At 61.5% G+C, this 40,490-nt stretch carries 46 protein-coding genes and 2 pseudogenes; 26 read left to right on the top strand and 22 right to left on the bottom strand.

Annotated features, from left to right (window positions below; genetic code table 11):
- Nucleotides 1-405: 405 nt before the first annotated feature.
- The 3 genes from D6T63_RS18260 to D6T63_RS18250 all read left to right on the top strand — a co-directional run bounded on the left by D6T63_RS18260 (nt 406) and on the right by D6T63_RS18250 (nt 2,303).
- A complete protein-coding gene (locus tag D6T63_RS18260; protein ID WP_120150751.1) occupies nt 406-864 on the top strand; it encodes a DUF4383 domain-containing protein in 459 nt (152 codons plus the stop codon).
- A 256-nt stretch (nt 865-1,120) separates the two neighbouring features.
- Nucleotides 1,121-1,429 (top strand): hypothetical protein, encoded by a 309-nt coding sequence (locus D6T63_RS18255; protein ID WP_120150749.1) that lies wholly within the window; start codon nt 1,121-1,123, stop codon nt 1,427-1,429.
- A 298-nt stretch (nt 1,430-1,727) separates the two neighbouring features.
- Nucleotides 1,728-2,303, top strand: a complete 576-nt coding sequence (locus tag D6T63_RS18250) for a GNAT family N-acetyltransferase (protein ID WP_120150747.1) — start codon at nt 1,728-1,730, stop codon at nt 2,301-2,303.
- 258 nt (nt 2,304-2,561) lie between these two features.
- Here the strand turns inward: D6T63_RS18250 and D6T63_RS18245 are convergent, their stop codons facing one another.
- The 3 genes from D6T63_RS18245 to sigK all read right to left on the bottom strand — a co-directional run bounded on the left by D6T63_RS18245 (nt 2,562) and on the right by sigK (nt 4,842).
- Nucleotides 2,562-3,275 (bottom strand): GAF and ANTAR domain-containing protein, encoded by a 714-nt coding sequence (locus D6T63_RS18245; protein WP_120150745.1) that lies wholly within the window; start codon nt 3,273-3,275, stop codon nt 2,562-2,564.
- A gap of 40 nt (nt 3,276-3,315) precedes the next feature.
- On the bottom strand, nt 3,316-3,987 hold the full coding sequence (locus D6T63_RS18240) for a GAF and ANTAR domain-containing protein (RefSeq protein ID WP_182977115.1): 672 nt from the start codon (nt 3,985-3,987) through the stop codon (nt 3,316-3,318).
- 165 nt (nt 3,988-4,152) lie between these two features.
- The gene (gene sigK, locus D6T63_RS18235) at nt 4,153-4,842 is read right to left on the bottom strand and encodes an ECF RNA polymerase sigma factor SigK (protein WP_120150743.1); all 690 of its coding nucleotides are present in this window, start codon (nt 4,840-4,842) and stop codon (nt 4,153-4,155) included.
- 711 nt (nt 4,843-5,553) lie between these two features.
- On the opposite strand from sigK, the gene D6T63_RS18230 reads away from it, so the two are divergent.
- Nucleotides 5,554-5,823 carry a hypothetical protein gene (locus D6T63_RS18230; RefSeq protein WP_182977114.1) on the top strand — a complete coding sequence of 90 codons (270 nt, stop codon included), beginning with the start codon at nt 5,554-5,556 and terminating at the stop codon, nt 5,821-5,823.
- A gap of 49 nt (nt 5,824-5,872) precedes the next feature.
- Here D6T63_RS18230 and D6T63_RS18225 read toward each other — a convergent pair whose 3' ends face one another.
- From D6T63_RS18225 to D6T63_RS18205, 5 genes are all read right to left on the bottom strand, one after another.
- Nucleotides 5,873-6,535, bottom strand: coding sequence for an ANTAR domain-containing protein (locus tag D6T63_RS18225; protein ID WP_182977113.1), 663 nt, complete (start codon nt 6,533-6,535; stop codon nt 5,873-5,875).
- Between the two features lie 464 nt (nt 6,536-6,999).
- Nucleotides 7,000-7,341 (bottom strand): SpoIIAA family protein, encoded by a 342-nt coding sequence (locus D6T63_RS18220; protein ID WP_120150739.1) that lies wholly within the window; start codon nt 7,339-7,341, stop codon nt 7,000-7,002.
- Between the two features lie 186 nt (nt 7,342-7,527).
- On the bottom strand, nt 7,528-7,926 hold the full coding sequence (locus tag D6T63_RS18215) for a hypothetical protein (protein ID WP_120150737.1): 399 nt from the start codon (nt 7,924-7,926) through the stop codon (nt 7,528-7,530).
- Nucleotides 7,916-8,572 carry an Asp23/Gls24 family envelope stress response protein gene (locus D6T63_RS19070; RefSeq protein ID WP_147394442.1) on the bottom strand — a complete coding sequence of 219 codons (657 nt, stop codon included), beginning with the start codon at nt 8,570-8,572 and terminating at the stop codon, nt 7,916-7,918. Before D6T63_RS19070 ends, D6T63_RS18215 begins: the two co-directional genes overlap by 11 nt.
- Nucleotides 8,563-9,186, bottom strand: a complete 624-nt coding sequence (locus tag D6T63_RS18205; protein ID WP_220725979.1) for an RNA polymerase sigma factor — start codon at nt 9,184-9,186, stop codon at nt 8,563-8,565. Before D6T63_RS18205 ends, D6T63_RS19070 begins: the two co-directional genes overlap by 10 nt.
- Before the next feature lie 699 nt (nt 9,187-9,885).
- On the opposite strand from D6T63_RS18205, the gene D6T63_RS18200 reads away from it, so the two are divergent.
- The 14 genes and pseudogenes from D6T63_RS18200 (at nt 9,886) to D6T63_RS18135 (ending at nt 19,232) form a co-directional block, all read left to right on the top strand.
- Complete coding sequence (locus tag D6T63_RS18200; protein WP_120150733.1) at nt 9,886-10,407, top strand: Asp23/Gls24 family envelope stress response protein; 522 nt, start codon at nt 9,886-9,888, stop codon at nt 10,405-10,407.
- Between the two features lie 173 nt (nt 10,408-10,580).
- Nucleotides 10,581-10,763 (top strand): hypothetical protein, encoded by a 183-nt coding sequence (locus tag D6T63_RS18195; protein WP_120150731.1) that lies wholly within the window; start codon nt 10,581-10,583, stop codon nt 10,761-10,763.
- A gap of 95 nt (nt 10,764-10,858) precedes the next feature.
- On the top strand, nt 10,859-11,266 hold the full coding sequence (locus D6T63_RS18190; RefSeq protein WP_182977112.1) for an Asp23/Gls24 family envelope stress response protein: 408 nt from the start codon (nt 10,859-10,861) through the stop codon (nt 11,264-11,266).
- Nucleotides 11,263-11,856, top strand: coding sequence for a DUF6286 domain-containing protein (locus D6T63_RS18185; protein ID WP_120150727.1), 594 nt, complete (start codon nt 11,263-11,265; stop codon nt 11,854-11,856). Before D6T63_RS18190 ends, D6T63_RS18185 begins: the two co-directional genes overlap by 4 nt.
- 90 nt (nt 11,857-11,946) lie before the next feature.
- Nucleotides 11,947-12,567, top strand: coding sequence for an Asp23/Gls24 family envelope stress response protein (locus D6T63_RS18180; RefSeq protein ID WP_120150725.1), 621 nt, complete (start codon nt 11,947-11,949; stop codon nt 12,565-12,567).
- Nucleotides 12,568-12,674: 107 nt separating this feature from the next.
- On the top strand, nt 12,675-13,619 hold the full coding sequence (locus D6T63_RS18175; protein WP_120150723.1) for a YsnF/AvaK domain-containing protein: 945 nt from the start codon (nt 12,675-12,677) through the stop codon (nt 13,617-13,619).
- A 301-nt stretch (nt 13,620-13,920) separates the two neighbouring features.
- Complete coding sequence (locus D6T63_RS18170) at nt 13,921-14,115, top strand: helix-turn-helix domain-containing protein (RefSeq protein ID WP_120150755.1); 195 nt, start codon at nt 13,921-13,923, stop codon at nt 14,113-14,115.
- Between the two features lie 29 nt (nt 14,116-14,144).
- Nucleotides 14,145-14,537, top strand: coding sequence for a hypothetical protein (locus tag D6T63_RS18165; protein WP_120150721.1), 393 nt, complete (start codon nt 14,145-14,147; stop codon nt 14,535-14,537).
- A gap of 158 nt (nt 14,538-14,695) precedes the next feature.
- Nucleotides 14,696-15,058, top strand: a complete 363-nt coding sequence (locus tag D6T63_RS18160) for a cupin domain-containing protein (RefSeq protein ID WP_120150719.1) — start codon at nt 14,696-14,698, stop codon at nt 15,056-15,058.
- A gap of 221 nt (nt 15,059-15,279) precedes the next feature.
- Nucleotides 15,280-16,137, top strand: a complete 858-nt coding sequence (locus D6T63_RS18155; protein ID WP_120150717.1) for a universal stress protein — start codon at nt 15,280-15,282, stop codon at nt 16,135-16,137.
- 172 nt (nt 16,138-16,309) lie between these two features.
- A pseudogene (locus D6T63_RS18150) lies at nt 16,310-17,518 on the top strand (globin domain-containing protein).
- Nucleotides 17,519-17,739: 221 nt separating this feature from the next.
- Complete coding sequence (locus D6T63_RS18145) at nt 17,740-18,111, top strand: hypothetical protein (RefSeq protein ID WP_120150715.1); 372 nt, start codon at nt 17,740-17,742, stop codon at nt 18,109-18,111.
- A 257-nt stretch (nt 18,112-18,368) separates the two neighbouring features.
- A pseudogene (locus D6T63_RS19950) lies at nt 18,369-18,605 on the top strand (Crp/Fnr family transcriptional regulator); the annotation flags it as partial.
- A gap of 141 nt (nt 18,606-18,746) precedes the next feature.
- On the top strand, nt 18,747-19,232 hold the full coding sequence (locus tag D6T63_RS18135) for a hypothetical protein (RefSeq protein WP_120150711.1): 486 nt from the start codon (nt 18,747-18,749) through the stop codon (nt 19,230-19,232).
- 533 nt (nt 19,233-19,765) lie between these two features.
- Here D6T63_RS18135 and D6T63_RS18125 read toward each other — a convergent pair.
- The gene (locus tag D6T63_RS18125) at nt 19,766-20,746 is read right to left on the bottom strand and encodes a LytTR family DNA-binding domain-containing protein (RefSeq protein ID WP_220725978.1); all 981 of its coding nucleotides are present in this window, start codon (nt 20,744-20,746) and stop codon (nt 19,766-19,768) included.
- Between D6T63_RS18125 and D6T63_RS19595 the strand changes: the two genes are divergently transcribed.
- The 3 genes from D6T63_RS19595 to D6T63_RS18115 all read left to right on the top strand — a co-directional run bounded on the left by D6T63_RS19595 (nt 20,739) and on the right by D6T63_RS18115 (nt 23,589).
- On the top strand, nt 20,739-21,068 hold the full coding sequence (locus D6T63_RS19595; RefSeq protein WP_220725977.1) for a hypothetical protein: 330 nt from the start codon (nt 20,739-20,741) through the stop codon (nt 21,066-21,068). The two genes, D6T63_RS18125 and D6T63_RS19595, sit on opposite strands and share 8 nt — an antisense overlap.
- 497 nt (nt 21,069-21,565) lie before the next feature.
- Nucleotides 21,566-21,973 (top strand): GlcG/HbpS family heme-binding protein, encoded by a 408-nt coding sequence (locus D6T63_RS18120; protein WP_120150707.1) that lies wholly within the window; start codon nt 21,566-21,568, stop codon nt 21,971-21,973.
- Between the two features lie 263 nt (nt 21,974-22,236).
- Nucleotides 22,237-23,589: a helix-turn-helix transcriptional regulator gene (locus D6T63_RS18115; RefSeq protein ID WP_235830860.1), complete on the top strand. Its 1,353-nt coding sequence runs from the start codon at nt 22,237-22,239 to the stop codon at nt 23,587-23,589.
- A 1,000-nt stretch (nt 23,590-24,589) separates the two neighbouring features.
- Here the strand turns inward: D6T63_RS18115 and D6T63_RS18110 are convergent.
- From D6T63_RS18110 to D6T63_RS18085, 6 genes are all read right to left on the bottom strand, one after another.
- The gene (locus D6T63_RS18110; RefSeq protein ID WP_120150703.1) at nt 24,590-25,198 is read right to left on the bottom strand and encodes a DUF3060 domain-containing protein; all 609 of its coding nucleotides are present in this window, start codon (nt 25,196-25,198) and stop codon (nt 24,590-24,592) included.
- Nucleotides 25,199-25,293: 95 nt separating this feature from the next.
- Nucleotides 25,294-26,511 carry a glycerate kinase family protein gene (locus D6T63_RS18105; RefSeq protein WP_120150701.1) on the bottom strand — a complete coding sequence of 406 codons (1,218 nt, stop codon included), beginning with the start codon at nt 26,509-26,511 and terminating at the stop codon, nt 25,294-25,296.
- Between the two features lie 66 nt (nt 26,512-26,577).
- A complete protein-coding gene (locus D6T63_RS18100; protein ID WP_120150699.1) occupies nt 26,578-28,113 on the bottom strand; it encodes an SLC13 family permease in 1,536 nt (511 codons plus the stop codon).
- Nucleotides 28,110-28,769, bottom strand: coding sequence for a response regulator transcription factor (locus tag D6T63_RS18095; protein WP_120150697.1), 660 nt, complete (start codon nt 28,767-28,769; stop codon nt 28,110-28,112). The genes D6T63_RS18100 and D6T63_RS18095 overlap by 4 nt, the downstream gene beginning before the upstream one ends.
- Complete coding sequence (locus tag D6T63_RS18090) at nt 28,766-30,436, bottom strand: sensor histidine kinase (protein WP_120150695.1); 1,671 nt, start codon at nt 30,434-30,436, stop codon at nt 28,766-28,768. Before D6T63_RS18090 ends, D6T63_RS18095 begins: the two co-directional genes overlap by 4 nt.
- Nucleotides 30,437-31,245: 809 nt before the next feature.
- On the bottom strand, nt 31,246-31,587 hold the full coding sequence (locus tag D6T63_RS18085; protein ID WP_182977111.1) for a SpoIIAA family protein: 342 nt from the start codon (nt 31,585-31,587) through the stop codon (nt 31,246-31,248).
- Between the two features lie 276 nt (nt 31,588-31,863).
- On the opposite strand from D6T63_RS18085, the gene D6T63_RS19430 reads away from it, so the two are divergent.
- A complete protein-coding gene (locus D6T63_RS19430; RefSeq protein ID WP_182977110.1) occupies nt 31,864-32,175 on the top strand; it encodes a hypothetical protein in 312 nt (103 codons plus the stop codon).
- Between the two features lie 15 nt (nt 32,176-32,190).
- The gene (locus tag D6T63_RS18075) at nt 32,191-32,943 is read left to right on the top strand and encodes a GAF and ANTAR domain-containing protein (RefSeq protein WP_235830859.1); all 753 of its coding nucleotides are present in this window, start codon (nt 32,191-32,193) and stop codon (nt 32,941-32,943) included.
- A gap of 47 nt (nt 32,944-32,990) precedes the next feature.
- Here D6T63_RS18075 and D6T63_RS18070 read toward each other — a convergent pair whose 3' ends face one another.
- Nucleotides 32,991-33,785, bottom strand: a complete 795-nt coding sequence (locus D6T63_RS18070) for a GAF domain-containing protein (RefSeq protein WP_120150691.1) — start codon at nt 33,783-33,785, stop codon at nt 32,991-32,993.
- Between the two features lie 292 nt (nt 33,786-34,077).
- On the opposite strand from D6T63_RS18070, the gene D6T63_RS18065 reads away from it, so the two are divergent.
- Both D6T63_RS18065 and D6T63_RS18060 read left to right on the top strand, forming a co-directional pair.
- Nucleotides 34,078-34,572, top strand: coding sequence for a hypothetical protein (locus D6T63_RS18065; protein ID WP_147394440.1), 495 nt, complete (start codon nt 34,078-34,080; stop codon nt 34,570-34,572).
- A gap of 191 nt (nt 34,573-34,763) precedes the next feature.
- Nucleotides 34,764-35,018 (top strand): antitoxin, encoded by a 255-nt coding sequence (locus tag D6T63_RS18060; protein ID WP_120150687.1) that lies wholly within the window; start codon nt 34,764-34,766, stop codon nt 35,016-35,018.
- A gap of 186 nt (nt 35,019-35,204) precedes the next feature.
- Here D6T63_RS18060 and D6T63_RS18055 read toward each other — a convergent pair whose 3' ends face one another.
- The 6 genes from D6T63_RS18055 to D6T63_RS18030 form a co-directional block, all read right to left on the bottom strand.
- The gene (locus D6T63_RS18055; RefSeq protein WP_235830858.1) at nt 35,205-36,203 is read right to left on the bottom strand and encodes a hypothetical protein; all 999 of its coding nucleotides are present in this window, start codon (nt 36,201-36,203) and stop codon (nt 35,205-35,207) included.
- Between the two features lie 243 nt (nt 36,204-36,446).
- Nucleotides 36,447-36,797, bottom strand: coding sequence for a hypothetical protein (locus D6T63_RS18050; RefSeq protein ID WP_120150683.1), 351 nt, complete (start codon nt 36,795-36,797; stop codon nt 36,447-36,449).
- The gene (locus D6T63_RS18045; RefSeq protein WP_120150681.1) at nt 36,797-37,549 is read right to left on the bottom strand and encodes a GAF and ANTAR domain-containing protein; all 753 of its coding nucleotides are present in this window, start codon (nt 37,547-37,549) and stop codon (nt 36,797-36,799) included. Before D6T63_RS18045 ends, D6T63_RS18050 begins: the two co-directional genes overlap by 1 nt.
- A gap of 649 nt (nt 37,550-38,198) precedes the next feature.
- A complete protein-coding gene (locus D6T63_RS18040) occupies nt 38,199-38,678 on the bottom strand; it encodes a DUF7793 family protein (protein ID WP_120150679.1) in 480 nt (159 codons plus the stop codon).
- Between the two features lie 326 nt (nt 38,679-39,004).
- A complete protein-coding gene (locus D6T63_RS18035; RefSeq protein WP_235830857.1) occupies nt 39,005-39,433 on the bottom strand; it encodes a recombinase family protein in 429 nt (142 codons plus the stop codon).
- 140 nt (nt 39,434-39,573) lie between these two features.
- Complete coding sequence (locus D6T63_RS18030) at nt 39,574-40,254, bottom strand: hypothetical protein (RefSeq protein ID WP_147394439.1); 681 nt, start codon at nt 40,252-40,254, stop codon at nt 39,574-39,576.
- A 51-nt stretch (nt 40,255-40,305) separates the two neighbouring features.
- Here D6T63_RS18030 and D6T63_RS19425 point away from each other — a divergent pair, with 51 nt between their 5' ends.
- A complete protein-coding gene (locus D6T63_RS19425) occupies nt 40,306-40,455 on the top strand; it encodes a hypothetical protein (RefSeq protein ID WP_182977109.1) in 150 nt (49 codons plus the stop codon).
- The last annotated feature ends 35 nt before the right edge of the window (nt 40,456-40,490 follow it).

The following is a 40,490-nucleotide window of genomic DNA, read 5'->3' as shown; positions in this document are numbered from 1 at the left end:
CATCGTCGTCATCCGAGCCTACGCAAGTCTCTCTCACCCCCTGGATCAGTGCCTGAGAAAGCTAAAGCTTCACAAGACATTTGATCAGGTCGAGTACCGCGCAACCACTTCACAGGAAGCATAGGCTCCCTTTTTGTCTCGGTAACCTGCTTCACCGTGTTCCGTCTTAGGACTGCTGCGTTCGGGGTTTGTGAGTCGTCCTGTTTGCAGTTGAGCGACACGGGTTATGCCCGCGTCTTACGAAGGCTTGCTTACTAAGCTGCAGATGGACCATCCAATGGCCCACCTGACGCGAATCACGTGGACATTGTCACTCGTCTCACCTGTTTACCGGGGCTGGCTATGCGTGGCCCCTATGAACATCACCGCACCCGATTACTTGCACACCTCACTGGGAGAACAATCATGACCACCGCTAATACGCCCCACGCGGGCACCCGTTCGAACGTCCAAAAAGCAGCCCTCGCCGTCGGCGCGGTCTTCCTGCTCGTCGGTATCCTGGGCTTCATCCCCGGCATCACCTCGGACTACGACACGATGATGTTCGCCGGCCACGAGTCGGAGGCGAAGCTCCTTGGCCTGTTCCAGGTCTCGGTCCTGCACAACATCGTGCACCTGCTCTTCGGGGCAGCCGGGATTGCCATGGCCCGTACCATCAGCGGCGCCCGCTCATACCTGCTGTACGGGGGCATTGTCTACCTGGTCCTGTGGATCTACGGCCTGGTCATCGACCAGAACTCGGCCGGCAACTTCGTCCCCCTCAACGACGCCGACAACTGGCTGCACCTGCTCCTGGGAATCGGCATGATCGCCCTGGCACTGCTGCTCACACGCGACCACAAGCGCACCACAACACACGCATAACCAAACGGCTCAGCTAGCTAGACCAGTTACTGATACCGCCGACAAACAGTGCGGCCCCGGAAGGATCCGGGGCCGCACTGTTATTCCAGACAGCTCATGACATGAGTGATCACAGGATCGACTCGCTCCCTACTCCTACCTCACGCCAACTGATTCACCATCTCGACGGCGGATACCACGTCCACTACAGGTCTGTGTCAGTACGCTGGCTACAGGCGCCCAATGAGGAGCGCATCCTTCGACGAAAGGCAGCATCATGACCGAGAACGCTCATGGAGGACATGTCGTCAACCCCAACGAGGGTGACGGCTCGACGTCGGATCCGAACCGGCACAGCATCGGGGACCAGGGCAAGGAGCAGGCCGGCCGCGCCGGCCGCGACCCCTCGGAAGTGGCCGCGGCCGCCGAGACGGAAGGTCACTACACCAGCACCGAACCCGTCGAAGAATCGGGCGGCTACACCTCCGCGCAGGATCCCGTGCAGGAGGGTGAGTACACCGACAAGGACAAGCCCGTCATCGACGAGCCCGAGACCGAAGGCGGGTACACAGACCGCGACCGCTAGTACTCGCCTGCACCAGCTCTCCTCTGTTACAGCATGGAAGCGTCCTACGGGGTGCTTCTGCTGGGGCGAACGCTGCTGCACAATTCTGCAGAGAAGAACCGCCTCGCGCGTAAGCCGTGAAGCACCTAGTACCCGTGGCACTGCATGCCATCCCCTCCCTTGGCAGCACGCACTAGCTGGGTTTTAGCCTGCGAAATTTAGCTAACTAGCCTACTCATACATGTTCCTAGGGAGGGCTTAGACTTCTGCTCAGGTTAAGCAATAGCCTGCCCAGAATCATCACGCCAAGGTGCTTATCATGACCGCTGACCTCTACTCCATAGCTCCTCCACTGTCTTCCCCCTACTTAGATTCTGTAAGCAACCTTGAAGCGACCGATGGTGATGACTGGGCCGGTTTTGGCTCTGCTCCCGAGATTCCCTTAGACCTGTCGGCGGAATCAATACGGGACTTGCGGGCGCTGGCTACCCGTCTGTACAAGGAGTTGGACACCGAAGCCCCGCCGTTTGGTACCTACGAGGATTACCTGAGCGTGTCGGAGGAACTGGATCGGCGAGCAGCACCTGCCGTGCGCTTGGTCCCTGGTTCTCGGCCCATGGGGTTCAGGGATAACGTGGTGCGTTCACGTTTTGAGCTGTTCGATGACGGCGAGGTAGTCGGTTCCATTGCCTACACGCTGCGCAGCGGTCGTCTGACCTTACGCAACACCGTTCTCGCACCTGATTACGAGGAACAGGACTCAGCGTTCGCGCTGATCAGGGGCACGCTCCTGAACGCTCATCGACGCCGCTTGGCAGTCGTACCGTACTGCCCCCGCATCCAAACCTTTTTGGACGCTCATCCGCACTTCAAACCACTAGTGTCCAACTCCTAGGATCATCAGCAATGGGTCACCATCTGCAGGACTATCGTGGGTTCACACGACAGAACCCTGTGCATCATCAGGAACGCAGCACGGGGTAGAACCGCCGCCTGTAAAGGTCTGCGGCGATGTATGACAACACTTCCCACCTTTTGCTACCGCTGAGCTGCGAGTTTGCCAGCTGGTCTCGTTGTGAAACTCGTTCACGCCGGTCAGGTTTCCCTGATCCGGGAGTCCGCATGGATGTTGCTGGGGATCTGGTCGTCAGAGTTAGAGGGTAAGTGTGCGGCTGAGTACGGCTTCGGCGGTGTCGCGCAGGCTTGTGTTGTGTGACCGGGCGTGGGTTCGCAGGAGCTGGAAGGCTTCGTTGGTGTTGACGTTGGATGTGTGGGCAACCATTCCTTTGGCCTGCTCAACAAGGACCCGGCTGTTGAGGGCTCGTTGCAGTTGGTCGTTGACCGTAGCAGCCTCACGGATGGTGCGCTCTTGCAGGATACTGATCGTTGATACGTCGGCCAGGGCCTGCCCTATGGCAATGTCTTCCTCGCTCATCTCTCCGGTCTCGGTCCGAAAGAGGTTCATCGCCCCGATGGCTTTGCCGCGCACCCGCATGGGGAAGGCGTGCACGGACTGGTATCCCTGGGCTGCAGCCAGTTCCTTGAACTCGGGCCACCGGTCTTCAGTGCCGGCGATGTCCCTGATTGTCACCGGGACGCCGGTGACGTAGCAGTCCACGCAGGGACCGGCACCGGAATCTTGCTGCAAAATTTCCATCAGGTGGCTTTCCTCACTGGTGGACGCCATGACCTGCAGGACACCGTCGGGGCCGGCGAGCAGGAGCCCGGCGGCGGTAGCGTCGAGGAGGTCAACGCATTCCTCGACGAGGGTGTGCAGTAAATCCAGCACATCGTAATCATCAACCAGTGTCTGTGCGATCTTTACGAACGCAGCACTGACCCGGCTTGCACGAGTGGTGGATTCCATAAATCCCCACTTTAGGGCCTTGTGCCACAGTTCCAGACGCCTAGGCGGGGGGTGTGAAGTCCAGTCGTCTTTCGAGGACTTCGGTGGAGGTCTGCCGTACTGTCTGCCCGTTCGCGAAAGCGTGCCCCCGCAGGAGCAGCAAAGCATCCGCAGCTGACCCCCCGGTCTGGGCCAGAACCATCCCCGTGGCTTGGTGAATTTCGCGGCGAGAGGGCGACAAGTCAGGCTGCTGAGACTCGTCCCCGGAATCCGGGACGAGGATCTGGCGGAGCAAACTCCAGGCCGCCCCGTCCGCCAGCGCCCGCGCCATCAGCAGATCTGATGCGCTGAGCTCCCCAGGCGTCGTCCGATAAAGCTCAACGACGCCGATGTCCATGGCGCCGACGATCAGGGGGAAAACGAACAGGGCCTGCACCTCGGTGGCGAGCAGGGCATTGGCGAAGACCGGCCACTTCTCATGCGTCACTGACCGCACGTACGGGATCAGGACCGGCACCCGGGTACGGGCGGCCTCCCGTCGGGGGCCTTCTCCCAGGTCGAACTGCAACTCATCCAACCTCGCCGCCAGCTCGTCGCTAGCGCGCAAGGGGGTCTCCTGCAGAGAACCACTGAACGCCGATAACGCAGCACCTGACACCGGCAACGCATTAATGAACGAACCGCACAGAACTGAGTACAACTCATCGAGCCCGGACAACTTCTCCTCGCTCACCAGTGGGTCTCCCTGCAACGGGTGGCAGGAACCTGAGACCAGGACACTATCTTTTCCCACCCTCTCCAAGACAACGCGACTGATACTACAGACGTTCGCGGACGCCCGAAATCGGGCCCCGTGATGCCCTGCACAGATCCAGCCCAGTGCCCTGTATCTCGGTGTCTAGTCCCTGAGGCAGGCACCGAGCTTCTTGATGCCGTCCCTGATCCGGGTTTTGGCGGTAGGAACGGGTATGCCCAGGCGATTGGCGACGTCGACGTAGGTGAAACCGCGGTAGTAGGCCAGATCGATGGCTTCGCGCTGGGGGGGCGTCAGGATACCCAGACAGGTCCTGACCGATGCAGCTTCTTCGTTGTCGATCACTGTTTCGGAAACCTGGTCGTAGTCGGTGTCCTGGTGGCTGGTACCCCAGTTGAGGTCCCGGACCCGGCGGGCTTGCTCGGAGCGGACCCTGTCGACTGCTCTGCGGTGGGTGAGGGTCATCAGCCATCCCATGGGGCTGCCTTTGGCGGGGTGGTAGCGAGCGGCGTTCGTCTGCCATAACACCAGGAACACTTCCTGGGTGACTTCCGCGCTGATCTCCGCGTCGATGAGCACACGGCATACCAGACCATGCACCCGGCACCGGGTGAGTCTGTACAGTTCCTCAAACGCCCGTTCGTCCCCACCCCCGACAGCGATCAACAACGCGGACAAGTCGGCCGTACGTTCAGGCCCTTCCAAAGAGGTGAACCGGACCTTGTCCGCCCGCTCTGTACCAGGATCATGTGTTGGTTGATCGTCTGTAACAGGGTCGTGTGTAGCTAGCTCGTGTGTGGTCAGATCAGGGATCAAGTGCGATGCGAAAGACATAAGCGAGACCTCCAGGCAGAAATGGAAAGAGCTATTTTCCGTAACTGACGGCTACATCACTGGTTTCGACCTTTGCGAAGAAGCCGCCCTCACAGGGGTTTCTTCACAAAGCAAGATTTTCAGCCATCCCAGTCATGCACGTGAGAGTGTCCCATCGGCAGCACCGTCGCTTCTGCCCTCCCTGACGCTGAACCTACGTGAGCAGTAATCCAGTTACACACTGCCCTGCACGCACACCGGCATCACCTACGGCCGGGTACAAAAGTAGATGGGGTCTGAAACTTTGGGGACTGGAACGGGGCTTGATCGACCCAAGGCGCACGGGAACGGATTCTGCAGCGTGCAGAGTACGAAGCATGATTTGAGACTCCTAAGCGGCAAGAAAATGAAGTGCCACCAGGGTCTGGGGTGTCAGGGCCTAGCCTGCGCCATGCCACATGAGCCCGTCAAGGAACAACAGCAACACTCACAACCCAACGAACCACTGACTGAACCACCACCACGCCGCGAATGTGGTCGCCGACTTGTTCGAAAACTAGGCACCCAAACAGCTGAGGAGCCCCTACCCCTTGAGGGGTTCGACCACAGGCGACACCGGTATGGGGAGCTGAGCATGGTTGAGTGGGGGTGATGTCCCTGCTGACGAACGTCAGTGGTGGTTCGCAGGGAAGCGTGGTTGTTTCACGCTTTTCTCCTAGCGATAGGTACCCTATGAGTACACGTCTCACCCCGTCCGAGCCCTTCCCCGAGCATCTGGTACCGCTGGACGTCCCCGAGGTCGAAGTCCTCAACAGCAAGCTCGAGCGCGAGCTCACCCACGAATACGTCCGTGACGGCGAACCTGATCCGGAGACAGAGTTCCGCCATGAAGAAGTAACCGAGGAACTCGATCGCCGCGACGCGGTAGAAACAGGCGCACCGACCGCTCCCCTGCTGCACGTCGTACACCCGCCTGTCGAAGCTGCCCGCAGATCCTCCTAGGACTGGTCGACGGCCAAAGAACCACCGGAACCGCTCACTAGGTTGAGGGTCAGATGGATCGGATGATGCGTCGAGCAAGGTGACGTGCTTGTGCATCCTCCGCAACGTCGTCAGCACCGTCGTCCGTACCGTCGTGCAGGCCGCGGGCCTGGTCCACGATGTCCCGGGCGATGATGTTGACCTTACGGTTGGTGTCCTGGCTATGTTGCTTAATGAGCTCGAAAGCGTCGTCGGCGTTGATTCCTGTCTGGCTCATCAGGATGCCTTTGGCTTGCTCGATGACGCCCCGGGTCTCAGCGACCGCGGCTACCGCTTCGTTGGCCAGGCGGTGAGAATCAGCATGAACCGAGTGCGTCAGATCGATCAGCATCCCCCAGACTCCGGCGGTGACGCCGTTTTGGGTGTACCTGTCACCGGTGACCAGGACCTGATGGTTCCGGCCCTTCACATCCTGCAGAATGAGGTAGCTCGACACCGGAGCACCACGGGCGGATACGTCGTCCCAGAACGCTTGAGCCTGATCGCGCATCTCCGGAGCGATGTGTGTGTAGCCGAGCTGGTAGGACGGCACAACCTCACCGCGTGTGTACCCGTGGATCTGGTAGATCTCCTCTGACCAGAGGAACTCCTGGGACTCGAAGTGATACCGGAAGGTCCCAGTGAGGCAGTTGTCGCAATTGCCGAGTGTGGGGGTGACCTCGGTAAGGGCCAAACGGGTTTCATCGGAGGGTTGCATGCAGGTGGTACCGATCGCTGGGCGCGGTTCGGAGCTAGCTTCATAACCCCATCGGAGACGACCATAGCAACCCGTTGAGTGTCCGGCGTTCTTGTGACCGCATCAAACCGCGAAAATTTCGACAGCCTTACCGTCGGCCCCAAGACGGGCTCACACCTGTTCAGACAGTGGCAAAGGGCGGCGGGCAGGGGCCGGTTTGATGTACCGGGAGGGGCCCGGCCCCTACCCGGAGGGCTCATGTGTCAGCCGGCTGCTTGACCAACTCATAAGCCTACTGACGAGTTGATCATGAGAGGGGTGGAAGGGGTCAAGGCCTGCAACCAATTTCCGATCTTCAGCGGGCATTAGATTAGTGTGCCGTTGATCCTGAGTGCGGCAAATACGGAGGCGGCGAGCTCCCACTTCAAAACATCTGACTTCTGCTGAGCGAGCAGGGTGTCCTAGCCTCGACGGAAGAGCCACTCGAGGGCGATCAGTTCCATTGTGAAATAGCGGACGGGCATTGATGCCCGAGCTGCGAAGGCGGCAAGCATCTCATCCATGGGCTTTTCCCCCACGACCGCGACCCGCGGGAATCCCCTGTAGGCGAGCATCCCCGTCCTGGCTCCAATGGATACGGAGGCGATGCCTGTGATGTGTACGAGCAACGGCGCGGGCTTCGACCCGGGCAAAGTCGACAAAGCCAGCGCCGCTTCGACCGCATCAGCGTAAGTGTCGTGCGCCCCGGGTCCCCAGCGCAAGCAAAGGAAATCTTCCTCACGAGAGGCCTCGAACAACACCACGGCGCCTCCTTGTCGGGCCGGCCCGAAGACCCGGCAACCTAACTCTTGGGTAAGCCAGACCCTCTAAAAGTTGGCCACGATAAGGCCTGCCCTGTTCACATAGAACGCAGCGGGCACTCCGAATGAGTCACCCTACCCTGCTGATTAAGCCTCTGCTGGTTCAGCCCTCGCGTGTTAGCCGATGCTTCACCCGGGGGTGCCTTCGATGGCGAGGATAGTGACGTTGATGTGGCCGACAACCAGTCCGCTTGCCTGGATGACGGTGGCTGCGAGTTCCTGCGTTTCACGCGCCAGGCCGAGCGCGGGTTTCGAAATGTTCGTGGCGAGGTCGATGTGCAGGTTCAGGACGTTGCCGGTAAGGGACAGGATCAACCCGTCGCGGGTAGCGACAGTCGGGGCTGGATTGTTGGGCCGGAGATTTTTGTGCAGTTGATTGACGGACGCGATTTTCCAGCGGCTCATGACACTGCGCATGGTCGGCTCCAGGCGTATTACTCCCGGGTGCCGGCTGAGTGTGGTGCTGAGGGTGTCAGCGATGGTGTCGAGGTCAACTACCTGCTTACCGGAGGGCTGGTCAGATGTCATAAAGGTCCTCCACGACGATGTCGATTTGGTGCATGGTGATCGCCGTCTGGGCTTCCACGATGGTGCCGACCCGTTCGCGCAGCAGGGCCATGGTGGCGGGGATCTTCACCTGCGAGGACAAGGCGACGGTGAGCGTAATGCGCACATCCTCGACATCGACGACGGCTCTCGGAGACGGCACTGCAGATGATGGCACTACTGGTGACGGTAATGCTGGCGCCGGCTGTGTTGATGAGGTTTGTGGTGGTGGCTGTTTATGGGTGCTGGCGATCGTGCATCGGCGGGCGTGGACTCCGGACAAGGTGGAGGCAGCGAAACGGATCAGGGCGTTGAGTGCCTGCTTACTGATATCGATGGTCCCTAGGGGTGTGGTGGCAAGGGGTGCACGCCGGCTGCGGCGGACTTCTGCCCGGGCGACCATCATGATCGCTTCTCGCACGCGGCTGCTCGGTTGCAGGGCTGGGTCGTTGCGGTCGCGGTCGCGCATGGACCCGGTGACCGCTTCGAGGTGGTGCAGGGCGGCGCGCGCGCTCTGACAGTCCTGGCAGGTCCGTTCGTGGGGGGTGGGTGGTTGGTCGATGGACGCCCAGACCTCGTCGATGATCCGCCCGCACCCCAGTCGCGGCTGACCCTCGTTCATCGCCATGGTTGCATCCCTTCTGCAAGGACTCGTTTGGCCCGTGCAATGCGTCCTCGAACCGTACTCTGCGGTTGTTGCACGATCACTGCGATCTCGGTGTAGGAGAACCCGTGGACTTCGCGTAGCAGCCAGCAGGCCCGGGGTCCGGCCGGAACGGTTTGTAGCAGGCCGGCAAGGGCCAGCATTTGTGCTTCTGTCTCATAGTGCGATGCCGGGTCCTGGGACTCCCCGCCTCCGGGAGCGTCGAGCTGGTTTCTGAGTTCGGCCTCTCCCACCACGGAAGTACCGCGCGGGCCACCGGGTACGGGTTCGTCGTCGAAGGAGTCAGGGTCAGCGGGCCTGCGGCGGCGGCTCCGAAGCTGGTTGAAGCATTTGTTCGTCGCCGTACGATAAAGCCAGGGAATGAACGCTTCAGGAGCGGCAAGGTTCGGCAGGCTACGCCAGGCGGCGATGAACGTTTCCTGCACGATGTCCTCAGCTTCGGCATGATGATTGAGCATCCTGAGCGCCAACCGGAACACTCCACCCTGATAAGCGGACAGTAGCCATTCAAAGGCATGAACATCGCCGTCCTGCGCTCGAGCGACAATGGTCAGCTCGTCAAGATCATCCAGCGCCACCTGCGCCGCCGATGACGCCAGCGAGGAAGATGATCCCGGTGAGGAGGAATCAACGGACGGTGGTTCTTTTCGGGTGCCAGGACCGCGTCCGATCATCTCCCCCACGGGAGCTGTGGCGGCAAGGCCCGCAAGAGACGCACCCTGCACCACTTCAGCCCCTGACTCCGCGCCTGCTTCAAGGCCCGATTCAGGGGCTGATCCGCTGCTCGCTTCGGAGCCTGGTTCAACCTCTGATGAGCTCAGTTCAGAATCCAGTTCATCCTCTGGTGGGCCCGGTTCGGAATGTGGTTCACCTTTTGGTGGGCTTTCCGATCGGGAAGGAGGCTGGTCGTGCTGAGGGGCCGACCCCATCGCACCTGCCTCCTTACAGGACATCACTGCAGTCCCTGCTGTCCCTTGTCGTGATGTGTTGCCGGCGTGATGCCAACTTCTTCAGCATAGGCGGAGCGATTCGGGTCCAACAGCCGTCAGGCTACCGACGCCCTCAGCCACCGATGGCGCTTCTGCGGTGTCGGAGTGTTCTGGCTTTCGTAGGACGAGGACGAAGACGAGGTGCCTGCCCGCGATCACCAACCCGGGCTGGGCTGGGCGGGGCGGGGCGGAGACAAAAATAAGTGTGTTGTCGGCGTGACGTTTCGGGATGGTCGGTGTCTTTAACGGTGTACGGCACCACTACCTCACACAGGAGAATTGATTTATATGGCAGAGGATCAGAGCACCGCAGCACGTCGGGCAGTAGTCATTCCCGCCACAGGCGAAGAGCAGAAACGTCAGGCGGAGCAGTCCCGTGAAGCCGAGCAGTCACAGCCTGTCGGTCCGCTGCAGACCCGCCAGGGCAACACCACCATCGCGGAGACTGTTGTGCAGAAGATCGCCGGCATCGCTACCCGCGAAGTGCCGGGCGTGTACGCCATGGGCAGTGCAAGCCGACGCGCGTTCAGCAGCATCTCCGAGCGCATCCCCGGATCCCAGACGAATGTCAGTGGCGGGGTCAGCGTAGAAAAGGGTGAGCGTCAGGCAGCTATCGATCTGAGCATCATCGTCGAGCACGGCGCGTCCATCGTCGAGGTCAGCCAGATGATCCGCCGCAACGTCATCTCCTCCGTCGAGGAAGCCACCGGCCTGGAGGTCCTCGAGGTCAACATCAACGTCACAGATGTGCACCTGCCCGAGGACGATGACAAAGACACCACCGAGTCCTCCCGCACCGAACTGCAGTAGCGCGCCACGCCGTTGGCCCGGGGCCATCACCGGCACCCACAGTGCCGGTGATGGTCCCGGGTCCGGCCGTCAATGGATCCCCACGGATCCTTCTACTCACTGCTCAAGACGGGCAGCGAACTTCGTGTAGATGCGCCCATATAAGGGGCGCTGTATGGGAAAGGCACCCGATTATGAGCACAACAGCTATGGGCCTGCTGACCGGCCTCGTCCTGGGAGCGGCGGCAGCATTCGGTGGCTTCTACGAATTCCTCGTCGTCGCGTTCTTCGGCGCCCTCGGACTGATCACCGCCCGCGTCATCGACGGCAAGCTCGACCTCGGAGCCTTGACCGGACGTTCCACCACCCGCAGGTGAGCGACATGGACAACACCCCCGAAAGGGAAACACCAGTAGAGCGTTCCGCCAGACACATCCAAGCGACCCCTGCATCGTCCTCGACGCGTGTACAAATGACCGGTGCTCGTTTCTCGCCAAATTCGACTGGTTCCGATCCGTCGACGAGGGGAACCCTGGTCATCGCGGAGCGGGCGATCGAGAAAGTGGCGAGCAACGCCGCCTCGACCGTTCCTGGTGTCAGCGGACCCGCGGGCGGTTTCCTCGGTCTCGGTGCCCGCCACAACGACACGGCGCGACCGAAGGCCGATGTGCAACTTAATGGGCTCATCGCGTCCCTCCGCCTAGAGGTGGGCATCACCTACCCTGCGCCCTTGAAGCGAACCAGTGAACTGTTGCGTGAACGGGTACGCGAGGAAGTCTCACGGATCTGCGGACTCGACGTCCGGCAGGTCGACATCGACATCGACATCGACACCCTCCTTGACCCCACCCGCAGTCAGGGCCTAAGGGAACTCGCATGAACCGCCCCACCAATTCCTCCAGCACGTCGCCCAGCACCTCCCAGTCGCTGCATCGACGCTCCAGCCGCTCACTGCCCGCAACACTGACAGCACTGGTCCTTCTCGCAGCAGCAGTTGCCTGTGCGTGGATCGGGATCACCAGGATCACAACCGGCACCTGGCCGGACTTCCTGCGTTCGGGACGCGAAGCCACAGCATCGCTCACCTGGAACAGCCCCGCCGTCATCACCGCAGCGATCCTTCTGGCCCTGCTCGGACTGACCCTGCTCCTGGCAGCCCTGCTCCCAGGTCAGCACAGCACCATCCGACTCAACGAGCCCGACAACCGCCGGGCAGGCACCTCCGAAGCAGTCCTCACCCGCCGCGGACTCAGCAAAATCGCCGCAGCGCACATCGACCGCACCGACGGAGTCGACCGAAGCTCGGTCACAACCACAGCCAAGCGCATGGACGTCAACGTCCGCACACCACTGCACGACGCCGGCGACCTCAGCAACCGCCTCGAAGCAGCCCTCACCACCAAAATGCACGACCTCGGCGTTACACCGAAACCCGTCATCCAAGTGCGAGTCCGCACCACCAACGACTAATGCAGACACACCCGCATCCACTGGCTGATGCTCCATGACTGACCGATTAACCCACTACTTATCCACGCGATTCAATGGAAGAAGGAACTTATGAGGGACACCGCCGGACGGCTCAACCGAACATGGCTGGCCATCATCGGGCTCCTGGTCCTCCTTCTGGGAGTGGCCGGGCTCCTGCTGGCCAGTGGGGCCGCTGCCACCGTCACCGAGTCCCTCAACGCCGGATTCACTCCCACGCAGCCCACCGACACCGCGGTTCCGACAGGGCTCAGGGATGTTTTCGCGGCCGACGCTGCACCCCTGATCCTGGCAGTCCTTGCCGTCCTCGTTGGCATCCTGGCTTTGCTGTGGTTGCTCGCTCAAGTCCCGCGTCGGCATGGTGCGCGCACCTTCCGCCTGCGCACCGATGACGGCGCCGCCGGTTACACCCGGTGCGAGCCCGAAGTCCTCGCCGAAGCCGTCGAAAACCATGTGCAACGACTCCCCGGAGTCACCGGAGCAAACGCACTCCTTAGAGGAAGCGCCACCGAAACGGACCTGAACATCAACGTCCGCGTCGATGACCGGACGGACCTGCAAGACCTTCTGCACCGCATCCACACCGACGTAGCCGCAGACCTTGAAACCGCCCTGGAAACACCGCTACGCAAACTCGCCGTACTCATCACCGTCGGCAACCGGCAACGCAACGACAAAACAGCCGTCCTCTAACCACCCGCCCCGAACCACCTCCTTACCGGGCACCCTCAACCAGCCAATAACAACCAGCACGAACAACTAGGCAACATTGCCTGGTTCAACGTAGAAGGAGCTTTCTTATGATCACGCAGAACGATATCGACACCATCCTGTCCGGCCGAAGCCACGTCCTGGCCTCCGACGGATCCAAGGTCGGCTCCGCCGGCCAGGTTTACCTCGATGATCAGACCGGGGATCCGAGCTGGGTCACCGTCAAGACGGGCCTGTTCGGCACCTCGGAGTCCTTCGCGCCTCTGCAGGGTGCGAATGTCACCGGTGATGACGTGACCATCGGATACACCAAGGAGCAGGTTAAGGACGCACCCCGCGTCGAGTCCGACGGCGAACTCAGCCCCGAAGAGGAAGAAACCCTCTACCGCCACTACGGACTCTCCGGCCACACCGGAACAACCGGCACCGGTAACACTGGTAACACCAGTGGGGACTTCCTCGACACCGACACCGACACCACCCGCACCACGACCGGCACCACGGGGAACACCAGTGCTGGCACTGCCGGCTATGAGGCGGGCTACCAGGCCGGCGATGAGCGGATAGACCGGTCCAAGGACAGGGAAACTGTCGGGCATGACACGTCCGGTCCGACGACCGATGACGCGATGACCCGCTCGGAAGAGCAGCTCCGGGTCGGTACCGAGCGTCGCGAGGTCGGCAAGGCCCGCCTGCGGAAGTACGTGGTCACAGAGAACGTCACCAAGACCGTTCCCGTCACGCATGAAGAGGCCCGTGTCACACGGGAGCCCATCACGGACGCTAATCGGAGCAAGGCGATGGACGGACCCACGATCACCGAAGCAGAACACGAGATCGTTCTGAACGAGGACCACGTCGTCGTAGATAAGGAAGCAGTCGCTGTCGAACGTGTCCGCCTCGACAAGGAAACCGTCACCGAGCAGGAAACCGTCACCGAGGACGTGCGCAAGGAAAAGATCGAACTCCTCGACGATGACACCACCGACACCACCACCACGGACGGCACGGATACCACGGGCCGCCGTCGCTAGTCAGCTCAAGGAGTAAACCGCCTGTAGGCAGGGCGTCTCGGTCCCTGAAGTGGCTGGCACCGGCAGATGAAACGTAGGGGCGCTGCAGATGCGGCGCCCCTACGCATGCTCAAGGACAGGTGCGCCAGCAGCACTTCGCCTTCTGTTGCTTTCTTTTTCCCGAGCAAACACGAGGTGGGTGTTCTTGTCGTGAGCCACACGAATAGGTAGTGACTACTCGTGTGGAAGCCGCGGAAACCAATCACTGTTGTTGGAGTTGCCAGGGTGGCACCTGAGTCGACGAGCTGAGGTAGCGATGACGATGACGCAGAGCGGATCGATTCCAACGGACCTTTTGACGGTGGCGGAGATAGCCGCCAGCATGCGGGTCTCGAAAATGACGGTGTACCGGTTGATGCGATCCGGGGCGATGGAGAGCATCCGCTTCGGCCGCTCCTACCGGGTGTCAGAAACTGCCCTGCAGCGCTACCTCGAAACCGCCCAGCCCGAACACTAACCCACACACTCAGCACTTAGAGGTACATCATGATTCCTGCCCTCGATGCATTCGCCTTCGAAATACTCGCCGAAGACCTTGGTACCGACGACGCGTCCGACTTCCTGACCAGTTTCGAAGCACTACTAACTGGTCGTATCCAACGGATAGAACGAGCCCTCCAGGCTCAGGACGAAGAGGCAATCACCGAGGCGTTACTGAGCCTTCAAGCCAGTGCTGCGATGGCGGGTGCAGCTCAACTGCAGGCATCAGCAACGCACGCACTCATGCAGCAGCCAATGAGATCGACGCCGCCCGGACCGCTCGTGCGGAAGCTTCAAGGACAGGCAGACATGTTCAAGGATGCTTTGGTCACCTTCCACCACATCGGCTACTCACCCATCACGCACATGCACATGCCTCCACGCAGCAAGCTCTCCTAACCAGGTGGGCCAGTAGTGCGACGGTATTTCCTGGCCATTCCGGCGTTAGAGGTGAGAAGACCTGCGGCGAGGCGATACATGGCGGGCCCTTTGGCGCTACCCGGCTGCACTGGTCCCTGCGAGTGTTGGTGCCTACCAGTTCATATCGCAGGAGGATCATGCCCATTGTTGAAACGGTCGCTAAGAACGTCTTGAAGGAAGCCTCTTCTAACGACAAGGGCCGCTCTGCCGAGCTTGTCATTCATGATGGTCCGCTACGTCAGACCGTCCTCGGACTCACGTCGGGTCAGGTCCTTGCCGAGCACAATTCCCCGCCTGCTGCGAGTATGTATCTTCTGCAGGGACGGGTGCGAGTTACCGGCCAGGACCAGTCCGAGGTGGTTGCCGGGGAGATTGTTGTGCTCACTCATGTGCGCCACGGAGTCGAGGCGTTGGAGGACTCCGTGTTCCTGCTCACAACCGTCACCAGCCAGGCCGGCGACAGCTACGGGAACAGCCCGAACCACGAGCAGCACGCCTAGCACGCCTAGCAGCGGGTTGGACCACCCCGAACTGACGATCTCGGCCACACCTCTTGTTGACTGGAAATTTGACCCGTTGCGTGGCTCGTCGTGGTGGTCTGCTTGCGGTCGATGTGTGATGTGGAGGAGCAGAGCGCACACTGGGATCTTGGGCTGTTTTCGGACGCGGCACGTGAATTCTCACATGGAGCACTGCAGCTACCCGAGGTAGGAGTACCACTATGGACACCATCAGCACCCCAGTTGAGCCGAACATGTTGAAGCCGATCGTCGTCGGGTATGACGGCTCGGACGGATCGAAGCGGGCCGTACGCTGGGCGGCCCGGCATGCATCGGCCACCGGATTGCCCCTGATTGTCGCCTACTGCTGGGCGTGGCCACTGTTCACCCATGACCTGGGCCCAGTGACAGGCGTCAAGGACAGCGGGTTGCAGAACGAAGCAGAGAAAACGGCCTCCGAGGGCTTGGACCTCGCCGTGCAGACCGCGCCGGACGCCGATGTCAGCAAACGTCTCGTCGCTGGTTTCCCCGCCGAGGTGCTGACCAGGCTTTCGACGGAAGCGTCCCTGCTCGTTACGGGTACCCGCGGCCTGGGCGGTTTTTCAGGACTGCTCGTAGGGTCCGTCAGCCTGCACCTTGCCGCCAGCGCATCCTGCCCCATCTTGGTCGTGCGCGAGGACCAGCCCGAGGATGACAACGTCCTTGTTGCCGTCGACGGATCACCCGAAAGTGACCGCGCAGTCCTCAAGGCTGCGGACCTGGCGAAAACCCTGCATCAGTCCCTCCATGTTCTGCATGCTCAGCCTTTCCACCGGCACATGGTCGTTGACCTGACCGACGCTGAGCGCCACCCCATCATCGAGCAGTCCCTGAACCTGCTGCCCACCGGTACAGATCTCGCTGTGGTCGAAGAGACGGTATCGGCCATCTCGGTACCCGGGGCGATCGTTGACCGCGCACGCACCGCGTCCTGCGTCGTTCTTGGAGCCAAGGGAAGGAACACCCTGGGTGCCCGACGCGGATCCACCGTCCACGCCGTCCTGCACCACGCCACGGGAAACGTCCTCGTCGTCCGCTGACCCACGCCCTTCAGCCACCGGTCGGCGATTATTTGGCGATTGGTCGGTGAGGGAATCTGTAGAGACAGCCCAGAATCTGCCACGAAGCGCCCAGCCCTCACCTCAGGTGGGCGGCATCGAACTTGACGCGGCGCTCCTGGCAGAAGGCACCACCCGACATAGGAGCTCGATCATGCTTTCCGATACATCCCGCCCAGTCATCCAGGCCACCTTGCCCGTCGTGGGTGACAACATCAAGGAGATCGCCGAGCGCTTCTACGCGCACATGTTCACTGAACGTCCCGAACTCATGGACGGCCTCTTCAACAGAGGTAATTAGGCCGACGGGCGTCAGCAGCAGGCCCTGGCCGGTTCCGTCGCGGCCTTCGCCGGCTTCCTGGTCGATACACCGGATCAGATGCCCGATCATCTCCTCGCCCGCATCTCCCACAAACACGTGTCCCTGGGTTCGCGTCCGGACCAGTACCAAATTGTTCACGACCACCTGATGTGGGCGATCGTCGACCTCCTCGGTGATGCTGTCACAGCAGAGGTCGCTGCGGCCTGGGACGAGGTGTACTGGCTGATGGCCAACGTCCTGATCAACCAGGAACGGGCAATGTATGGGGCGCTCAACCTTGCCCCCGACACCATCTGGCGGACCTGGCGTGTCGTGGAAAAGATCCAGGAAACGGACGACGTGATCACTTTCGTGGTCGAACGTACCGATGAACGTGGCGTGAAACCATCGCTTCCTGGTCAGTACGTCACCGTGAAAGTGCTCATGCCCGACGGGGTTCACCAGCCGCGCCAGTACAGCCTGACCCGCGCCGATGACGGGCATCACCGCCAGTTCTCCGTCAAACGCGTCCACGGACTATCGACACCCGACGGGGAAGTGTCCAACCTGCTCCATAAGAGCGTGAACGTCGGAGATGAAATGGTCCTCTCCGTTCCCTCCGGTGACGTCGTTACAACGAACACCGACCGGCCGATTGTTTTCGCCAGTGCCGGTATCGGCATCACGCCCATGGCCGGTATGCTCTCCCACCTCGTGCAATCCGGCTCGCAGCGACAAGTGACGCTGCTCCACGCCGATAACTCCGCTGACACCTTCGCCCTGCGCGGCCAGGTCCAGGCGGACCTCGAGCACCTACCAAGAGCGTCCATGCTGACCTGGTTCGTCGAACCCGCAGCACCAACCCTGATTGTCGAGGATGAGCTGGTGGGCTTCATGGACGTCAGCACCATCGACCTTCCAGCCGGCGCCGAATACTACCTGTGCGGTCCGCTGGTCTTCATGCAAGCCGTCCGCAGCGCCCTCATCAATCGCGGCATACCCGCCAAGGACATTCAGTACGAAGTCTTCGGACCCGACCTATGGCTAGCCGACTTTCAGTAACAGGACAGGTCACAGCACGAACCGGGGGCAGCCCAGGACAGCGGAAGGCAGAGGCTGATCATGGCCCGCAGCTGGGGCTTGCCTGCGGGTTGCCTCCGGCACTGTATTGGCATACCGGCGAAGAAGCGTGCACTCGGGACGTTGCCACAAAGGACCCAGAAGATTTGAGCGAAGGCTCTGCCTGGCCGACGGCCCAAGATTACTGACAGAACGGATACCGGATGGTCGACGAGCAGTTCCATCTCACGGAGTTGGAGGATCTCATCGAAGTCGTGATTGAAGATGGCACCGACGTCACCGAGGAAAGCCTGCTGACGTTCAAGGACCGGCTCCTTGCGGTGGAGCGGTGGCAGTCCAAACCATTACTGGTTCACATGGGTGCGATTAAAGGAGTAAGCCTCGAAGCTCGCGGTCGTATAAGTAGGTACCGGCATCCCATGCCCGTGGCAGTCGTGGGGAAGAGCTCAATGGATCGAGTCATCGCCGCTTACGTCCTGCGCTCCCCCACAAACTCGCACTATTTCACAACGCTCGACGCTGCCCTGCTATGGCTTCACGCGGAACTCCTACAATCCGAAGACAAAATTGCCTGATCAAGGACGCCCGCGGATGGCAGCCCTTGACCCATTCCGCTGAACACGATCAACTCGTCAATGGCTTATGAGTTGGTCAAGCAGCCGACGGACCCATGAGCCTTCCGGGTAGGGGCCGGGCCTCTCCCGGTACATCAAACCGGCCCCTACCCGCCGCCCTCCCCTCTGCTTGCACTGACACGCGGTGTTTTGGAGTAGACCCGGTATCCTCGCCGCTCCATGTGGCCCCAAACCCGCCAAACACTCAACGGGTTGCTATGCAGGCCCTGGCACGACGCCTACAGCGGACCAATGAATCGCTCGCTGGTCTGATGTTCTCCGACGACCCCGGTCGGGTGGCGAAGGCCCTGCTTGATCTTGCGGATCGTTTCGGCAGCCCTGTAACGGACGGCATCTTGGTCGCCCACGAACTCACGCAGGTGAAACTCGCAAAACTTGTCGGCGCCTCGCGCGAAACCGTCAAGAAGGCCCTCGCCGAATTTGCGCAACGTGGCTGAGTGCGCCTCGAGGCGCGCGCTGTCGTCTCGACATCCAGCGGTTGCAGTAACGCAGCCACTGACCCTTGCTACCGACGACGAGTATCTGAGTCAAAGCTGAGTTCTTGCGTTATCTCGATACCCACTCGTGTTTATCGCTTGGGTGAGAATGTCAACGCGGATCGGAAGCCCGATGAGGCTAAGCTCAAGTTCGAGCGCGCCCTTTCCGGTGACTTCGATGCGTCCGACGAAACCGAGGACGGCGAGCTTGAGGGGCAGGCTGACGCCCTCACTGAGTTGACCGAGACCGAGACCGACAAACTGGAGGCACCGAAGATGGACCCCGAGACTGACACCGAGTTCGACGAGCCCGCCACTTCCGAGTTCAAGGATGCCGACGGCCCGGACGTGCCGAACCTGGCAAAGGCCGACGAGGCCCCCGAGACTGACACCGAGTTCGACGAGCCCGCCACGTCCGAGTTCAAGGATGCCGACGGCCCGGACGTGCCGAACCTGGCAAAGGCCGACGAGGCCCCCCAGGCCAATGCCACGGCTGACGACAAGCCCGCCACGTCCGAGTTCAAGGATGCCGACGGCCCGGACGTGCCGAACCTGGCAAAAGCCGATGAGGCCCCCAAGGCTTGACATCGGGGCCAGGGTTACCGACACCCGGGCCAAGGCACCTGCCGCCAACCGTGCGCGAGGTAAAGCACTGACGCCTCGCAAGTAGTTTCACCAAGTTTCACCCCGCCCCGCTTGCCGTGATGTTGACGGCGTGAGTTCATGACTCAGGCGGGGCAATTTCATGACACCAACCAACCAACCGAGCAAGGGGATTCACAATGGCAAAGCCGAAGATGTACAGACATTCCGGGCTTTACCGCGCCCCCGGTGGACGCTTGAAAGCGTCCTGAATCGGTGGGGCGGCACTGGGGGTGCCAGTGGGGTTATACGGGCATCCTAGGGTGTGAGCGCGACCATGGGGCTCAGACCTGCAGCACTTTCGAACTACCAGTGACGAAATCAACCTCAACGCATCACTTGCGCGTACGACGTGAAGGGGGCGTGATTGAACAGCCGCCAAGACCTCGATGCTTGCCGATTGTCTCCCGTCATGAGAAGCGGCACGATTTGGCACCCTCACAGCCTTCGGCAACTATCGGAGCATCTTGTGAGGCTCAGATGTTCAGTGCCCGGCGTACCGCTGCGGTGTTCCGTCGGGATACTGGAATCATCGTGTTCTCGGGATCGTCCATGACCAGTAGGAGTTCGCCCTTGTCATGGCGTTCAACCTCCCGGACACGGCTGAGGTTGACCAGATACTGACGGTGTACCCGCAGGAAGCCGCCGGTATCGGCTAAATCGGTCTCCAGTTTATCCAGACCGGACAGGGCAGCTGGCAGGCGGCCTTCATCGGTATGCAGCCACACCTGACTACCATCCGATTCCGCGACGGCGACCTCTGCCGTTCCCAGGAGCACCATCCGGTTCTCCTCGCGCAGAGCCACAATCCGGCGGGCCTTTCCCGGCATGACTGCTCCTATCTCGGTCTGCGGGAACTGCTCGTCATCGGAGGCACCGAAAGAAATCAAGTGCCCGATCAAATAACCATGGAGGAAGACCGGGCGGATCCCGATCAGTGATGGTTGGTCGGCCAGGGAAGTGAAGATCTGCGTCGAGCCGGTCCACCCCGGGTCCGAGGTCGCCTGCTTGGTGGCGTAACGCGCGGCATGAATCAGCGACGGCAGTTGCGGAGTCCACCGGACCACAGGATCGACTGCGGGCATATTGGCGGGCACTCCAAGCATGACGCTCGCGACGTCGTCGGCAATCACAACCGCACCTGCAGGGTCAACAGCCACTAGAGGCCGGGTCGATTGTCCTCGAGCATCGGCGTAGGCGGCGAGGAGTTCGCTGCCGCTGTCCTGGGCGCGCTTGCGCAAACTGTTCTGAGTATGGGCGGCGGACTTCTCCAACCACCTCCTCGCCGACAGGGGTAGGCCCTTGCGCCAACTCGAGATGTTCAGGACAGCCAAAGGCTCCCTAGTGACGAGGTCGCGTACCGCGATCGCCCCGCAGGACCAGTCGTGGAAGGCCTGGCACCAGTGTTCGGACTGCTCAATCATCACCGCGCTATGGGAGGTGAGCGCGGTGCCCATACTGTTCGTTCCCACCGCACTCTCGGACCAGCAGAACCACGGCGCGAGGCCACCCGCGGAAGCGATCGACCTGGTGGTCTTATCCCCCCAGGCGGACAGGACCCTGCCATTGGCGTCGGCAATCGTTACTACCCCTCCGGCGTCGGCCACTTCATGGGCCATCGCGGCAGCACAGAAACCGAGCTCCGCGAAGACGACATCCTGGTCCAGGGAGTGCGTGACCTGGGAGACAGCATTCGGCACCTCGGACAGGAACGGGTTCACACGATACTGGTCCCGGGACCGCTTCCAGGAAATCGCCACTTCCGGCCGCACACCGTAAATATCGTCCTCGCCCTGAACGAAACGCTCCCACGCGCGGAGCACCTCGGTGTTGGTCGAGATGGTAGTGGTCGAGGTGGTAGTGGTCGGGTTGCGGGGTATCGGCTGAAGTCGTCGCTCACCTGACATGGGGCACCGCCCTAATGGCTCATCATTAAATTGCATGGGCTTCCACGACAGCCGCCGCGTCGGAGATCCCCAAATCCAGTCTGCTTCTCAGTCCAACCCTCGAGCCGGGCGGCGCAGTGGGTGCTTCCGCGATACTTCAGCGAACACGGTCCGCTGAGGTACCGAAAATACTATGGTGTGACAGCGCTTACACGCCATCCTCAATGATCCGACCGCCGTCGAAAGACTCAGCTTCAGATTTTTTGTTCTCCGATGTCAGCCATCAAAGAGATTTTTAGCTGCCCGCCATGGTGCCTTGCGTCGGTGAAGCAGGGGAAAAACGGTAGCGGGTGATTGTGCCCACGCGGCAATAGGGATAGAACGGAGGGCATGACTATTTCGACATTGACCCTCGCGGATGCCCGCACCATCATCACCGCTGCCGAGGCGAAGGCTTCGGAGGTCGGGCAGCCCATGAACATCGCTGTCGTCGACGTCGGCGGCAATCTGATCTCTCATGCCCGGATGGACGGTGCGTGGCTTGGCGGTATCGACATCGCCATCAACAAGGCCTTCACCGCCAGGGCCTTCGACATCGAAACCAAGGAGTTGGGTGAGAACTCCCAGCCCGGCCAGCAGTTCTACGGCATTGTTGCCAGCAACCGCAACCGGATCATGATCTTCGCCGGTGGCATCCCCATCACCCATGGCGGGGAGGTAGTCGGCGCCCTCGGTGTCAGCGGCGGCACCGGCGAACAGGACCAGTCCGTCGCCGAGGCAGGCGTTAACGCTCTCTGACACCACTTACTCTCCGTCTGGTTGCCCTGCCCGCATCACCTGGGGCAGGGCACCCAGAACCCGAAGATGACACCTGGGTCCCGGCGTCGGCACCTGGTTCCCGGTGTCGGCGTCGGCGTCGGTCATGCACCTAGCACGGCCGTACGGAAGTTTGCATGGGTGGTATCCACCGTGGAATCGAACAGGTCGTGGTGACGCTGTTTGTGGCGGTTCCTGACTGCTCTTTAGGGTGCGGGGTTGTCCGGCTCCGTTAGGCTTGTGTCGTGAGTGCCGCCGGTGACCGGCCCCTCAAGGAAGTGTTCGGGCGTCTTCCAGACCTGCCGTGGCCGTTTTTGCGGGCCGTAGCGGCGTTGGCCGATGCTCCGTTGATCGACATAGCAGAGCGGCTGCGTGAGGCGATGTCCTCCTACGTCACAACCAGCGCCCTGGTCATCTTCACCGAGGAGTGCACGGGGCGGCCGCGGAAACAGGCGGGCGCCGAGGACATCATCTCCCGGGTCTCGATTGCCGAACTCGACGCGCTTCGAACTGCCATCACGGACGGCAAGGCCTTTGTGGGGGAAGCCGAGCTCGCCGGTCGACCTCGCCCCGTACTTGCCCTGATACACACCTCCAGCGGTGCACTTCTCGTCCTCACGGACCCTTACCCAACAGGCCAACGGCACGACGCGGGAATGAACCACGTCGGGATGGATGACGTGAGCATGGATGACGTGGGCATAAATGTGGTGTCCTATCTGTGGCGCATGGCCGCCCAACGAATCCACGAAAAAGTGGCTGATGCGCCACCGTCCTTCCTGCTGGAATCACGGGCAGCCTCAGCTGAACGAGTCCGCGTGACAGCGGAACTGACCGATCTGCACTCCACCACCCTGGAGACACTCCTGGCAGCTCTGCGCTCACCCTCCCTAGACGATGCCGCAGCCCGCTCCACCGTCACCGACCTCACAGCCAAAGCCCTGATCGGGATCCGCACCCTCAGCGACCGCACGACCGACCTGGTCGAAGAGCCCGTCGGCAAAGCCTTTGAGCGCCTGCGAAAGGATCTGCGACCATTCACGCGCTTCAGCGGAATCGAGATCGAGTTCGTCGAACCACCCCTCAACGGACGTGCCCTTCCCGGCGAAGTCGCCCAAGCGGCGCGGGCCATCGTCCGAGGACTTGTGCTGGCCATGATGGAACAGCCCGACGTCAGCAGGGTCCGGATCCATTGGGACTGCGACGGCGAAAATCTTTTGATCAACGTACGCGACGACGGCCGAGGTACACTCGCCGCCGGCGCGCCGAACATCAGCTGCTTGAATCGCCGGGTCCAGGCGCTCAACGGACACCTGCAAATCGATGTCATGGCAGGCTGGGGTGCGGACGTCTTCGTCACGCTCCCTCTGAACCTCCCGGCACCTCCGGCAGGGGACGTCACCGGATGGGACCTCGCAGCGCGAGAACTCGAAGTTCTTCAGCACCTCGTCGCCGGAGAACGCAACCGGACGATCGCCTCACTACTGGGTATCAGCGAGAACACGGTCAAGTTCCATATGCGGAACCTGTTCAAGAAGCTCGCCGTCGGCTCACGCACAGAGGCCATCGCCCTGGCGCACAGCCACGGACTCCGATAACGGTGGAACAACCGGCGGGAACGGTGTGCTTGGACGGCCACTGAGCTTTTGGTCCTACCGGCCGTAGCCGCGCGCGTCGACCCGTAACGGGCTGCTGGGCAGGGACCGCGACCCAGATCTGTCCAATGGGTCATGGAACAACCCAACCGCTGCCGGCTCCCGCGGTTCGGTGTTCGCATCCGGTGTTGCCGCATCGGTTTCCGTAGCGGCATTCAGGTCTTCGACAGTGGAGTTCTTCTGCCGGTCGTCGAACCTGATTTCTGTAAGTTCTATAACGGTTCTTCACTCCTGGTCTTTGATGTTGCGCACGGATTAGGCACTAACTGGGCGTTGGTATGAGGTTCGAGGGGAACCTCAGTCGGCGTCGGACCAACCAGTAGATACTGTATTCGAACCGATTTGTTAGACCGATTAGGGTTGGTCATCGTACCAACGGAAGATGCACGACTGACACGGCAGCGTCGGACAGGTTGCGGGCTGATGATGGCCGGTACGCTTGATGGGAAGGCCCTGGCAGGTCAAGTGGTGTTATCCCTAAGCACCCGTGGCCATCATTGTTTCGGGTCGGTCTCCGGGTTGTACCACCGGCCATCGATGACTTCGGTGCCCGCTACATTTCGCTGGCCCAGCTGCGCGACCTACCCACCAACGAACATACCCAATGGCTGATTCTCCACGACGCCACTGATTGCGTCCCGGCAACCACCGGACCTTCCGCACCACCAGATTTATCGACGGCTTGGCGTCGTGCTTGATGTTGCGCGACGATTGACGCGTTCGTTTGACTCGCTCCAAGAAGCAAGACGGCGCGAGTCCGGTCCATCAGCGCTGCTACATCTTCGTAGGTGTCACCCTCTCAGCTATAGGAGGGGCACGCACACCACAGCTTTAACTCGGGGTGCGCCTCGGAAATACACGAACCCCGGCAAGCGAACCCGCCCTAACTCTTGGACGAGGAGTCGTTACATCGTGGAAGGACTCAGACACCCGCCCGTGGCGTTCAACGTGCTGAGATCGAGTTGTTACCCTCATTTTCGATTGAGGGGTCGCCCGAGGCGTAGGTGACGGTATTGCTGTCTCCATCGACGTCGATGTCCCGTGTGTCCTCGACGGTGACGGCATTAGTACTTCCATCTACGTCGATATCGGGAGCGCTTGCCATGGTTGCAGTGTTATTGGTTCCGTCGATGCTGAGGGAGCCGACGGTCTCCCCGGTGACCGTGTTGTCGTTGCCGTCGATGTCAATGTCCTCGCATTCTCCTGTGATGTCGACAGTGGTGCCGTCGGCGTCTAGGTCGATGTCACCGCCGCCTTCACAGACGATGGTGACTGTGGTGTTCGCTGATGTGATGTCGTGTTCGTCCTCCTGGCTGAGGCGGATCGGCTTGCCTGTCGCTGTTTCTCCAGCCGGTGGTGTGGAGGAAGAGTCGGAGGCTGTTGATGCTGTGCTTGTTCCTTCGGGTGTGACTGGCGCTGGTGCATCCGCGCTGACTGTTCCGGTAGGCGCATTCACCGGTGGTGGTGTTGCATTGTCGGTACATCCGGAGATGAGAGCGAGCAAGGTAGCGGCACTGAGGATAGTTGCTGCGGGGCGGTAGGTATTGCGCATTGAAATTTTCCTAGGGTGAGCTCGGTGTGTGTGGTGGCGGTCGGCGTCAATGGGGATCGTTCTACTGGACCTGCACTTGGAGGTGCTGCGACGGGTCAGGATGGTCGCAGTTCATGGTGTCGGGTGTCGATGGCGGAGGAAACCGCGGCGCCGAGGAGCAGCAGCCGCATGGTGCGCTCGGTTGCTTCTATGAGAAGTCGCTCTCCATTGGCTACGGCATCCTCCAGGTTCATGGGGATGGTCATGATGGATGCGATCGCGTCGATGCCGATGTCGTGCACGTCGGGGGCGCCCTTACCGAGGGAGCCAGCGAGGGCCAGCACGGGTACACCTGCGAGCTGTGCCCTACGCGCAACGACGGCGGGCACCTTTCCGTTAGGAGTCTGGAAATCGATGGCTCCCTCCGCGGTGATGACAAGGTCTGCCTTCTGCATGAGGGCGTCGAGGTCAATTCCTGCAAGGCCGCTGTCGATCAGGGCCTCGAAACGAGGTACGAGCTTGGCGCCGAGGGCCGCGAGTCCCGCACCCAGTCCGCCGGAAGCACCCGTGCCAGGGCCGGTGCAGTAGTCGACTCCTTCAGCCAAGCCGTCACGTTCGAGCACTCGGGCCCACTGCCGCATCGCTTTGGCGAGTTCGTCCACCTGCTTCGGTGATGCGCCCTTCTGGGGTCCGAACACGCGGGCCACGCCTTTCTTGCCGCACAGCACGTTGTGCTGGTTGCAGGCGAGGATGATCGTCGCTTCTTGGAGTGCAGGATGCAGTCCGGACAGGTCGAGGTGCTCGGCCTTGATGAGGGCTGATCCGCCGAACGGGAGGTCCCGGCCCTTCGCGTCGAGCACTCTCGCGCCAAGGGCTTGCAGGGCGCCAGCGCCGCCGTCGCTCGTTCCACTGTCGCCGCAGCCGATCACGATGGTCCGGATACCCTCGTCAAGGGCTGCGCGGATCAGTTCTCCGACACCGTACGTCGTCGTGGCTCCGGGGTTGCGGAGTTTGCGCGGCACGAGGCGAAGCCCAGCCGCAGCAGCCATCTCGACGACGGCCGTGCCGGTGGCGCTGCCGCCGAGGCGCGCGAAGTGCGATTCGACCGGTTCGCCCACCGGCCCGGTCACATTCACGGGTACGAGCACACCGCCGGTCGCCGCGGCGAGGGTCGCTGCGGTGCCCTCACCGCCGTCGGCGATCGGTACCGCGGTGATCTGGACGCCAGGAAGGACGCGCCGCACACCGGCAGCGATGGAGCGTGCCACCGTTTCGGCGTCGAGGGATTCCTTGAAACCGCTGGGAGCGATGAGGATGCGCTGCGGGACTGCCATAGTCGTTCTCCTTATAGGAAGGGCGGGTATCTGTGGATGTGCGGGGAATCTGGGAAATCAGGGGAATCAGGGGAAGAGCGGCAGGCCAAGGAGCGGCCAGATCAGGAAGCTGAAGAGCAGCACGAGGGCGACGTTGACGGGTGCCAGGAGTGTCGACAGCCGCAGCAGGTCCTTCGCCGAGTAGGTTTCGATGCCGTCCACCGCGGCGAACATCGCCACCGGTTTCGCTGAGCTCGTGAGGGTGTGGCAGAAGCCGGCAGCCGCAGTCGAGGCGAAGGCTGCGGCCATCGGGTCCACTCCTACGGTGGGTGACAGGGCGATGACGATGGGGATCAGGACTGCCGAGCGCGCGGACCTGCTCTGGATGACGAGGTGCGCGAAGGTCGAGATGAGCACGACGAGGACCACGAAGAGGGGGGCGGCTGCGATACCGAGGGACTGGATGGGCTCCAGCGCCCCGCCCGCCAGCCATTCCGCTGCGCCGGTGGAGACGAGGGCGTTGCCCAGTGCCAGGGTCGCGGCCATGAAGAGCAGTAAGGACCACGGCACCGATTTCAGTCCCTTTGCGAGGTCTACCGACCCGTAACTCGGTGACGCTGCGACCAGGGCGCCGATCAGCGCCACGAGTGCTGGATGGAGACCGTGGAGCGGTTCGGTGCACCACAGTACGACGACGGCACCCAGCAGGAGGGCGGCCCGCGATTCGGCGACGGTCAGAGGCCCGGTGACGGGGGTGTCGGAGTGTTGTTCCAGGTCCTCGGAGTTGATGCGCAGTTTTTCTCCGCGGTCCTTGGCTGATGTGAACATGCGCAGAACGATTTCCGCGCAGAGGTGGGAGGCGACGAGTGCGAGCGGCAGGCCGAGGAGGAGCCAGGTGGCGAAGTCGAAACCCTGGCCCGTCGCTGTCTCAAGGATCTGGCTGGTGATGAGGTGCGCGCCGGCCCCGAGGAAGGATCCGACTGCCGAGAGCAGGATCACCGATGGGAAGAGGATCGCGAGAGCCTTGATGAGCGCAGTGCGTCCCGCGAGGGCTTGCCGCAGGGCGAGGAACACCGGTAGCGCCAAGGCAGCACGTCCGGAGGTCGAGGGGACCGCGAACGTTGTGACGACGAGTGCGAGGGTCGTCAGGTGCGCAAGCTGCCGTGGTGTCGTCGCACCGGTGATGATGAAGGCTGCCCCACGGTTGGCGAGACCCGAGGCGCGGACCCCGGCTGCAATGACGAAGGCCGCCAGGAGGAGCCAGATAGTTTCCTCACCAAGGGTCGAGAAGAGGGCGCTGGTGTCCATGGTCCCGGTGAGGACCAGGACCGTGGCTGCCCCGAGCGCGATATAGGTGTCATCGATCGCGGTGAAGATCCAGAGCCACACGGCAAGAACGAAAACCATCAGTGTTATCGCGCCCTGCGGCGACAAATCTGTGTCGGGTTGCTGGGCGGCGACGATGACAGCGGCGGCGATAGCCAAACCGAGGGTCGCGGCTACTACACGGATGATGAGCGAGCGGCGAGCAGCAGCCCGGGCTCGGGCAGTTTGGGCGGGTGCGATCCCGGGTGTCTCCTTGATACGGGAGGGAGGTGTGGTGGAGTGCTCGATCAGGGTCATGGCAACCGGTACCCTGCTCCCCGGATGGTCTCGATGCGCTCTGCACCGATCTTCGCGCGCAGGGCGCGGACGTAGACGTCCACGACGTTGGATCCCGGGTCGAAGTCATAACCCCAGACCTGGCTCAAGAGCTGTTCGCGGGAGATGACGCGGTCGGGATGGCGTAGGAACACTTCCAGGATCGCGAACTCGCGCGACGTCAGTTCAACTGATTCTTCACCGATACGTGCCCTCCTCGAGTGGAGATCGAGAGACAGGCCCTTGTGCTTGATGACGTTGCCGTCCGCCGCAGGTGCCCGGTCCACCAGGCGTAAGCGGATACGTGCCAGGAGTTCCGAGACATCGAAGGGTTTGGTCATGTAGTCGTTGGCGCCTCCCTCCAGTCCGGCCACGGTGTCGGGGACGCTGTCTCTGGCGGTGAGGACGATCACAGGCGTCCTCACACCCTCACCCCGTATCTGGGCGAGGACCTTGAAACCGTCCATGAGGGGTAGGCCGATGTCGAGGATGATGAGGTCGAAGCCTGATGCTCGCGCGAGGAAGAGCGCTGTCTCTCCGTCGGCTGCATGTTCGGTGGAATACCCGGCTGCTTGCAGGCCTTTTTTGATGAATGAGGCGACGTGTGGGTCATCTTCTGCGATGAGGATGTGGCTCATGATGTTTCCTTCGGCAAGGGGTGTCCGATGACAGGCAGCTCAGCGGTGATCGGGGCTCGATCGGGAGAGTCGATGTTTGACGGCGGAGGCAGAGTCCGGTCGGCGGCCACTGTGGGCGGGCGCGATGGTGCGACGCCTGGTCGTCCGGGGACGGACTCGGGCGCAGGTAGAAGTAATCCGAAGGTCGAACCGAGGCCGGGTTCGCTGCGGACCCAGGCCGAGCCGCTGTGGCCGTCGGTAATGGCCCGTACGATCGATAGCCCGAGTCCCGCGCCGCCGCGACGACCGCTGCTGTGCAGTCTGTCGGAGGGCAGGGAATTCGCCGAACCGTGCTGGAAGCGTTCGAAGATCACAGCAGCTTCTTCCTCCGTCACACCGGGGCCGGTGTCCTGAACCCATATCCGAAGCTGCCGCTCATTACCCGTGCCTTCAAAGCCGGACCCGAGCTTGATGTCGGACCCCTCGGGTGTGTACTGGACGGCGTTGGCGCCGAGTTGGAGCACTGCCTGTGTGATGCGCTGGCTATCGAGGGTGACCACGCCCTCGGCGACTTCCATCAGGAGCCAGCGGCGGTCACCGAGCGCCTGTACTTTGGCCTCGAGGTCGAGCATCAGTTCGGCGACGTCCACCGGTGTCGGCTGGACGAAGTCGGGGCGTTCGGCTTTGACCAGCAGTAGGAGATCCGACACGATCCGGGCCATGCGGGACAGCTCACCGTTGACCAAGGACAGCGTGGCTGCCCGGCTCGCTGGATCATCATCGATGAGTTCGAGGTGTCCGCGGATGATGGTGATCGGGGTTCGCAGCTCGTGACTGGCGTCTTCAATGAAGCGCCGCTGCGTGACATAGGACTGCTCGAGGCGGTCCAGCATGTCGTTGAACGTGACAGCCAGGGCCGCGACGTCGTCGCGCCCCTGCACCGGTACGCGGGCCGTCAAATCAGATTCGGTGATTTCGGCCGCTACACGCCGCACATCCCTGATCGGCCGCAGGATCTGGCCGGCCACGAGCCAGGCAATACCGGCGGTGAACAGCAGCCCGCCGAGCGCCACGAAGAAGATGACGGTCACAGTCTCCTGGACCTGCTCATAGCGATCATTGGTGAATTCGGCAATAATCAACGTCCCATTCTCGGTGCCTGCCTGAACATCGACCTTGCCCCACCGCATCGTGCCCGCTTCGGTCTCACGGACACCGGACGCCGCAGAATCGTCGCGCAATTCCTGCAACAGCACCGAGTCCGCTGACAAGCGGTAATCGTCATTGCTGCCCCGCCCGGAGGAACCGAGGTACAGCACCTCGTCCCCCGTCAGACCGAGAATCACCTCACCGGCAGCGGCGTTCTGGCGCGACAGGTAACGCTTGAGCAATTCACTCACCGAGGTGTACGGCTGCGCGGTCAGAGGATCTACCGCTTCCCCAGCGAAAGTCGTAAATTCCTGCACCTCCTGGACGACGTCGTCGTTCGCGTCCTGATCGACGCCGGCAATCAAGAGCGAGCGAACGGTGACGAGCAGGGCGACGAGGGCCAGGGCCGTGGTCAGGACGATCCAACCAACGATGCGCCATCGCGCAGATACCGAGGACCCCGCCAGAGGTTTGGCTGGCCCGGAGTTTGAGTAGCTAGGCGACGATGTGTTGACGGCTGAATTTTGCGCGCGCGCCATCAGTCCTCTCCATCCGGGGCAACCACGTCGCCGTCAAAGTCCCCGCCGTCATCATCGACGTCGTCGTCGAAAACTTCCCGCTCTACCAGACCGGACACTCCCTGGTCCTCAGGAGTAACCGGAGCAGGAACCGGAGCAGGAGCCGGAGCAGGTTCGGGCTGAGATGGGGCCGTTGTGGGAGGTTCTGACGGTGGTACGAGCGATTTAGGAGACGCTCCGGGTTCAGGCTCGGTCGTGGCCGTACCCTCTCCGCCGGCGCCGGGGTCAGTAGGCTCCGTCGTTGCTAGATCGACGACAACGACCTGTCGCTCTTCCAGCGGCACATCCGCTGGTCGGCTCAGTGCCTGACTCCCTACCGCCAGTAGCGCTGGTACGGCGAGCAGCCCTGCTGCAGCAAGGATGCGAGGGGCGAGCGACATTGTCATCTCCTGAAGTTGTGGTGCAAGTGGAAACTACAAGTAAGCGCGATACTCCGAACAACATGCTTGCCCCAAAGGCTGAGTATGGTTCGCCGCGCCTACAGGGACGGTGATGCTGCATCGACACTGCCCTTCGAAGAGGCGACTGGTTCACTGAATCAACTGTGACCTACTCTGATGAGCTCTTCATGAAGCCCAAATGAGGATTTCTTCATAAGGAGCCAATAGGTAATCTCGTGATCTGAACTTTCACCATGAGGAAAGATGGGGTGGGATTCCGCTGGAGGGTGATGCACCCTGCGTATTGAATTCGAACTCCACTGAAGCCGGTGGTGTCAGTCCGGAAGCCGCCCATGTGCGGAAGCGCCATCCGGCTCATGCCGGAGCATCCTAGCCTCGACGGAAGAGCCACTCGAGGGCGGTCAGTTCTGTTGTGAAATAGCGGACGGGCATTGAGGCCCGAGCTGCAAAGGCAGCAAGCATCTCATCCATGGGCCTCTCCCCCACGACCGCGACCCGCGAAAATCTCCTGTAGGCGAGCATCCCTGTCCGGGCTCCTATGGATACTGAGGCGATGCCTGTGATGTGTACGAGCAACGGCGCGGGTTTCGGCCCGGGCAAAGTCGACAGAGCCAGTGCTGCTTCGACCGCGTCAGCGTAGGTGATATGCGCCCCGGCGGTCCAGCGCAAGCAAAGGTAATCTTCCTCGCGAGAGGCCTCGAACAACACCACAGTGTCTCCTTGTCTCGCCGAAGCCGTCGAGAACCATGTGCAACGACTCCCCGGAGTCGCCGTACTCATCACCGTCGGCAATCGGCAACGCAACGACAAAATAGCCGTCCTCTAACCCCCCGCCCCGAACCACCTCTCTACCGGGAACCCTTCCTAGCAGGCGTAGGCTTCGGATCGGCTGGTTCGGATCGTTACCCTGCCGGCACAGTCCTGTTCTCTTCTGCACAGCTTTTTTTACTCCCGCCTTCCGCCTACCGCGTCTGAATTGAGCATGAGATGAGCACCAGGATTACCCCGTTTAAACCGTTCCCCGAGGATCTAAATGTCTTGCAGTTGGTCGAGGTCGAGGTCCTCAACAGCAAACTTCATCGGGAACTGGACTACGAGTACGTGCACGAGGACGGGCCGTCCCTGGAGACGGAAAGCCGCCTTGAGGACGTCACTGAGGAGCTCGACGTCCGCGACATCGCGTCCGCGCACTCAGATGCTGTTATTTCGGTCCATAACTCAGCCACTGAATCCGACACTGATTCCGGCGCTGGTCCTTTGGTTGATTCCGTTCCAATCGTTTGCGCCGCGGGTTTGTGAGACCGGGAGGTTTCCGTGCCTGATGAGCAGGAATTAGCGCACGAGGCGGTGCAGGACGGCGTGAGCGCGGTGTTGCAGGACATGGTGCTCGAGAGCGAGGACGTTCAGTCGTTCCTCACTGGTCTGGTTGAGATCGCGGCAAAGTCATTCGCTACCTCCTACGGTGAAGTGTTTTGCGGGGTCACGTTGTTGCGCCCCAGATCCATGGTCACGGTGGCGAGCAGCAGCGACGAGGCGCAGCGCATGGACGAGATCCAGTACGGCTTCGACGACGGGCCGTGTCTGCGTGCCGCTCGTGAGGGATATACCGTCCATATCCCGGATTTCCTGACAGAGGATCGGTTCCCGGCATATCGGGAAGCAATCGCCGCACACGGAATCCGGTCCGCGTTGGGCGCGCCGGTCCGGCTCGAGGCAGGGGCCAGTGCCGGCCTGGACTTCTACTCGATGACACCCGACGTGTTCGACGACAAGGCGATCCGAGTCGCTGAACGGGTCGCACGGGAGGCGTCCCGATCCCTGCGCCTGGCGGTGAAGATCGCACACCTTGGCGATGAATCCCGGAATCGCCAGGTCGCGATGGAATCGCGGACCGCGATCGATATGGCGGTCGGTGCGATCATGGCGCAGAACCGGTGCGACCAGGACGAAGCCATCACCATCCTCCGCCGGGCTTCATCCGCCCGGAACGTGAAGCTCAAGGACCTCTCGGCCGGGATCCTCACCTCGGTCGGCCAGACCCGGCCCATCCGCACACATTTCAGCTGAACCACTGCCCTGGTCCAAGGACAGGTCCGGTGGTTCCTGACTACTGACTACTGGGCGTCCGCGGGCGGGATGTTGATTTCGTCCTCGACGAGGACCGCCAGTTTCCGCAGGAACCGGCCGTCGCGGGCCGAAAATTTACGCGGTTTCTGGTCGATGACACAAAGCGTGCCGACAGTCCACCCCCCGGGCCCACGTAGCGGGTACCCGGCGTAGAAGCGGATGTAGGGCTCCCCGAGGACAAGAGGGTTGGCTTTGAAGCGTTCATCGTCCAGGGTGTCCTTGATGATCAGCGGGCCGGCATTGCGGATCGTGGCGTGGCAGAACGTGATCTCCCTGGGAAGGTTCTGTTCCACGGGTCCAAGCACCGACTTGAGGAACATCCGCCGATCATCAAGCAGCGCGATGATCGCTGAGCTGACCTGGAAATGGTCCTTGGCCTGCCGGGTATACCGGTCGAAGCGGGCCTCGGGTATCGAATCGAGCAAATGAGTCCGATCCAGTGCGCCGAGGCGTTCGCTCTCCTGCTCGTCAGCGCTAAACAGGAATGCGCCCGCCGCCCCGAGCCCTCGCCGGGAGTCCTCACCGGAAAGGTCCGCTTCGTCCTGCCCGTCAGTGGGCACCCGAATCTGTATCAGCGTCGGCTCCAGCAGTTCGTTGGTGGCCTCGGCCAGCAGGTTCCGCTCAGGCAGGGGAAGCGACAGAAGACCGGCCAGGTAAGCCTGAACCTCAAAGGCGGAAAGAACACCACCGAGCCCGTAGTACCGCACCCACAGGTCCTCAATACTCAGACCCGCTTCGGCCAGAGCAAACGTGGTGATCTTGATCTGAACTTGCCCGTCCATGCACACCTCGGTAGCGGCCAACCGGAATCACAGCACGCCGTAACCAGCCACCTGATGAAGCCCGTAATAATAAGCACCCTTATTACATAAGAGTAACCGCCTACCATCGTCTCCCAGGCCAGCAAACCCATCGGTCCGTTACTGGATGCCAGCGTGATGATGGCTGGTCAGCAGCTTGGAGTCTTGTTGCGGTCGCGCATCATCGGTATCCCTGACCCTTTCGAGGTACGTATGGTCAAAGGAGGAACTCGAGCACGACACCCTTACGAGGCGACGAAGCAGAGGCGACCCAATGACCGGAAACACTGTGACACACCACGGGACTGTCCGAGGAAACCGACACCGCCTGATGATCAGGTGCGGGCTCCTCGGAGCTGGTCTCGGCATCCTGACCGGTTGCGCGACGGGCGGAGAGGACAATTGGAACTCGACCGCCGTCGGGGACGACAAGAGCATCGGTGAACTCGATCTGCGCAGCGTCCTGCTTGTCACCCGTGACGAGGGCGACCCGGCCCGACTCCTGGGTACCTTCGAAAACAACGGAGACCAACCCTTGGAGGTGACCATCACCGACGACGACGAAGACATCACCGTAACCGTGCCGGCTCAAGGCAGCGCCACCCTGGACACACTCGAGACGCTCCTGCAAACGGCAGGAGATGCACCCGGGGCACGAACCAGCCTGACGGCCACCACTGATGCTGGTGACGTCGAGCTCCTGGTCCCCGTCGTCGACGGAACCCTCGACCCCTACCAGCCCTACCTCCCCACCCACCTGACCAGCTGACCGGCTGACCGGCTGACCGGCTAACCGGCTAACCGGCTAACCGGCTAACCGACAATGAGGTCGACAACGAGGTCAGCCCAATGTCAGAACGGGACTGGCCCGAACTCCCACATTTCCCTCATCCCGCACACCTACACTCGGTACTTCAGGAGACCGCATCAAGTCTCCTCGTCAACGGAAAGGAACCCCTCATGGGACTGTTCGGCGGCCGAGGCAAAAAATCCCTCGCATCCAAGGCACTCCAATTCATCAGCAACAACCCCGACAAGGTGAACAACGGCATCGCCAAAGCAGGAGACTTCGCCAACAAAAGAACACACGGCAAGTACTCACGCCACATCACAGGAGCCCAAACCAAAGCCGCAGACGCCCTGACCAAGATCAATAGGAAAAACGGTGGTCACGGTCGCAACGAAGATGACCCCAGCTTCGGGCCCAGGAGCTAATGCAACTGCCAGCAAACCAGGTTTGTTGTAGCAACCATCTCGAAAACCCAAACCTTTATAAGACACCTGCGGCTATCCCACACTGAGCTTCCACTCCCCCAGAGTCACAAGCCTCCGTCTGCCTCGGTAACTTGTCTCATCGAGTTTCGTATCAGAAGTGCCAGCTCTTGGGAGTGACCTGTCGGATCACACTAGGGTTGTGGTCCAAACCTGCTGATAGGTAGAGCGCTGCCACTGCTGCCGTGGGCCCGCCCACTCTCGCGCAACATCGGTCAACCAGATAGTCGTATCGGGATTCCAGCCTGCAAGGACCGTGGACGTGCCGGCGTCGACCTGCAGCGCACGATTGGCGCTACTGAGGTACGCCAGGACTGTCAGGTGCACCGCGTCCCACCGCTCCGCGACCTTCTCCCAGTCCGGAATCACCCACCTGCCGTCATGCCCGGTACAACGGAACCAGTCATGACGCCGAGATGCCGTGACCCCTAACGGGTACTCACGGCACAGTGACACCCAGTCGTCCTCGGTATGCACCTCGTAGGTGCGGCCGGCGCCACGCACGGGGATCACCGTGGCGTGCTCCCAGCCGAAGGAGTCCTCGAAGAGGTTCAGGCCCAGCGGTACCCGTCCAACCGATTGCAGGGTTCCTTGCGGGAAGGACCACCACGTTCCGGACCAGTTGGCGTGAGGATTTCGGGGTCTTTCCTTCTCGGCGCGGACCTCCTCGGCGCGTGTGTCGCGGGCCCACGCACCTAGGGCTTGTGATGGTTGCCTGGGTAGAGGTGCGGGATCCTTTGCTGGTCGCCAGTCGATAGTCCACTGCTCGATCTGCCGGCTGCGTGACCACCACTGCGTGGACGATGCCATCATCACCTGCTGTGCGATCGGGGCAAGAGCGGCTTTGATCTCAGGGAGTGCTGCGAGGACGTCCTCTCCGTCCGGTTCCTGCCAGGGCCGAGATGTATCGACGGCTTGAGCCAGAGCACGGTCGATGTCGCCAAGCCCAGCCCGCGTCATATCAAGCGAGTTGAATTTGGTGATGAGGTTTGCGATGGAAGGCCTCGGCGGCTGGTCCGGTTTTTCCTTGGACGTAGCAGTCAACATCACGCGGGAGGTTCCCTTACCCGGATCGAGCTTATGGGCGAGCCAGAATACGGCGGACCTGATCGAGGGGTTCAAGTCCATTGCTAGTTCCAGGCACAGGCGTCGTCCACGAGGCCCTACCAGCAGCACATCAGTTCCCGCATACATCTGCTCACCCTACGTGCGAGAAAATCTAGTAAGCAGAAGGGAATTACGACGCCGTCCTACCAGCCCGATTCAATAAGGTTGTATGTCGATAGGACTCACTCATTGAGCAATGCTGACGTTGCCCCCCTCGATCGCCGGAGCCCGGTACCCGGTGTTGGGTGCCCGCTCATCGGTAAATCAGTCGATGGCCGTCGCGGGCCGTGTTTGCTGAGCTGCTTGCTGAGCAGCTTGCTCGGGTGCTTGCTCACGTGTTTGTTCAGGTGTTTGTTGGGGTGGCAGGTCGTTCTGGTAAGGGGCACGTGGCAGGGCCGGGATCTCATCAATGAGCTCGTTCACGGCGTGGGCGATGAGGTCACATTCAACTGGTGGGAGAACAATCATCCCGCTGAGGTACGCGTCCACTTCGTACTCATCGACATCCCCAGCCGAGCTGAAGTAGCGCAACCACACCTCCTGCACGGTGAAGGGTGCGGCATGGATCGCCGCAGCGGTGCCCTGTCGCTGATGATCCTCTTTCGACCTATCCACTAGGAGGCCTCGCTGGGGTCGATGCCATTCTTACGTTCTGCGATGGTAGCGGTGAGGTCGCTGACCGGGGTGTTGGTTTCGCTTGAGAGGGCGGTGATGCGGGCGAGGGCTTCGTCGCGGCCCAGGTCGTGGCGTTCCATGAGGATGCCGCGGGCAATACCGACGGTGTCCCGGGTTCGAAGCGAGTCACTGACTTCGTCACTGATGCGCTGAGGGGTGTCACTGGCCTGCACATGCCCCAGCAAGGCTGCCGCCGATTTCGCCAGATTCACCAGAAGCCGCTGGTCATCGGTAGTGAAAGCATCCGGTGTACCCGCGTACACCTTCATCGCACCAATAGTGTCCATGCCCCGGATAAGAGGAACGCTCAAGCAGGAACGCACTCCCGCGGTGGCTGCAGTGGCAGCCCATCGCTTCCAGCGGGTATCCGTTTCCGTGTCAGCAATGATGTGGGACTGGTTCGTCGCCCAGGAACTTAGACAAGGACCCTCCCCGAGGGTGTACTGCAGATTGTCGGCCTCCAGTACCTTCGCGTCCGTAGCCCCGACACTGGTACGGTCCCCATCACGGATGAGGCTCACACCCGCGCCATCGGCGTGAATGATGACATCCCGGGCTACCTCCGCCAGGGCGTCCACCGCATCCTGGACGGTCTGCTCGGTCAAAAGGAAGCCTTTGGTCCGGCCGATGATGACACCGAGTTCATCAATTTGGGGGGCGCTCTGGGGATTGATCTGGGGTGCATCGCTCATGAGGATCCTCACGTTGTCCTACAGGGCGTTGGACCCTGGCGTGATGGCTGTCTGCTCAACCCCCGAACAAGCCCTATACCGGCCCCATCCGATAGCTAAACACTAGTCCCAACCCGCCGTTTCGAGGGGTGCGAAGTGAACTCCTGCCCACCTACCCACCCCACCAACCTCGACCGTCGAGTGCGCTTCTATAAATCAAGGGAGCGTTCAGGGTGATGTGCGGATGAGGTGGAGGTACTCGTCCGCTCGTTGCAGGTCCGCGACGGCAGCGCACAGAAGTGTTTGCTGAGCCTCGTTCAGTGCTGGAGCGCTGTGCTTCCTGCCGCCAGGATGAGCGCCGGTAGAAGGCAGCAGGGACAGAACATCGGAGGCAAGACCGATACGGACGGCTTCGAGTCCTAAGCCAGCCTTCGAGGAAGCAAGAGCCTTTGAGAGTATCGCTGAGTCGACAGTCATCCTTCGAGGATTCCACATGCACCCCTCATCGAGCCGGAACTCGACCCGGGGGAGCCACGCCCGGATGAAACCTTCACCGACCACTCATATACCTTCCCTCATCCGTTCAGCGATCTGGTCGCACTCGCCTGAGCAGCGGGGACTAACGACCGACCTGCCCGCACTGACCTAACGATTTGTTCCGCGGATGCTCTTAGTACCCGGTTCGTCGAGGTCTGGGCCACGTTTTCAAGGGCTCCAGGTCAACGGTAAGACTCATGGTGTGCTCGATCGGATCCTCACACACCAGATCGTGGATCAGGCTCAGCCACTGCCCTGCGGTCTGCTTGTCGTTGAAATACTGCGCCGGGTAGACGGCGTCCTCGTAGGGGGCCGAGAGCATCCGGTCCATCGGTGTCCGGCCGAGCATTGCAGCAGCCAGGATGTGTCTGGCTGACATCAGGACCCGTCGGGCTGTTCGAGAAACGTCGTCGACTAGACCCATATCTACCAACATCACGTACGGGCGGTGCTCAGTGAGCTCGAAGCTCCGCTCGAGGATGGCAAGCGCGTGCTCCTCCGTCACCGCAACATGACGGGTTGGAGAAACCCGAACTGCGCACAGATCGATCCGCTCCACAAGGAAATCAGGGATGACGTCGAAATTGTGGACGACACTGTCCTGGTTACTCACAACAACGAACCTCCAGGCACGATGACGATCTATACATCTGTAGCTACCAACCCGGGGATATGCACATCAGACCAGCGGCGCCGACAGGAACTACCCAGCCTAAGAAGACTCCTCCCCCGCCGTGAACCCTCACTTGGAGAAACCTCAACAGCTTGACCTCCCGCTCTCCCTGAGCATGGACAGCAATCAGGACCCCATCACGCACCGCACAGAAGACCGAGGCTGACCCTCGGCTAGACGGCCTCACTGCTGTCGATGCTCAAGTAGCGGTAGACGGTCGCGCGGCTAGCCCCACTGATCTTCCCGACATCAGCCGGTGCGAGCCCCTAAGCTTTGAACTCTCGGGTCCGCTTGACCTTTGCAAGATCGGTGGTGACCTCCCGCCGGCCGGCTTTCCGGCCGTGTTCCGCAGCCACCGCCATACCTGCCCTGGTTCGCTCGGCCAGTTGGTCGCGCTCGAGTTGAGCGAACGCAGACATGACGGTGAGCATCACCCTACCCATCGGCCCGGTAGTACTGATGCCTTCGGTGACACTTTGGAAGTGCACGCCCCGGTGTTCCAGGTCATCGATGAGCGCGAGCAGGTTACGGGTGTTGCGCCCCAACCGGTCCAACTTCCACACCATGACCTCATCACCAGTTCGAAGATGGTCAAGCAACTTGTCGAGCTCCGGCCGGCTAGCCATCGTGCCGCTCACACCATGGTCGATGAAGATCCGCTTGAGAAGTGTCTTACTTGGTCGTACCTCAAACACTCGTAAACAGATTGTCGATTCGGACGGGACACGAGCCCTGTCTCTCGAGCATCTTGAACATCTGCACTGGTGTCCCAGAAAGCTAAGACCCGCTGAGACACGTGGGACATTGAACGACTGAGGCCTCGTTGTCCCGCCGACTACTGGTACGTGACAAGCCAGGGTTTCGGATTGATGATCGAGTAGGTCTGTTCAGGGGTGAGCATGGGTTGATCCTCGTCGTAAAAGTTCTTCCAGGAAGGCCAGATTCCTTCCGGCATCTCGTTTTGCAGCACCCCCCAGGTGTCTAGTTTTTGGCCTGGAGTGCCGTGACCATCCGCATGCAGGGTGAGTGCGAGCTCGCTCCGGGAGACGTCGAGGTTCTCGCGCCCACGGATCATGTCCAGGCGGAACTGGTGGACCATCAGCAGCTTCTGCGGGAGGTCCTGGTTTCGTGTGAGGTCAGCGAGCCACGCGGAGGTCGTATTGATCTCCTCGGCACTGACGGTCCCGATCTGCTCAAGCGGGAGTTCACCCGGGGCGAGCCTCCACTCGGGATCCAGTGCCAAGCCCACGGACGGACGGGCGAGGAGTGACTCGTAGAGCCGGACTTGGGAGAGGAAGTCCGTGCGACCGGACTGGAAGTCGAGGATGACGTAGACCCCTGCGCTCTCGGCCGCATCGATCCAGGGTTCGAGGTCTTCAATCGGGGTTTCGCTCGAATAATCACCATCCGAGCCGGGATCCGCGCTGGCGACCGTCGTAATCAGGTCAAGTGCCGGCACTACTGGTTCGTCACTGAACGGACCGTACTGGGCGGCGAGTTCTTTCACTCGTGTCATGGTCCCCTCGATGTCTTGCTCGCCGAGGGCACCAAGGTAGGGTCCGCTTGGATGCCCATACAGGGCGATCATGCGTCGGCCCGGGAACAGGGTTTGGCCTCCTCCTGGAAGTTCGACACCAGTAGCAGCAACTTCAACGCGGGCGGTGAACTCGGCATCGCTGCCGAAATCCTCGCCGACGCCATACACAGAAACATCTGAATGGGCATGAACAGCTGTCACTGCAGCGGATGTCG

The organism is Arthrobacter cheniae, assembly GCF_003602275.1.
Lineage (GTDB): Bacteria > Actinomycetota > Actinomycetes > Actinomycetales > Micrococcaceae > Arthrobacter_D > Arthrobacter_D cheniae.
This window is presented reverse-complemented; position numbering and strand designations above follow the sequence as displayed.

Bases quoted from the DNA above. Each gene is read 5' to 3' on its own strand.
- D6T63_RS18260 (WP_120150751.1), top strand. From the start codon at position 406: ATGACCACCGCTAATACGCCCCACGCGGGCACCCGTTCGAACGTCCAA.
- D6T63_RS18255 (WP_120150749.1), top strand. From the start codon at position 1,121: ATGACCGAGAACGCTCATGGAGGACATGTCGTCAACCCCAACGAGGGT.
- D6T63_RS18250 (WP_120150747.1), top strand. From the start codon at position 1,728: ATGACCGCTGACCTCTACTCCATAGCTCCTCCACTGTCTTCCCCCTAC.
- D6T63_RS18245 (WP_120150745.1), bottom strand. From the start codon at position 3,275: ATGGAATCCACCACTCGTGCAAGCCGGGTCAGTGCTGCGTTCGTAAAG.
- sigK (WP_120150743.1), bottom strand. From the start codon at position 4,842: ATGTCTTTCGCATCGCACTTGATCCCTGATCTGACCACACACGAGCTA.
- D6T63_RS18230 (WP_182977114.1), top strand. From the start codon at position 5,554: ATGAGTACACGTCTCACCCCGTCCGAGCCCTTCCCCGAGCATCTGGTA.
- D6T63_RS18215 (WP_120150737.1), bottom strand. From the start codon at position 7,926: ATGACATCTGACCAGCCCTCCGGTAAGCAGGTAGTTGACCTCGACACC.
- D6T63_RS19070 (WP_147394442.1), bottom strand. From the start codon at position 8,572: ATGGCGATGAACGAGGGTCAGCCGCGACTGGGGTGCGGGCGGATCATC.
- D6T63_RS18200 (WP_120150733.1), top strand. From the start codon at position 9,886: ATGGCAGAGGATCAGAGCACCGCAGCACGTCGGGCAGTAGTCATTCCC.
- D6T63_RS18195 (WP_120150731.1), top strand. From the start codon at position 10,581: ATGAGCACAACAGCTATGGGCCTGCTGACCGGCCTCGTCCTGGGAGCG.
- D6T63_RS18190 (WP_182977112.1), top strand. From the start codon at position 10,859: ATGACCGGTGCTCGTTTCTCGCCAAATTCGACTGGTTCCGATCCGTCG.
- D6T63_RS18185 (WP_120150727.1), top strand. From the start codon at position 11,263: ATGAACCGCCCCACCAATTCCTCCAGCACGTCGCCCAGCACCTCCCAG.
- D6T63_RS18180 (WP_120150725.1), top strand. From the start codon at position 11,947: ATGAGGGACACCGCCGGACGGCTCAACCGAACATGGCTGGCCATCATC.
- D6T63_RS18175 (WP_120150723.1), top strand. From the start codon at position 12,675: ATGATCACGCAGAACGATATCGACACCATCCTGTCCGGCCGAAGCCAC.
- D6T63_RS18170 (WP_120150755.1), top strand. From the start codon at position 13,921: ATGACGCAGAGCGGATCGATTCCAACGGACCTTTTGACGGTGGCGGAG.
- D6T63_RS18165 (WP_120150721.1), top strand. From the start codon at position 14,145: ATGATTCCTGCCCTCGATGCATTCGCCTTCGAAATACTCGCCGAAGAC.
- D6T63_RS18160 (WP_120150719.1), top strand. From the start codon at position 14,696: ATGCCCATTGTTGAAACGGTCGCTAAGAACGTCTTGAAGGAAGCCTCT.
- D6T63_RS18155 (WP_120150717.1), top strand. From the start codon at position 15,280: ATGGACACCATCAGCACCCCAGTTGAGCCGAACATGTTGAAGCCGATC.
- D6T63_RS18145 (WP_120150715.1), top strand. From the start codon at position 17,740: ATGGTCGACGAGCAGTTCCATCTCACGGAGTTGGAGGATCTCATCGAA.
- D6T63_RS18125 (WP_220725978.1), bottom strand. From the start codon at position 20,746: ATGGGCACCGCGCTCACCTCCCATAGCGCGGTGATGATTGAGCAGTCC.
- D6T63_RS18120 (WP_120150707.1), top strand. From the start codon at position 21,566: ATGACTATTTCGACATTGACCCTCGCGGATGCCCGCACCATCATCACC.
- D6T63_RS18110 (WP_120150703.1), bottom strand. From the start codon at position 25,198: ATGCGCAATACCTACCGCCCCGCAGCAACTATCCTCAGTGCCGCTACC.
- D6T63_RS18105 (WP_120150701.1), bottom strand. From the start codon at position 26,511: ATGGCAGTCCCGCAGCGCATCCTCATCGCTCCCAGCGGTTTCAAGGAA.
- D6T63_RS18100 (WP_120150699.1), bottom strand. From the start codon at position 28,113: ATGACCCTGATCGAGCACTCCACCACACCTCCCTCCCGTATCAAGGAG.
- D6T63_RS18095 (WP_120150697.1), bottom strand. From the start codon at position 28,769: ATGAGCCACATCCTCATCGCAGAAGATGACCCACACGTCGCCTCATTC.
- D6T63_RS18090 (WP_120150695.1), bottom strand. From the start codon at position 30,436: ATGGCGCGCGCGCAAAATTCAGCCGTCAACACATCGTCGCCTAGCTAC.
- D6T63_RS19430 (WP_182977110.1), top strand. From the start codon at position 31,864: ATGAGCACCAGGATTACCCCGTTTAAACCGTTCCCCGAGGATCTAAAT.
- D6T63_RS18070 (WP_120150691.1), bottom strand. From the start codon at position 33,785: ATGGACGGGCAAGTTCAGATCAAGATCACCACGTTTGCTCTGGCCGAA.
- D6T63_RS18065 (WP_147394440.1), top strand. From the start codon at position 34,078: ATGACCGGAAACACTGTGACACACCACGGGACTGTCCGAGGAAACCGA.
- D6T63_RS18060 (WP_120150687.1), top strand. From the start codon at position 34,764: ATGGGACTGTTCGGCGGCCGAGGCAAAAAATCCCTCGCATCCAAGGCA.
- D6T63_RS18055 (WP_235830858.1), bottom strand. From the start codon at position 36,203: ATGGACTTGAACCCCTCGATCAGGTCCGCCGTATTCTGGCTCGCCCAT.
- D6T63_RS18045 (WP_120150681.1), bottom strand. From the start codon at position 37,549: ATGAGCGATGCACCCCAGATCAATCCCCAGAGCGCCCCCCAAATTGAT.
- D6T63_RS18030 (WP_147394439.1), bottom strand. From the start codon at position 40,254: ATGACACGAGTGAAAGAACTCGCCGCCCAGTACGGTCCGTTCAGTGAC.
- D6T63_RS19425 (WP_182977109.1), top strand. From the start codon at position 40,306: ATGCCCATACAGGGCGATCATGCGTCGGCCCGGGAACAGGGTTTGGCC.